This window comes from Streptomyces sp. BK340, from assembly GCF_007827595.1.
Lineage (GTDB): Bacteria > Actinomycetota > Actinomycetes > Streptomycetales > Streptomycetaceae > Streptomyces.
Map to the genome: position 1 here is coordinate 1 of NZ_VISR01000012.1, position 57,671 is coordinate 57,671.

The following is a 57,671-nucleotide window of genomic DNA, read 5'->3' on the forward strand; positions in this document are numbered from 1 at the left end:
GTCGGACCACCCGGGTACGCCCAGTACGCGGGTGCTCCTCCGCCTTGCGATGCACCGCACCGGACGCCGCGGCCTGATCCGACCTGATCCAGACGAAACCCCCTAGGTGTGCTGTCCGGGGAGCCTGACGACAGGACCTGGCGCACCCGTGTGCCCTGACCGACGGCGGTCACCCTGGTGTCACCGTCATCCGCACCGCCAGCGCCAGGATCACCCCGCTGGAGACCAGCGCCGTCAGCAACCGTCCCCGGCGGCCGGTGAGGAGGCGGCCGAGCAGGGCGCCGCCCCCCGCCAGCAGCAGCTGCCAGCTCGCGGAGGCGGCGAAGGCCGCCACGACGAAGACGGCCCTTTCCAGTGGCCGTACGGCGTCCGCGGTACTGGTGCCGAGCACCAGAGCCACGAAGTAGATCACCGTGACGGGGTTGAGGAGCGTGATCCCGAGAAGGCCGAGATACGCGCGGCCGGCGCCGGGAACCGGCCGCTCGGGGCGGGTGGTCCGGCGATGGGCGCGGTACTGGCGCAGGGCCAGGGCCGCGCCCCAGGCCGCGAGGGTGACGAGCACCAGGGCCGAGGCCCAGCGCAACGGGGTCAGCGCCGGCCGCAGCGATGCCGCCAGGGCCGATCCGCCCGCCGCGGCCACCAGTGCGTACAGGCCGTCGGCCGTGGCGACGCCGAGGGCGGCACAGGCGCCGGTGCGCAGCGAGGTGCGGGCGGTGAGGGAGACCAGGTAGGTCCCGACCGCGCCGACGGGAATCGCGATGCCGTAGCCGGCCAGCAGGCCGGCGAGGAGCGCGGCGGTCACGGGCGTGCGGGCTCGGGCCTCCGACGACGGCCGGGCTGCTGCTGGCCCCGCACCGGAAGGACGGTGGCGGCGGTCGGCGGCAGAATGGTGTCCATAAGCAACATGGGCAGATCCTCGGGCCGCCGGCTTCCCGGCGGCAAGCGAATTTCGGCGCGTTCCCGACCCCGGTGACCACACCCTTCGGCCAGATCGCACCGATCACCGATCTGGCCGAACTTGTCGTCGTCCCATAGGTGCCTGGGGCATCTAATGAAGATCGGCACGACGCACTTCTTTCGTCTGCGAGGTCTTTCCATGACGGAACTGACGGACATCACCGGCCCGGCGACCCCGGCCGAACCCGTCGCCTTCCCCCAGGACCGCACCTGCCCCTACCACCCGCCCACCGGATACCAGCCGCTGCGCGACGGGCGAGCCCTGTCCCGCGCCACCCTCTTCGACGGCCGCGAGATCTGGCTGGTCACCAGCCATGCCACCGCCCGCGCGCTGCTCGCCGACGGCCGCCTGTCCACCGATCGCAGCCGCCCCGACTTCCCGATCCCCACGGCCCGCTTCGCGGCCGTCCGCGACCGCCGGGTCGCGCTGCTCGGCGTCGACGACCCCGTGCACCAGCGGCAGCGGCGGATGATGATCCCGTCGTTCACCCTCAAACGCGCGACCGGGCTGCGGCCCACCATCCAGCGGATCGTCGACGGGCTCCTGGACGAGATGGTCGAGAAGGGCCCGCCGGCCGAACTGGTCTCCGCCTTCGCCCTGCCCGTGCCGTCCATGGTGATCTGCGGTCTGCTCGGGGTGCCGTACGCCGACCACGAGTTCTTCGAGGAGCAGTCCCGCCGGCTGCTGCGCGGCCCGACTGCCGCCGACACCCAGACGGCGCGCGAGCGGCTGGACGCGTATCTCGGCGACCTGATCGACCGCAAGGCACAGCAGACCGAACCCGGTGACGGTGTCCTGGACGACCTCGTCCACCAGCAGCTGAGCGAGGGCACGCTGGACCGGACCGAACTGCTCTCGCTGGCCGTCATCCTGCTGGTCGCCGGCCACGAGACGACCGCCAACATGATCTCGCTCGGCACCTACACGCTGCTCCAGCACCCCGACCGGCTGGCCGAGTTGCGTGCCGACCCGGCGCTGCTGCCCGCCGCCGTCGAGGAACTGATGCGGATGCTGTCCATCGCGGAGGGCATGCTGCGGGTGGCCCTGGAGGACATCGAGGTCGCCGGCACCACGATCCGGGCCGGCGAGGGCGTGCTCTTCGCGACCTCGATCATCAACCGCGACGCGTCCCTGTACGACGACCCCGACGCCCTGGACTTCCACCGCCCCGCCCGTCACCACGTGGCCTTCGGGTTCGGGATCCACCAGTGTCTGGGCCAGAACCTGGCCCGTGCGGAGCTGGAGATCGCCCTCGGTGCCCTGCTCCGGCGGCTGCCCGGCCTGCGGCTGGCCGCGCCCGCCGAGGAGATCCCCTTCAAACCCGGCGACACGATCCAGGGGATGCTGGAACTCCCCGTGACCTGGTAAGAGGCTCAGTCCATGCACATCGAGATCGACAAGGACGTCTGTATCGGCGCGGGCCAGTGCGCGCTGACCGCGCCGCGCGTGTTCACCCAGGACGACGACGGCTACAGCACGCTGATCCCCGACCGCGAGGACGGCGCGGGCGACCCGATGGTCCGCGAGGCGGCCCGCGCCTGCCCGGTGGGAGCGATCAAGGTGACGGAGCCGGCCGGCTGAGCCCGCACCGGCCTGTCCACCGGATCGTGCCGGAACCGCGGGGCCCGCCACGCCCTCCCGCATCGCCTGAGGAGTGCGGGGGTGCAGCCGCGTTGCCGCCGGTTGCGGATTCCCGACGCTCGCCCGCACTGCGTCAAAGGTGTGGCGAGCCCGTGGCCGCGTGGCCGCCGTTTGCCGGCTCCCCGCGCTCGGCTGCACTCGTGCGGACCCCCGCCCACTTCTGCCTCTGCCGATGAGGCGCCGTCGCCCGGGGCCGGCCTGATCCGCCCGGACAGGCCCGGCCCCAGGGCCTGTCCGGCAACTCCCGCCTGCCTTGCGGCGGCCGGCCGCCCGTTCGCCGCGTTGCCGAACCGCCCTCGTGGCGGAGTCACGTGGGCGCTCCGGCGCCTTGCGGTCGCACGCGCCCTGCGTGAAGTCGGACACGCCCTAACCGGCGGCAGCCATCAGCACCCGGGCCGCCTCGCGGGCCTCGGCCGCCGGCCGGGTGCTGCCGGTGACGCCCGCCGTGACCATGGCGCCCTCGGCCAGCAGGAACAGCGGGCCGGTCAGTGCGGCGGGCAAGTCCGCCCCGCTCACGAGCGAGGCGAGGTAGTCCCGGAACGCCTCCTTGTGCGCGCGCACCTGCTCCGCCACACGGGCCGACGTGGCGCCCAGTTCGCCGTACGCGTTGATCCAGGCACAGCCGCGGAAGCCGTCCTCGCCGAACCACCCTTCCAGCCAGTCGAACACGGCCGGGATCCGCTCCCGCGGGTCCGGCTGCCGTGTCACGTGCTCGGCGAGCCGCCCGCGCCAGCGCTCGTCCCGCCGGGCCAGATAGGCCTCGACGAGCTGTTCCTTGGTGGGGAACAGCTGGTAGAGGCGCTTGAGCGACACGCCCGAGGCGCCGCGCAGCTCGTCCATGCCCACGGACTGGATGCCCCGGGCGTAGAACAGGGCTTCCGCGGCGTCGAGCGCCTGGTCCCGGGCGACCGCGCTGTCCATGTGCGACCCCACTCCTTGACGAGAGAACGTGCGTTCTCCTACGGTAGCAGCCCATACGGAGAACGCTCGTTCTCCGGTGTCGTGCAACCCGTACAGGCCGAGGAGCCGCCATGACCGACCGCCCGCCCATGCCCCCCTTCACCCACGAGACCGCCGTGCGGAAGGTCCAGGCCGCCGAGGACGCCTGGAACACCCGCGACCCGCACAAGGTGGCGCTCGCCTACTCGGAGGACTCCGTCTGGCGCAACCGCGACACCTTCGTCACCGGCCGCGCCGAGATCGTCGAGTTCCTCACCGCCAAGTGGCACCGCGAGCGTGACTACGCGCTGCGCAAGGACCTGTGGTCCTTCGAGGGCAACCGCATCGCCGTCCGCTTCCAGTACGAGTGCAGGGACGCCGACGGGCAGTGGTGGCGCTCCTACGGCAACGAACTCTGGGAGTTCGACGAGCACGGTCTGATGACCCGGCGGGAGGCGAGCATCAACGACCTCCGCATCGAGGAGGACCAGCGGCGCATCCACGGACCGCGGCCCGAGGCCGAGCGGGGGCTGACCTTCCCGCTTCAGTAGGGTGCCCGGATGACCGAACAGGACCGGAAGCCCTTCCTCTATGTCGTCGTCTGCGCGGCCGGGATCGCCGTCGGCGTCAGCAAGCTGATCACCGCCGCCCAGGAGCGGGGCTGGGAGGTCGGGGTCATCGCCACACCGGTCGCCATGGGCGGCTTCTTCGACACCACCGCCGTCGAGGCGCAGACGGGCCGGCCCATACGGTCCGCCTGGCGGTCACCGGCCGACCCGCGCCCGTTCCCGCCGCCGGACGCCGTGGTGGTGGCCCCCGCCACCTTCAACACCGTCAACAAGTGGGCGGCCGGACTGGCCGACACCCTCGCCGTGGGCACCCTGTGCGAGGCCGCCGGGCTGGGTGTGCCGATCGCCGTCCTGCCCTGTGTGGCGGATGCGTTGGCCGCCCACCCGGCCTACCGGGACAGCCTGATCCGGCTGCGCGGGATGGGTGTCCGCTTCGGTGAGCCGTACTCCGGCATGCCCGAGGAAGGCGGCGGGCGGCCCGAGTTCCCCTGGGAGAGCGCGCTGGACCTGCTGGAGCGGCCCTGAGGGACGGCGGGCCGCTGCGGCGCGTCACCGCACCTTTCGGACGTATTCCGGCTTGCCCGGTGTGGAGACGTCCACGTCCCGGCGGACGATGCTCAGCCGCTCGCCCCAGCGGGCGACGGCCTTGCGCAGGCCGCTGTCGGTGTACTCGATGTCCACGACGCGGTCGTCGAACGCCTTGGCGTACACCTCGCACTCGTCGTACTGCCCGCACTCCTCCGCGACCGCGAAGTCCAGCCCGGCCTGCTGCCGCCGCCCGGCCAGTTCGGCGGTGTTCTTCTGCCCGACGGCCAGGTTCAGGCCGTGTGCGTGCCGGGAGATCAGGCGCATGAACGCGGTCGCGTCGGCGGCCGTGAGCAGATGGTGGGACCGGGTGTAGCTGTCGTAGTTGTCGGGCTCGACGGCGTCGTAGCCCTTCTTCGCACAGCCGTCGATCCACTGATTGACCCGATCCGCCACGCGCTTGCGCCGGGCCGGGGTGCGCAGGTCGAGCAGCGGCTCGTGCCAGTCCTCGTCGATGACGACCTTGCCGTGGCCGTCCCGCAGCAGCAGGTCGGCGGGCCAGGAGGAGCGCTCCTCCGGCTGGGCCTGGAAGGCGTTGACGTAGCAGATGTTGTACAGGCCCGGCGCCGGGGAGTCGGAGCGGTCGCGGCTGACGATCCGGACGCCGGCGGGCGGGGGGTAGCCGCCGCCGATCTGGTAGTCGAAGCCGGCGTGGCGCGGCGGCAGGCGTACGGCGGGCTTCCCGGGCCGCTCGTCGGGCGCGCTGCCCGAGTCACAACCCGTCAGGGCCGACATCGCGACGGCGACGGCGAGCAGTGCGGTGCCGGCGGTCCTCCCGGGACCTGGGACACGGGAGACGCCTCTGGTGGGCACGTCCGCTCGTTCGATCACGTGTCAGGATCCAATCGTCCGCGCGACGTCGCAGTCAAGTCGGCGCCGGAGCACGCCGTACGCTCCTGAGTGACCATCGCCCCGGAAGGCAGGAGCAGTGACGATGCAGTACGTGAAGCTCGGTTCGACGGGCCTGGACGTCTCGCGGATCTGTCTGGGCTGCATGACCTACGGGCTGCCCGACCGCGGTGTCCACGAGTGGACCCTCGACGAGGAGGCGTCCCGGCCGCTGATCCGGCAGGCGCTGGAGGCGGGCGTCAACTTCTTCGACACCGCCAACGTCTACTCCGACGGCACCAGCGAGGAGATCGTCGGCAAGGTCCTGCGTGAGTACGCCGACCGCGACGAGATCGTGCTGGCCACCAAGGTCCACGGCCGGATGCGGCCGGGTCCCAACGGGGGCGGGCTGTCCCGCAAGGCCATCATGTCCGAGCTCGACCACAGCCTGCGCCGCCTCGGCACCGACTACGTCGACCTCTACCAGATCCACCGCTACGACCACGCCACGCCCGTCGAGGAGACGATGGAGGCGCTGCACGACGTGGTCAAGGCGGGCAAGGTGCGCTACATCGGGGCGAGTTCGATGTACGCCTGGGAGTTCTCCAAGGCCCAGTACACGGCCGAGCGGCACGGCTGGACCAAGTTCGTGTCCATGCAGAACCACTACAACCTGCTCTACCGCGAGGAGGAGCGGGAGATGCTGCCGCTCTGTGCGGACCAGGGTGTGGGGGTGCTGCCCTGGAGCCCGCTGGCCCGCGGCCGGCTCACCCGCGACTGGGGCACCGTCACCGAGCGCAGCGCCCAGGACAACTTCGGCAGCCGGCTCTACCTGGAGAGCGACCGCTCGATCGTCGAGGCCGTCACCCGTATCGCCGCCGACCGGGGTGTCCCGCGCGCGCAGGTCGCCCTCGCCTGGCTGCTGCACCAGGACACGGTGGCCGCACCGATCGTCGGCGCGGCCAGGCCGCAGCACATCGAGGACGCGGTGGCCGCCGTCGAACTGGAGCTGAGCGACAAGGAGATCGAGGAACTGGAGGAGCCCTACACCCCGCGCGCGATCAGCGGCCACTGATCCTCGACGGGCCCCCTGCTCCTCAATGCGGTCCGTGCGGTGCGAACTCCGTGCCGCACGGACCCGCACCCTCGCTGCCCGGAAGCGGGACCCGCGCACCGGACATGGCCAGCGTCCGGTAGTAGACCCCGATGCGCTCGGCCGAACGGCCCACGTAGTGCCCGATGAAGGAGCGCCGGAAGCGGTCGGCGCTGCGGTTGGGCCCCGAACCGTGCACCAGGCTGCCGTTGAAGAACAGTACGTCGCCCGGTGCCATGTCCACGGGCACCGGAGCCAGCCCGGGCGGCGGCGGGACGTACTCCCGGGCGAACGACAGCTCCTCGTCGGCCAGTTCGGGGCAGAACAGATCCATCCGGTGCGTGCCCGGCACGACTTCGAGGCCGCCGTTGTCCCGGTCGATGACGTCACAGGCCACCCACGCGGCCACACAGGTGCCCGGCTCGACGCGAAGATAGAAGTTGTCCTGGTGCAGCGCCTGGCCCCGGGCGCCCGGCGGCTTGAAGTAGAACATGCTCTGCGCGGCGAGTACCTCCTCGCCGAACAGCACCTCCAGCACCGCCCGCAGCCGGGCGTCCAGCAGGAACTCCCGCGCCGGCGCGCTGAACTCGTGCGGCTGCATCACCCGGGGATGCCTGCGCAGCGGGTCGGGGTCCGCGGGCCGCGGCTCGAAGTGCCCGGGGACCGGCCCGGCCGCCTGCAGCGCCGCGAAGCCGTCGCGCAGCCGCTCGATCTCGTCGTGTCCGAACAGCCCGCGTACGACGGTGAATCCCGCCTCCTCGAACTGCCGGCGCAGTGTGTCGAGCCGGATGCCGCCGTTGTCCGTGGCTGTCATGTGTCCGCTCCTCGTCCGCCGGTCACCTGCCTGCCACGCTAGGGCGACGCGCCTTCACGGAGGATGCCCATGCACGCTGACGGACTGCCCGGGACTGCTGCCGGCGACCCGTCGCCGCCACCGGGCCTGGTGGTGACCGGGCGCTACGACCAGGGACCGGGGTACGGCGTGGACCGGCCGCGGGGGTCGGACAGTTGGCTGTTCACCTTCACCACGGGCGGGCGCGGCACGTTCCGCCAGGGCGACGCGCGTGCCGAGGCGGCCGCCGGGCATCTGGTGGTGCTCGCCCCGGGGGTGGCCCACCGCTACGCCGTGGCCTCCGGTGCTCCGCACTGGCGGTTCTGGTGGGCGCACTGCCAGGCCCGGACGTCCTGGGCGCCCTGGCTCGGCCCGTACGCCGTCGCCGACGGTCTGTACGTCGTCGCCCCCGTCCCCGCGGGCCTGCACGGGCGCATCGAGGCCGCGTTCGGCCGGATGCTCGCCGACGCCCGCCGGCCCGCGCCGGGCACACCGCCCGAGGCGGCGGACCCGGTGGCCGTGGCCCACGGCAGCCTGGCGCGGGAGCTGGCCCTGGGCGCGCTGGAGGAGGTCGTGCTGCTCGCTGCCTCGGGCGCCCGCGAGCCGGCACCCGAGCCGGGCGACGACACCCGCGTGCGACACGCCGAGGAGCTGATCGCCGCCGACCCGGGCGCGCCGCACACCGTCGCCTCGCTCGCCGGGGGCGTGTCGCTCTCCCCGTCCCGGTTCGCCCACCTGTTCACCCTGCGGACCGGCAGACCGCCCATGCGCGCCCTGCGTGAGGCCCGGCTGCGGCACGCGGCACGGCTGCTGGAGGCCACCGACCTGACGGTGGAGCGGGTGGCGGCCGCGTCCGGGTTCCCGAGCCCCTTCCATTTCAGCCGTGTCTTCCGCGAGCGCTACGGAGTGCCGCCCGGCGCCTATCGCGCGGGGGAGCGGTCGTAATGCACGGCAAAGGCGCTCATTGACGAATGATCAAATAGCCGCTTGTCGACGCAATGTTTAAAAGTGAGAGATCTCTTGTTCAATGACGTCGGCCTGTGCGAAAGTGTGCGCTGTCGGCGTGTAGGCAATTACATTTCCTGCTGCATGCGCCAGGCCGCTCCCGTTCGCCCCCCACGCTTCAAATGAGCAGCCCAGGCGGACGTTCGGGATGCCGAATCCCAATTCCGTACCCTTGGTACGGACTAATTCCCGTGTCGCGCCCGGAGGAACGCAGCCGTGAATGACGCAGGCCGGTCGGATTCCGCCCCAACCGCCCGTCGGTTCGACGTCTCGGACGAGCAACTGAGTGCCGAACTGAAGAAGTGGACGGGAACGACACCCGCGCTCCACCCGGTCGGTGAACTCCTGGACCGGCACTGGGAAGCGGCCTTCGCCTACGCCCGGTTGTGCACCGAGGGACCGCGCGCCGCAGGCATGCTCACCACGGCCGCCTTCACCCGGCTCTTCGGCGAGTCGCTCCGTCAGGCGGGCCCGTCCGCCGCCTGGCGCCCGCATCTGCTGGTCACCGTCCGCCGGATCGCGGCCGAGTGGGACGGCGACGGCCGTCAGGAACTCCTCCACCCCGCGCTGCGGGCGGACACCGGCAACGGGGAGCGCGTGGCCGCCCGTCTGCTGCCGCCGTCCGGCCGGCGACTGCTGTCCCGCGCGTTCCAGCGGCTGCCCCAGTCCGCCCGCGCGGTGCTGTGGCACATAGAGGTCGAAGCCGAACCCCTCGCCGTCCCCGCCGCGTTGCTCGGCCTGGACGACGAGGAGACCCGGGTCGAACTGCGGCGCGCCCGCGAACGGCTGCGCGAGGAATGCCTCCAGGCCCACCGTGAACTCGCCCCCGAGGCCGAGTGCCAGCGCTACCTGCGCATGCTCGACGTGACCTTCCGCCGCGGCGGGATCGACGTCGACCCCGACCTGCAGCAGCATCTGTCCGGCTGCCGGCACTGCAGCCAGACCGCCGACCAGCTGGCCCAGTTCAACACGGGACTCGGCCTCGCACTCGCCGAGGCGGTCCTCGGCTGGGGTGCCCACGCCTACATGGAATCCCGGGCGGCCCGCACCGAGGAGACCACCGACCCGGCCCCGGACCCCGTACCGGCCCCCTCGGTTCCCCTGGGCGGTGAGGCCTTCGCCCCCGTGGCATCCGCGCCCGCCACCCCCGCCCCTGCCGACGCGCCCGGCCGCTCCCGCCGTTCCGCGCACCGGGCGGCCCGCCGTGTCCGGCGCCGCAATCTCGCCCTGGCCGTCGTCACCGTCAGCGGCCTGGTCGTCCTCCCGCTGGTCCTGTGGTCGGTGCTCGGCTCGGGCGACGACCGGACCCCGGCCCCCGGCGGCACGCCGTCCCGGGTGCCGGGCAAGGGCTCCGCCAGGCCGGGTCCGTCCTGGGCCGGTACGAGCGGCACCACCAAGGGCGTGCTGCGCGGCCGGCTGCACAACCTCGCCTCGGGGCTGTGCGTGGGCGTCGTCGGCAAGAAGGCGGTCGAGGGCGCGGAGACCGAGCTCACCGACTGCTCCTCGGAGGCGAGCCAGCAGTGGTCGTACGAGACCGACGGACTGCTGCGCAACGCCTCCGCCCCGGATCTGTGTCTGGACTCCCACCTCGGCTACTCCGTGCGGCTCGCCCCCTGCTCGGTCACCGGTGCGGCCGCCAAGGACATCCGCTACGACTTCACGCTCCAGGGCGCCCTGGTGCCCCGCTCGGACCAGGACCTGGCGCTGACCCCGGCCGCGACCGACGGCTCCGGCGCCCTCGTCCTCAAGAACCGCGCCGCGAACCCGGCCCAGCGCTGGACCGTCGACACCGCCAAGCCGGACCTGCAGATGGAAGTCGTCAACTGGGACACCGACAACACCACCGCGCCACCTCCGTCGGCCAGGTCCACTCCCAAGGCCTCGGCGACCCCGTCCCCGGCGTCCACCCCGACCGCGTCCAAGTCCAGCCCGGCGCCGTCGAGTTCCCCCACGCGCGACTACTGCTCGGTCTACCCGGACTACTGCGACTGGGGCGGTGGCGGCGGCTACAACGGCGGCACGGGCGGTCACCACCGCTGAGCGCCGCCCGGCCGCAGCCCGCCCGCGGTGCGGCTCAGTGGTGGTGCGACGGCGGGGGAGGGATCGTCCCGAGGCCCGGGGCCGGTTCGGGCCACACCAACAGCACCGGGCAGGGCGCGTGGTCGACGGCGAACCGGACGGCCGGGCCCAGGCTGTGCGGGCCGAGCCGGGAACGGTCACCGTCCCGGGCCAGCACCAGCAGATCGGCCCCGTCGGCCGCGGCCACCACCTCCCGCTCGACACGCCCCGCCCGCTCCTCGCAGGTGCACGGGCGCCCCAGCCGCTCGGCCGCCGCGGCCAGGAGTTCGGCCGCCGAGCTGTCACCGAGCGCCTCCAGGCGGCTGCCCGGGTCGCGTTCGGGATGGCCCCGGCCGAGGAGCCCCGCGTACGCGCCGTGCGCGACCCCGGGCACGTCCGGACCGGTCACATGCAGCAGCACCACCTCGGAGGCGTGCGGGGCGTGGTCGCGTACGGCGTCCACACAGGCGGGCCAGGTGCCCTCGACGAGCCAGGCGATCACACGCATCCGGTCGGCCTCCCTCGGCTCTCGGAACCCTTCGGAGAAGGGGAACCCTCAGAAAATCTGCAGGGACCCCCACAGTGCCACCACCGACACGGCCAGCGCGGAGGGCACGGCGATCAGGCCGAGCCGGGTGAACTCCCCGAGGTCCACGCCGTGCTCGTGCTGGTGCACGATCCGCCGCCACAGCAGGGTGGCGAGCGACCCGGCGTAGGTCAGGTTCGGGCCGATGTTCACCCCGAGCAGGACGGCGAGCACCGCGCCGGAACCGGCGGGAGCGGCGAGCGGCAGCAGCACCAGCACCGCGGGCAGATTGTTGATGAGGTTCGCGAGGACGGCGGCCAGAGCGGCCGTCCCGAGCAGTGCGGGCAGTCCCGTGCCGCCGGGCAGGACGTGTCCGAGCGCGTCCGCGAGCCCGTTGTCGACGACCGCGCGCACCACGATGCCCAGCGCCAGTACGAACGCCAGGAAGGCCGGCGCCGCCGCCCGTACGACGGTGACAGGAGTCGCCTTCCGCCGTACCAGCGCCCGCCCGGCCAGCACCAGCGCCCCCGCGGCGGCCACCCACGCGGGGTCCACCCCGAACGCCGACGCCACCACGAACCCCGCCAGCGTGCAGCCGACGGTCACCAGCGCGAACAGGGGCAGCCGCGGCGCCTCGCCGGTGTCCCGGGCCGCCGGGGCCGCCGCGGTGAGGTCACGGGCGAAGAACCGGCGGAACACCAGGTACTCGGCGCCGATCGCCACCAGCCACGGCAGCGCCATCAGCGCCGCGAACCGGGTGAAGGTCAGCCCGCTCGCCGCGAAGGCCAGCAGGTTCGTCAGGTTGGATACGGGCAGCAGCAGCGACGCCGTGTTCGACAGATGCGTGCAGGCGTACACGTGCGGCTTCGGCCGTACGCCCGTTCGCGCGGCCGTCGCGAAGACGACCGGGGTGAGCAGCACGATCGTGGCGTCCAGACTGAGCACCGCCGTGATCGCCGACGCCAGCGCGAACACCGCCGCCAGCAGCCGCACCGGGCGGCCCGCCGCCCATCGGGCCATCCACGCCCCGCACGCCTGGAACAGCCCCTCCAGATCGCAGAAGTGGGCGAGCACCAGCACGGCCGCCAGGAACCCCACCACCGGCCCCAGCTGTTCGACCTCGGTCCGGGCGTGGTCCGGCGAGATCGCCCCGGTGGCGACGGCGATCCCGGCGGCCGGGACGGCCAGTACCGCCTCCGGCCACCCGAAGGGCCGTACCACCGCCCAGGCGAGCACGGCGGCGAGCAGCACGGCGGACAGGGCTTCGAGGAGCGGGGTGTTCAGGGCGGGTCCTCCGGATCGATCAGATGGTGCCCGCCCATGAAAACATCGGATGGTGGCCGCCCATGAAAACAAACGCCGGAGCGCGGACTAGGAGGACCGGGTGCCCGCCGCGCCCAGGAACTCGTCCCAGCCGCCCACCGGGGCCTGCCCGGGCGACAGCGTGCGCAGTTTGCGCAGCACCGCCGGGTCCTGGGCCTCCAGCCAGGCCACGAGCTGCTTGAAGGACACGAACCGGACCTCGTCGTGCTCGGCCATCCGGCCGATCGCCTCCTCGACGGCGTCCATGTAGATGCCGCCGTTCCAGCGCTCGAAGTGGTTGCCGATGAAGAAGGGAGCGCGGTTGGTCTCGTACGCGCGCCGGAACCCGGCCAGGTAGGTGTCTCTGGCCTGAGCGCGCCAGGCGTCGAACCGGGTGCGATCGCCCAGGGGGTTCCCGCCGGACTGGTTGAACATCATGTTGTAGTCCATCGACAGCACTTGGAAGGAGTGGCCGGCGAAGGGTATGGACTGCAGCGGGAAGTCCCAGATCCGGCCGCCCTGCACCTTGCCCGGCCAGATCTGCAGGCCGCCGGGGGAGCTGGCGTCGTACTTCCAGCCGAGCGCGGCCGCGGTCGGCAGCAGGTTGGTCTGCCCCTCCAGACAGGGGGTGCGGCCGCCGGTCAGCTCCTTGCGGTAGTCGAAGGGCAGCGGTTCGAGGTCGGAGAAGCCGGTGTTCGTCTTCCACTTCGTGACGAAGTCGATCGCCTGCTCGATCTCGCTGCGCCACTCGGCGGGCGACCAGTTGCGCACCCCGGTCGCGCCGCAGAAGTGCCCGTTGAAGTGGGTGCCGATCTCGTGGCCCTCCAGCCAGGCGGCCCGCACCTGCTGGATGGTGGCGTGGATGTGCCGGTCGGCGAGGTAGCCGATGTCGGACGCGCCGACCGCGTGCCGCGGCGGCCGGTACAGCTCCTTCTTGGCCTCCGGCAGCGTGTAGATGCCGCTGAGGAAGAAGGTCATCTTGGCGCCGTGGTCGGACGCGACCTTGCGGAACCGGGTGAACAGCTTGTTGCTCAGCTCACCGGCGCCGTCCCAGGAGAACACCACGAACTGCGGCGGCTTCTGGCCCGGCTTCAGCCGGACCGGCTTCGGCTGGTGCGGCTGCGGGCCGGTGTCGGCGGTGGATCCGTCGCCGATGGGCTTGGCCGGCCGGGCCTGCTCGGTGCCCTTGCCGTACGCCGGGTCCTTCTCGCCGACGGACAGCCCGCCGGCGGTGGAGCAGGCGGACAGGGCCCCGAGGGCGCCCGCGGCCGCCCCCGCCGTCAGCACCCGCCTGCGTGAAATGCCGCTCATGTTCTTCCCCGGTTTCCTCGTCGCGGCTCCCTGCGGAGCCTTCTCGCTGTGCGGTCGACGGGTTCGATGAGGGGTCCTCGCGGAAAGATCGCGGCGGCCGGGACGTGTTGCCGTCCTGTGACACTTGTGGCGCGCTCATGACGAACCCCGCTGTCCGGGACCGGACAGCGGGGTTCTCGGAGGGGCTTCGGTCAGGCGCCGGTACCGGAGTTGAAGACGGTCAGGAAGACGGAGGATGAGTTCCCGGACACCGGGACCGCTCCGGCCGTCCACGCCACCTTCAGCGGGTCCCGCTCGTCCGGCGGGGTGACCACCAGGGTGGCCGGCGTGGCCGTCTTGGCGCCGCTGATCTCCGGGTTGGAGAAGGTCAGGCCCGCCCAGGCGCTCTGTCCGGGCCGCAGGGTCACCGTGACCGGCGAGCCCCCGGACCGCTTGGGGTCCGGGCCGAGCTGGGTCCCGGAGGCGTTCACGAAGGCCGCGCCCGGATAGCCGCGCACGGTGCAGGTCCGGGCGGACTTGTTGGTGAGCACGATGGGGAAGTTCTCCTGGCCGGCGCCCGGGTTGTTGCTGCCGACGGCGGCACGCAGCTCGGAGGTGTGGCACCGGGCGCTGCCGCTCTGGGTCGTGGTGCCGGTGCCGGAGGAGGCGGCCTTGCCCGGGGTCGCGGACGCCGTGCCGCCGTCCGGTGTCGAGGCTGCGGCGGACGTGCCGGACGAGGGTGCACCGCCCGTGGTCTCGGTCGCCGGAGCCGCGGTGCCCGGCACCGTCTGGGGTGTCGAGTGGGTGTCGTTGCTGCCGCAGGCGGTCAGGAGGCCCAGTACGGCCGCCGTGCCCGCGAGCAGGGCCCCGCGCTGCAATGACCGGGATGAGTACGCCATGTCGCTCAACACTCCTGGATGTTCGTGGCACGCGGCTGCCGCGTGCCTTCGGCGCCGGGTGCGCCGTCATCACACTGCGATGCCCGGGCCACCGGAAAAGTTCGGGACTCGCAGGCTTCTTTTCCCCGATTTGACCCCGCCCGACCTCGTGCGTCGTGTCAGGTGACCCGCAGGGAGCGGATTATGGCCTCGGTCGCGTCGCTGTCACCCTGCCGGCGTACCTGCACGTACACCTGTGGCCCGGTGGAGCCGTCCGCCGGGCGGAGCGCGGACTCGGTGACGGAGCCGCCGTCCGGACAGGTGTCCCAGGTCCGGATCAGGCCGCGCCAGCGGGCGCCGGTGAAGGTGCGGCTGCCGGTTTCGCGGCAGCCGGAGTGGGCGAGGGTCTTCACCCGGGCGGTGACGTCGCCGTGCTCACTGACCCCGAGGAAGACGCCGTCGACCGCGGCCTTGAGGTCGGACCAGTGCGCCACGTCGTCGGCGACCACCAGGCCGGGCTCGTGCCCCGCCGGCAGCCCGAGCGCGTGCGGATCCCAGCCGGAGCCGCGCACCTGCCGGGCCCAGGCGGCCGGCACCTGCACGGCGACCCGGCCGGTGGAGTCCTTCACCGTGGACTGTTCGGCGGTGTCCGGCCGGTGGAGCAGCACGGTGACGGTGACGGCGGCGGCCCCGGCGGCGAGTACCGCGGCCAGCACGAGCGACCCGGTGCCGAGCCGGCCCCGGACGCCGTCGAGCCGCCTGCCGTGCCGGACGCCGGAGGCCGCCGCCAGCCGCTCCAGTTCGTCCGCGAACGCGTGTGCTCCCGGCCAGCGCCGCTCCCGGTCCGGCTCCAGGGCGCGCAGGAGCACCCGCTCCACGTCCTCGCCGAGGTCCGGCCGCAGCCGCCGCGGCGGTACCACCCTGCCCGGCGGCCCGGGCACGGTCCCGGTGACCAGCTCGTAGCCCACCGCGCCCAGGCTGTAGACGTCGGCGCGGGCGTCGATACCCTCCCCGGGTTCGGCCTGTTCCGGCGGTTGATAGCCCGCCGAGCCCGCCGCGAGCGTGAGCACCGAGGCCTGTGCGAGGCTCTTGGCCAGCCCCAGGTCGGCCAGCAGCAGTCGCCTCTCGCCGTCCGGGGCGGTGTGCAGCAGCACGTTGCTCGGCTTGATGTCGCGGTGGACGATGCCCGCCTCGTGCAGCGCGGCGGCGCTCCACGCGGCCTGCGCGGTCAGCACGAGCGCCTGGGACACCGGCAGCGGGCCGGCCGCCAGCAGATCGGCCAGGGTGCCGCCGTCGGCGTACTGCATCACGAAGTACGGTCTGCCGTCCGGCAGTTCACCGATGTCGTAGACCTGGACGACCCGGCTGGAGCCGGCCCGGCGCAGCAGCCGGGCCTCGGACAGGAAGCGCTCCCGGACGTCGAGCCGGTGGGCCCAGTTCTCGGCGAGCACCTTCACCGCGACCAGGGCGTCCAGCTCGTCGTCGTGAGCGAGCCACACCGTGGCGAAGGCGCCGGTGCCCAGGGTTCGTTCGAGGCGGTAGCGGCCGATCCGCTCCAGGGAGTGCATACGACTATCATGCCTGCCCTGAGATCGACTTCGAGGGGGACCCTGACGTGCAGGATGGGGTGACGGCCGAAGACCTCGCCCGGCGTGCCGCGGCGGGCGACCGAGCGGCCCTGGACCGGCTGCTGACCGAGCTGCGGCCCGAGGTGGTGCGCCGCTGCGGGCGCTTCCTGCCCTGCCGGGAGGACGCCGAGGAGGCCGCCCAGGACGTACTGCTCCAGGTGGCCCGGCACATCTCCGCCTTCGAGGGCCGCAGCCGCTTCAGCACCTGGCTCTACACGGTCGTCGCCAACTGCTGCCGGCAGAAGTACCGCGAGCTGAAACGCCGGTCGGCCGAGCAGCCCGTGGTCATCGAGCCCGCCGAGCACATCGACCCGCGCACCACCAGCGTCATCGCGGGCTCCCGGATCGATCTGCTGGAGGCCCTGGACCGGCTGGAGCGCGAGCACCCGCACCTGGTCGCGCCCCTGGTCTACCGGGACATCTGCCAGCTGGAGTACGCCGAGATCGCCGAGCGTGTCGGCATCCCCCTCGGCACTCTCAAGTCCCGGCTGCACGAGGCCCGCAAACTGGTACGGCCCTGGCTGCGGGGCTACTGAACCACTGCTTCCGCCTCCTGGTCACCGGCCCCCTGCCACTGCGCCTGCAGACCTCCGGCAGCGGTCACCGGTCCTCGTCGAGCAGCGACAGCTCCGCCCAGATCGTCTTGCCCTCGGCGGTGTGCCTGCTGCCCCAGCGCTGGGTGAGCTGGGCGACCAGCAGCAGCCCGCGGCCGCCCTCGTCGAAGGTCTTGGCACGCCGCAGGTGCGGGGCGGTGTGGCTGGTGTCGGACACCTCGACGATCAGCGTGACGGGGTCGTGGATCAGCCGCAGCCGTATCGGGTGGGCTCCGTACCGGATGGCGTTGGTGACCAGCTCGCTCACCACCAGCTCCGCCGTGAACCCGACCTCGCTCAGCGACCAGCGCTCCAGCTGCTCCAGGACCTGCTTGCGGATCGGTGCGACCAGTGCCGGATCGGCGGGGATGTCCCAGGTCGCCACCTGGGAGGAGGCCAGCCCCCGGGTGCGGGCCAGCAGCAGCGCCACGTCGTCGGCGGTGCCGCCCGGCGGCAGCAGCGCCTGCAGGATCTGGTCGCAGGTCTCGTCCAGCGAGTCCGCGTAGGCCCCCAGTGCCTGGAACAGCTCCTGCCGGCCGGTGTCCCCGGCCCGGGACACCACCAGACCGTCCGTGTACAGGGCGAGGACGGTGCCCTCGGGGAGCCCCACCTCGGCCGACTCGAACGGCAGCCCGCCCAGGCCCAGCGGGGGACCGGCGGGCAGGTCCAGCTGGCGCGGCTCGCTGCCCGGCATCAGCACCACCGGCGGCGGATGCCCTGCCCGGGCCAGCGTGCAGCGCCGCGACACCGGATCGTAGACGGCGTACAGGCAGGTGGCGCCGACCTCGCCGGGGCTGCCCTCGCCGCCGGACTCCTCCGACAGCCGGACCACCAGGTCGTCGAGGTGGGTGAGCAGCTCGTCCGGGGCCAGGTCGATGTCGGCGAGGGTGCGTACGGCGGTGCGCAGCCGGCCCATGGTGGCCGAGGCCTGGATGCCGTGCCCGACGACGTCCCCGACGACCATCGCGACCCGCATCCCGGACAGCGGGATCACGTCGAACCAGTCGCCGCCCACCCCGGCCCGGGCCGCCGGCAGATAGCGGGAGGAGGCCTCCAGAGCGGCCGTGCGCGGGAGCGTGCGGGGCAGCAGGCTGCGCTGCAGCGCGAGGGCGGTCTCGCGCTCACGGGAGTAGCGGCGCGCGTTGTCGATGCAGACGGCGGCCCGGGCGGTGATCTCCTCGGCCAGCAGCATGTCGTCGTCGGTGAACGGCCCCGGGCTCCGGTGCCGGGTGAGGACCGCCACCCCGAGGGTCAGCCCGCGGGCCCGGATCGGCACGGACATCGAGGAGTGGATGCCGAAGTCCCGCACCCGGTCGCCGCGCACGCTGCTCCAGGTGAGCCACTGGTCCATGTCGCCCGCGGCCACCGTGGCCCGGATGGTGCGGCCGGCGGTCAGCGAGTCCGCCTGCGGGGAGAAGTCCGGGTACACCTCGGTCTGCCCGGGCTTGGCGACCGCCTCCGGAATGCCGCGCAGGATCGACTGGTGCGCGACCCGGCGCAGGTTCACCGGGGCCGTGACGCGCGCCGGGGGCTCGCCGCCGTACTCCTGCGGGTCCAGCAGGTCGATGGTGACGAAGTCGGCGAGCGCGGGCACGCACACGTCCGCCAGCTCCTGCGCCGTACGGGTGACGTCGAGGGTCGAGCCGATGCGCACGCTGGCCTCGTTCAGCAGCTGCAGCCGCTGCCGGGCCCGGTAGTTGTCGGTGACGTCGTGTGCCGCCAGGCACACGCCCCGCACCCGGCCCTCGTCGTCGGTGACCGGCGCCATCCGGGCCAGCCAGGCGTGCGCCCGGTCCTCGCCGCCGGTGCGCATGAGGGTCTCGATGTCCAGCGGGCGGCCGGTGGTCAGTACCTGGAGCATGTTCTGCTCCAGCTCCTCGCTCTGCTGCTTGCCGCCGATCTCGGCGACCCTGAGGCCCCGCACGCGCTCCTCGGGCAGTCCGATCACCTCGGCCATGGCCTCGTTCATCCGGCGCAGCCGAAGCGCGTCGTCGTACACGGCGACGGCACACGGCGACTGGACCAGTCCGGCCCGGGTGAGCGGATCGTCGTCGGTGCCGGGGTCGCGGCCGGTCAGCGGGGTGACCACGAGCCAGTCGCCGCGGTGCCCGTCACCGGGCGGGCGGCGGTGGGCGAGCAGCCACACGGAGACCGTGCGGCCGTCCCGGTGGCGCAAACCGACCGTCCCCTCCCAGCGTCGGCCGGAGGGCGTGACCAGGGAGTCCTGCCCGGCCAGCAGCAGGGTCGCGGGGCGGCCCACGACCTCGTCGGCCGGGTGGCCGAGCAGGCGTCGCGCGCCCTCGTTCCACTCCACCAGCGTTCCGTCGTCGTCGATGACAGCCCGGGCCGTGGCCGCATCGTCGAACGGATAGACCCGGCTCATCGTCGCCGCTCCCAAGCGCACACTCACAGTGAACAGGTGGCACCACTTGCGTTCCAGCGTAGTGCGTCGCGCACCCCCGTGGACCCCGACCCCCGCAGACCGGGCCGACCCCTCGAACACGGTCAAGGGGGAATTCAGGCCGAAGTGCCGGCCAGGGCAGGTACCGGGTGCGGCGCCCTTGACGATCGCCGGTGGCGGACCGTCAGAATCTGTTTGTTCACGATCAGTTGTGAGTACTTCTGGGCCCTGATGAGGGAGAGCCGTCATGACGGTCACTCGCAGATCGGTTCTGGTCGCAGCCACGGCAGCGCCCGCGGCCGGAGCACTCCTGAGCGGCTCGGACGCCGTGGCCGCACCGGCCGCCGGGGCGTCCGGTGCCGCGCCGGGACGCCACACCGTCCCGCTGCGCGAAGGCTGGCGCTTCGCGCTGGTCAACCCGGGCGGCATCACCGACCCGACCGGCGCCTACGCACAGGCCGCCGAGCCCGGGTACGACGACTCGGCCTGGCGCGAGGTGACCGCACCCCACGACTGGAGCATCGAGCAGACCCCCACGACGGACCACGGCACCACCAGCGGCACCGGATTCCTCCCGGGCGGCCTCGGCTGGTACCGGCTTGCCTTCACCCTGCCGCCCGCCCATGCCGGCAAACGCGTCTCGGTGGAGTTCGACGGCGTCTACATGGACTCGTACGTCTACTGCAACGGCACCGAGGCCGGCCGCCACCCCTACGGCTACACCGGCTTCGCGCTCGACCTCACCGACCTGGTGCACACCGACGGCAGCACCCCGAACGTCCTCGCGGTCAAGGTCGGCAACCAGCTGCCGAGCAGCCGCTGGTACTCGGGCAGCGGCATCTACCGCGAGGCACGCCTGGTGATCACCGAGCCCGTGCACGTGGCCCGCTGGGGCACGTACGTCACCACACCCGAGGTCGGTCCGGACCGGGCCGTGGTGCGGGTCGCCACCACCGTGCTCAACGAGTCCGGCGCCGGTACCGACGTCGAGATCCTGTCCCGGATCACCGGCCCCGACGGCCGCACGGTCGCCCGCACGTCCACCACCGCCGCCGTCTCCGAGCAGGCCACCGAGACCCACGAACTGACCGTCCCCGAACCCCTCCTGTGGCACTTCACGAGCCCGGACCACCGCTACACCCTGCACACCGAACTCCGCGCCGGCGGCCGCACCACCGACACGTACCGCACCCCCTTCGGCATCCGCACCTACCGCTTCGACCCGGACGAGGGCTTCTCCCTCAACGGCACCTACGCCAAGATCAAGGGCGTCGACCTGCACCACGACCAGGGTGCCCTCGGCGCGGCGATCAGCGTCGACGCGGTGCGCCGGCAGATGACGATCATGAAGTCGATGGGCGTCAACGCCTTCCGCACCTCGCACAACCCGCCCTCGCCGCAGATGATCCAGGTCTGCGAGGAGCTGGGCATCGTGATGATGGTGGAGGCGTTCGACTGCTGGAGGACCGGCAAGACCAGGTACGACTACGGCCGGTTCTTCGACGAGTGGTGCGAGAGGGACGCCACGGAGATGGTGCGGGCGGCCCGCAACTCGCCCGCCGTCGTCCTGTGGTCCATCGGCAACGAGATCCCCGACTCCACCTCGACCGCCGGGCTCGCCATGGCCGACCGGATCATCGGCGCCGTCAAGGCCGCCGACGGCACCCGCCCGGTCGTCATCGGCTCGAACAAGTACCACGGCCTGCCCGCCACGGGTTCCGCGGCCGACCGCATGCTCGCCAAGCTCGACGGCCTGGGCCTGAACTACAACACGGCCAGGTCGGTCGACGCCCTGCACGCCAGGTACCCCCACCTGTTCCTCTTCGAGTCCGAGTCCTCCTCGGAGACCTCGACCCGGGGCTCGTACCAGGAACCGGAGCACCTCAACACCGGCGAGAACCACACGCCGGGCAGGCGGGAGACCTCCTCCTACGACAACAACCTCGCGTCCTGGACGATGAGCGGTGAGTACGGGCACAAGAAGGACCGGGACCGGAAGTGGTTCGCGGGGCAGTTCCTGTGGTCGGGCATCGACTACATCGGCGAGCCGACCCCGTACGACGTCTTCCCGGTGAAGGCGTCCTTCTTCGGCGCCGTCGACACGGCCGGCTTCCCGAAGGACATGTACCACCTGTTCCGCAGCCAGTGGACGACCGAGCCGATGGTCCACCTGCTGCCGACGACCTGGAACCACGAGGAAGGCGCCACGGTCGAGGTGTGGGCGTACGCCAACGTCCCGTCGGTCGAGCTGTTCCTCGACGGACAGTCCCTCGGGGTGCGGGAGTTCGACGCCAAGAAGACCACCGACGGCCGCGGTTATCTGGAGACCACCGAGGCCACCGGCGACGACAAGACTTTCACCGACGGCCCCTACCCGGGCAGTTACACCAGCCCCAACGGCAGTGCGGGCAAGCTGCACCTGACCTGGAAGGTGCCGTACCGGCCCGGTGAGCTGAAGGCGGTGGCCCGGCGGGACGGCAAGGTGGTCGCCACCGACGTGCTGCGCACCGCGGGCGCCCCGCACGCCGTGCGCCTGACCGCCGACCGGGGGTCCCTGGCCGCCGACGGCCGTTCACTGGTCTTCGTGACCGCCGACATCGTGGACGCGCACGGAGTGGTCGTGCCCGACGCCGAGCACCTCATCGCCTTCGACGTGACCGGCGGCTCCCTGGCCGGCCTCGACAACGGGCGCGAGGAGAGCGCCGAGCGCTACCAGGCCAGTACCCGCACCGCGTTCCACGGCAAGGCCCTCGCCATCGTCCGTTCCGGCGGCGAGCCGGGCACCCTGAAGATCACGGCGCGGGTGGACGGCCTGCGCAAGGGCACGACGAGCGTGCGCACCACACCGGCCCGCGGCGCCGCCACCGCCGATGCGCCCGCCTTCGAGCCCGGCTGTCCGGCCGCCCCCGACCATCCCCGTCCGGACGCGAGTTACTCCGGCCGCCCGGACACCCTGCCCGCGGCGATGCTGGACGGCGACCCGGCCACCGGCTGGTCCAACGCCTTCGCCAAGTCGGCCACAGCCCTGCTGCCCGCCTTCGACGGGGCCCGCGCCGAGGACTGGGTGTCGGTCGACTTCGGGCGGGCCCGGACCGTCGACCGGGTGGCGGTCTCCTTCACGGTCGACGGCACCCACGCCCTGCCCGCCGCGGTCGAGGTGGCGGTGTGGGACGGGAGCGCCCATGCGCCGGTGACGGGCGCCGCGGTGGACTGGGCCACCGCCTCGGACAGCCCGACGGTGATCACCTTCGACGCGGTACGCGGCTCACGCGTGCGCCTCACGCTCACCAGCGCGCACCCGGGCGAGGCCGGGGGAGCGGTGCGCATCAGCAGGCTCGACGTCTAGTCCGTTCGAGGGTCCTGACGGGGACGGCGTGCGCAGTCGTCCCCGTCCGCACCGTTGACGGGGCTCATGTCTGGAACAGGCATGGTGCGCATCCGCACCGGGGAGCGCTCCTGTCACGGGGGCGTCACCCGCACCGGACCCGTACGCACAGAGCGGACCGCGGGGCTGCACGGGCCGGTTCTGCGACGTGGACGACATCCAGTCCTGGTCCACCGGCGAAACGGCCGTCAACCGGAACGCGGCGCCGGCCTGGACGGCCTCGTTCGTGGCGGACCAGGGGCAGGAGTGTCCCCTCCGGATCACCCGGTCACTTGCGGTACCCGAGGATGGTCATCATGCCGCTCTCCGAGTGGTACTGGTTGTGGCAGTGGAGCATCCAGAGGCCGGGGTTGTCGGCGTCGAAATCGACGACCAGCTTGCGGTGCGGGAGCACGATCGCGGTGTCCTTGCGCGCGCCGGCGGCGTCCAGCCCGGTCAGGGCGAACGTGTGACCGTGCAGGTGCAGCGGGTGCCACATGTCGGTGGCGTTGATGAGGGTGAGCCGCACCCGCTCACCGGCGCGGACCGGGTGGCGCTGACGCTCGTCGTACTGCTCGTGGTCGAAGCCCCAGTCGTACTTCTCCATCGTGCCGGTGACCCGGATGCGCATCTCGCGGTCGGGTTCTCGGTCGTCGAGGACCACGGAGTCGGCCGGTACGAGGCGGCGGGCCGGGACGACCTCCCCGTCGAGCTCGTCCGGGCGGACGCCGGCCGGGGGAACGGTCCTCCCCTTGTCGGTGCGCAGGACGGCGAGGGCCTGGCCCTTCTTGCCCTCGGCCAGCGCGACGAGGGGGAAGACACCGTCCTTGGCGGTGACGAGAACGTCGTAACGTTCCGCCATGCCGATGAGGAGGGCGTCGGTCGTCCTGTGCTGCACCGGATAGCCGTCGGTGTGCGTGACGGTCAGTCGGTGGCCCGCCAGCGCGACGCGGAAGGCGGTTTCGGAGCCGGCGTTGATGATCCGCAGCCGGATGCGCTCACCGGGGCGGCAGCGGAACGTCGAGGGCTGGGTCGGAATGCGGCCGTTGGCGAGGTAGAGCGGATAGTTCACGCTGCCGGCCTCGCCGCGCAGCAACTGGCTGTGCGAGCCGTGCAACACGCGCGAGGGGCCGGAGGACTTGTGCGAGGGTGAGGCGTGCGGGCTCGCCGGCTTGCCGGAACTGTGATCGTCCTGTCCGGGGCCCATGGCCATGCTGCCCATCTTCATGCCCGCCGGCATGAGCTGGGCGAGCACCCCGTCGGGGGTGGAGCCGTCCACGCCGTCGAGCCAGTCGTCCAGCATGAGGATCCATTCCTTGTCGTACTTGAGGGGCTCCTTGGGGTCGTCGACGATGAGCGGGGCGTACAGACCGCGGTCGGGCTGGAGCCCGACGTGGGAGTGGAGGAAGTAGGTGCCCGGATGGGCGACGGTGAACCGGTAGGTGAAGTCGTCTCCCGCGTCGATGGCCCGCTGGGTCAGGCTCGGAACGCCGTCCATGTCGCAGCGCATGCGCACGCCGTGGGAGTGGAGCGTGGTGGTCGTCGGCAACCGGTTGGCGAGGTTGAGGCTGAGCACGTCGCCGGCGGTGACGCGCACCAGCGGCCCGGGCAGCTGGTCGTGGTAGGCCCAGGTCCGCACGTGCCGCCCGCCCAGGTCCAGTGTCGTCTCGGCGGCGGTCAACTTCAGCATGCGCACCGGGCCGGAGCCGCGCTTGCGCTCGGCGGCTCGGACCTCCGGACCCGCCGGCTCGACATATCCCTTGGGACCCGGGGGGACGAAGTCCCCGGCGCCGGCCGCCGCGCCCCGTCGTGGGCTGGGGTGGGGGTGGGAGCCGGAGTCGGTGCAGGCAGCCAGGAGTCCCGCGCCGGCGGCAGCGAACGGGGCTCGGAGCAGGGTACGCCGCGAAGGTGTGTGCATGAATGAAATAAGACACGTTTTGCGCTGATATGTGAGGGAACCTCGGCGGCGCGTCTGGTGATGTCGGGTCGCCGAGGCGGTGGAATCCGGCCGTCTCAGGCGGCGTCGTGGAACACCAGCCCCAAGGTGCGCCGGCGGCCGGACCGCACGGTGCTCACCCCGTGCCGCACCGCTCCGGCCGGCCATCCGCGGCGGCTGGGCACGGGCCGGTCGCGGGTCGTGAACACCAGGCCGTGTCCCTGTCGCAGGACGGTCGCGGTGCCCCGGGACTGGGCGCGCGCCCGCTGCTCGACCAGCAGGAACTCGCCGCCGGTGCAGTCGGTGCCGTACGCGTCCAGGGCGATGACGAGCTGGAGCGGGAAGACCAGCTCGCCGAACACGTCCCGGTGCAGGGCGTTCCAGTCGCCCGGACCGTGGCTCAGCAGGATCTGCGCCGACCGGTCCCGGCCGACGGCACGGCAGCGCTCCAGCCACTCGGGCAGGGAGTCCGGCCAGGGCGCCGGACGGTCCAGCCGGGCCGCCCGGTCCCGGGCGACGGGGAGCAGACGCGGATGGAGGGCGGCCCGCAGCGCGGCCACGGGGGCGGGCAGGTCGTGGGTGAAGTAGCGGTACTCGCCGGACCCGAACCGGTGCCGGGCCGGACGGTGGTGCGGAACAGCTCGGGCCTGTCGTACAGGGCCGCCAGGCCGGCGCACTCCTCGGGTGTGAGCAGCGGGCCCGTGGGCGCGCACCGGTGCTCGTCCGACTGGGCCGCGAGCGCGGCCCAGTCGGTGCCGGCCACGCGACGGCGGGCCTCGGCCGGGGTGAACTCCATGGGTCCGGTCTGCTGCGCCCGGCGTCGTGCCACCGGCGGCATCCGGACGCCGCGCTGAGGGCCGGTAGGTACCGCATTGCATACTGCCTGACCTGGGTGTATTTACGGGTGAGTACCCGCGCGGTACCGTGAGGGGCATGCCAGCTCTCAACGTGGAGTTCAGCGAACGCGAACTAGAGGACCTGCGGCAGATCGCCAAGGAGCGGGGTACGTCGATGAAGGCCCTCGTGCGCGAGGCCGCCGCCGCCGACATCGCCCGGCACCGGGCGCTGCAGGAGGGCGCGGAGGCCTTCCGGAGCTTCTTCACCGCCCATGCCGAGGAGTTCGCGGCCGCGTTCCCCGACGACGAGGCCCCCGCCAAGGGCGAGGCCGCCTGAGCGATGCCCTCCGTCATTCATATCGACGTCCCGTGGCTGCTCCAGCGCCACGAGGAGGTCCTGCCCGATCAGCCCACCGTCGACGACTTCTCCGCGCTGGTCGCCGCCGTCGCCCGGCACCGTGTCGACCCGCCCCGGCTCGGGGTGGACTCCGATCCGGCCTGGCGGGCCGCCGCCCTGCTGCACACCCTCACCATGCTCAAGCCACTACCCGCGGCCAACGCCCGCTTCGCCTGCGCGACCGCGGTGGCCTACATGTTCGTCAGCGGCGTCGGCATCGACCCGCCCTACGGCGCCCTGGTCGACCTCGCCCGCGACCTGATGTCCGGCAAGGCCGATGTGTACGGGGCGGCCGACCGGCTCCGTTCCTGGCAGATCTGATCCGGGCGGATCCGACACCGCCCACGGCCGCCGGGGGAAGCCGCCGGGGCCGCCGGCCGCGGGCGGGAGGAACGGGGCCGGCGGCCGGTTCCGCGCAGAAGAGCCGCCGTTCTGCGCGAGGCCTTCGAAGAGGGCCGGAACCCAGTCCACTCCCGGACCGCAGGCCCCGGGAGCGTGCGCGGCCGACCGGTGTGTGCGCACCCTTCACACGGGGCGCACGGAAAACCGAAAGCCGCAGCGGCGGACCTGCGACCCCTGCCGAATTCTGACTTTCTTTCAAACCGGCCGATGTCGTACGTGCGCCTTGTTGCATGTGTGGAAGTTGTGCAAGGGTTGAAACGACCGTGCGGGGGGTAATCGCCGGAGTCCTTTCGGCAGTTGGGGAACCGGGCCGGTAGTGCCGCACCGGAGAATTCCCGCTCCCCGCGCGCACATCCCCGAGATGGGCGCCAACTCGCCATACGCACAAAGGAATCCACTCAGTGCCCACCCCCCACCCCCCTCGTCCTCCCTATCCGCCCCCAGGGGGCGATACCGGGGAGTCGGACGAGTCCCTCGCCGCGCCGCTGCGCGCCGGCTCCGACGCGGAGGCCTCCCGGTCCGCCGCCCTCCTGATGGCCCGGCACTGGCAGCCGGTCCACGACTACGCGGTCATCTGCCTGGCCGCACCCGGGCCCCTCGCCCACATGGTCTGCGCCGCGGCCTTCCACCAGGTTCTCGACCGGCTCGCGCTCGGTGAACCCGCCGACGCGATACGGCCGCGCCTGCTCGTGGCGGTCCGGGACACCGTCGTGAACTGGGCCGCCACGGACCCGATAGCCGACGTCCTGCCGGGTCTTCTGAAACCCGCCGGTGGTCGCGGTATGCGTACCGCGAAGTCCCTGATACCGGAAAACCGTGCACTGTCCGAACATTCTTTCCAGAGCCTTCCCCGGCTCGAACAGGCGTTGCTCTGGCACACCGAGGTCGAGGCCGAACCGATAAGCGTCCCCGCGGGACTGCTCGGCATGGACTTCGACAGCGCGGCGGCCGCACTCGATCAGGCCCGCGACACATTCCGGGAAGGATGTGTCCGCGCCCATCGGGAACTGGCGCCGAGCACCGACTGCCGCCACTACAACCGCCTTCTCGACGTACCGATCCGCCGGGGCGGCGCACTGCTGCCGGACGTCCAGCAGCATCTCTCCGCCTGCCCCTACTGCCGGCACGCCGCCGAACAACTGGGCCAGATCGAGGCCGGACTCGGCGTGCTGCTCGCTGAGGCGGTCCTCGGCTGGGGCGCCCGCCGGTACCTGGAGTCGCGCCCCGGCCGCCGGCGGCCCGGCCCCGCGCGCACCCGGGGCACCTCCCGGCGCTCCGGTGGGCGCAGACGCGGCGGCGGCAAGCCCGGACTGCTCGGCAGGGTCGCGGTGCCCGGTGGCCGCCGGCGGGGCACGGCAGAACCCGGGACCTTCACCCGCACCCGCGGGCGCCGGGCGGCCGACGACGGCTGGTCGTCCAGGACGCTGCTCACCGGAGTCGGGGTCGCCTCGGCCGGGCTGCTCGCGACCGTCCTCGCGATCAGCGTGTGGCCGGACGGCGGCGACACCACCGACCCGGTCGCCTCGACGGGCGCCGCCCCCGGCACCGACGCCCGGTCCCCGACCGGCTCGGCCACCGCACCCGGCAAGGCGGGTCTTCCCACGGCCGGCCGGGCGACCCGGCTGCACAACGCCGCCGCCGACCTGTGCCTGGACATCAAGGGCGAGCCCGCGGCCGGCGCGAGTGCCACGCTCGCCGTCTGCTCCTCCGCGCCCACGCAGCGGTGGACGTACGAGACCGACGGGCTGCTGCGCAGCGTGGCCGGCTCCGGCCTTTGTCTGGACTCGCACGCCGACGCGGGCGTCGTCATCCTCGGCACCTGCGCCGACGTGGGCGCGCGGCGCGGTGACGACGTGCGCTACGGCCTGACCGCGCAGGGCGAGTTGCTGCCCCGCTGGGACGAGACCCTCGCCCTCGCCACGGCCGGCGAGACCGCGGGCGCCGACATCGTCGTCAAGGTCAGGGACCGCTCCGCCGGGCAGCGCTGGCTGACCGACGGGCCGTCGGCCGGACCCGGCTCGCTGTCGATAGCCGGCACCCAAGGGCCGTCCGCACAGCCCGCGGAGCTGCCCGGAACGGGTACGTAGCGGCGATCGGTGTGTCCCGCCGCTGGCCTGCGGCGGGACACACGCCTGTCAGCCGGCGGCCTCGACGAGGTCGTCCGCCGTGACGGTGGCCGGGGTGGCGTGTCCGGACAGGGCGAGCGTGAGGTCCAACTCCGCGAGCAGACAGCGGACGACGTGCTCCACGCCCGCCTGCCCCTCCAGGCCGAGCCCGTACACGTACGGCCGCCCCAGCAGCACCGCCCGGGCGCCGAGGGCGAGGGCCTTGAACACGTCGTCGCCGGTGCGCACCCCGCTGTCGAACAGCACCGTCAGCCGGTCGCCGACCGCGTCCGCGATCCGGGGCAGCGCGTCGGCCGCGGCGACGGAGCCGGCCACCTGCCGGCCCCCGTGGTTGGAGACCACCACCCCGTCCATCCCGGCGTCCGCGGCGAGCCGGGCGTCGTCCGGGTGCAGGACACCCTTGAGAACGATCGGCCCGTCCCAGTGCTCGCGCAGGAACCCCAGGTCGGGCCAGGTGTGGCCCGCGTCTCCGAACAGCCCGAGGAAGTGCAGCACCGCCGCGTTCGGGTCCACGTGCACCGGCTTGTCGAGACCCGACCGGAAGGCCGGGTCGGTGAAGTAGTTGGCGGTGCCCACCCCGTGCAGGAACGGCAGATATGCCTGGTCCAGATCGCGCGGCCGCCACGCCAGCAGCGGGGTGTCCAGGGTGACGACCAGCACCGAGTACCCGGCCGTCCTCGCCCGGGCGAGGAAGCTCCGGGTCACCTCACGATCCTTGCCCCAGTACAGCTGGAACCAGCGCTCGGCGTCCCCCATCGCCTCCGCCACCTGCTCCATCGGCGTACTCGACGCCGACGACAGGATGTAGGGCACCCCCTGCGCGGCGGCGGCCCGGGCGGCCGCGGACTCGGCGTCCGGATGCATGATCGACAGCACGCCCACCGGGGCCAGGGCCAGCGGCGCGGGCAGGGAGCGGCCCAGCACCCGTACCGACAGGTCGCGCTCCTGCACGTCCCTGAGCATGCGCGGCACGATCCGGCGCCGGGCCAGGGCCGCCCGGTTGGCGAGTGCCGTGCTGCCGTCGCCCGCGCTGCCCGCCACATAGCCCACCGGGCCGGGCCCGAGCCGGTGCGCGGCCAGCTCCTCCAGCCGGGTCAGGTCCGTAGGCAGCCGGGGCACGGCCCCTGACATCCCGTTGAGATAGATCTCGTACTGGAAGTCCGCCCAGTGCTTCGCCATCCGGCCGTCCGCCTCTCGTTGCTGAGTACGCGCTGCGGCCCGACCATACTGGCGAGTAGACGCACGTCGGCAGGGGGCCTCGGGCGCGGCCGGCCGCTTGCCGGGGATTGCGGCCCGGCGGCCGGCGACGGCCCGTACGGCGCTCAGCCGACCCGGGCGACCGCCCGGACCGGAGCGCCGTCCGCCCCGGGCAGCCGCAGCGGGAAGAGGAACACCTCCACCGCCGCCGCGCCCACCAGCCGCTCCAGCCCGGTGAGGTTCTCGGCGATCACCCCGCCGGCGCCGCACAGCATCCGATGGGCGGGCAGTCCGAAGTCGGCCTGTGGATCACCCGGTTGGGGCGTGGGGTCGACGCTGAGCGCGTCGACGGCCACCGTGCGTGCGCCCGCCGCCACCACGGCCCGGGCCGACTCCGGGGTCAGCCAGGGGTGGGCGAGGTACGCGTCCGTGCCCCAGTGCGCCGACCAGCCGGTGACGAGCAGCAGCAGCGCGCCCGGCGTCTCGGCGAGCGCGTCGAGCGCGGGGGCCAGCAGGGCCGGGGTGATCGGCGCCCGGACGGGCAGCCCGCGGACGTCGGCCACGACCGCGGGCCCCGCGAACCGGTCCAGCGGCAGCTCGTCCAGCCGGGGCCAGGCGTCGTCTACGTGGTACGGCGCGTCGACGTGGGTGCCGGACTGCGAACCCAGGTGCAGGGACAGGACGTTGACGCCGTCGGCCGGAGCCCGCAGGGCGGGCGAGACCGTGACCTCCGGGTCACCGGGACAGACGGGCATCCCGGTGGCCACGGGCACCGACAGGTCGAACCACCCGGTCATCGGCCGCCCTCGGCCGCGAGCACGGTCGGCACCTCGTCCGCCGGAGCACCCGGACCGGTGATCGGCGGCACCGGGGCCTCGACGGTACGGGCCAGGCGCGCACCCTCGGGCCCGTACACCGCCCGGGGTTCGGGGAACAGCCGCAGCAGCGCCAGGAACAGCACGGCGGCGACCGCGAGCGACAGCGGCAGGCTGATGTCGACGCCGTTCGCCAGGTCGCCCAGCGGTCCGACGAACTGGCCCGGGATGTCGGTGAACAGCACGCCGATCACGGCGGCCACCCACCAGGCCGTCATGCCGCGCCAGTTCCAGCCGTGCGCGAACCAGTAGCGGCCGCCGCGCTGACGGCGGTTGAAGACCTGCAGGGCGTCCGGGTCGTACCAGCCGCGGCGGGTGTAGAAACCGAGCATCATCACGACCATCCACGGTGTGGTGCACGTGATGATCATCGTGGCGAACGTCGAGATCGACTGCACCAGGTCAAGGCCGAACCGGCCGATGAAGATGAACGCGATGGACAGCACCCCGACCAGCAGCGTCGCCCGGACGCGGGACAGCTTCGGGAACACCGACGAGAAGTCCAGGCCGGTGCCGTACAGCGAGGTGGTGCCCGTCGACATGCCGCCGATCAGCGCGAGCAGGCACACCGGCAGGAAGAACCAGCTCGGCGAGATCGCCAGCAGTCCGCCCACGAAGTCGGGGGCGGCCGGGTCGACGTACTTCGGGGCCTTCGTCGCGATGATGCTCGCGGTCGCCAGACCGAAGACGAACGGCAGCAGCGTCGCGATCTGCGAGAGGAACGCGGCACCGACCACCTTGCGGCGCGGGGTGTCCGCCGGGATGTAGCGCGACCAGTCGCCCAGGAACGCCCCGAACGACACCGGGTTGGACAGCACGATCAGGGCCGCACCTATGAACGACGGCCAGAACAGCGACTTGGTCGCCGCGTCCGCCGAGGCCGTGAAGACACCGGCGTACGAGGCGTCGAAGTCACCGGCGAAGGCGATCGCGCCGAGCAGGAACAGCACGGTCGCCGAAGTCACGGCGATCTTGTTCACGAAGAGCATGAACCGGAAGCCGTAGACGCACACGGCGAGGACCAGCCCGGCGAACAGCGCGTAGGCGACGACGTAGGACAGCGTGCTGCGCTCCAGACCGAACAGCCGGTGCGCGCCGCCGACCAGGGCGTCGCCGGAGCTCCACACCGAGATGGAGAAGAACGCGACGGCCGTCAGCAGCGACAGGAACGAGCCCACCACACGGCCGTGCACACCCAGGTGCGCGGAGGACGACACGGCGTTGTTGGTGCCGTTGACCGGGCCGAACACGGCCATCGGACACAGGATCAGCGCGCCTGCGACGACCCCCAGGAGGGTCGCCGCGAGTCCTTGCCAGAAGGAGAGCCCGAATAGGATCGGGAACGCGCCGAGGACGCAGGTGGAGAACGTGTTGGCACCACCGAAGGCGACCCGGAACAGGTCGAGCGGGGTCGCGGTGCGGTCCGCGTCCGGGATGCGCTCGACGCCGTAGGGCTCGACCTCGGTCAGGGACGGCGGCGCGGCGGGGGAGTCGGGGGACTGAGCGGTCAAGGCGGGCTCCAGCGAGTATGCGGCGGTGGAGCGCTTCGTGGCGCGGCGGTGACGGACGACCGTCGCAGCCGCAGGGGTGTGCGACGCGGGAGGGAGGACGTCCCGGAGGGGTCTGCTGACGGTAAGGCGCCGGAGAAGACCCCTGCCAGAAGACGTTTCATCCATCTTCGCCGTCGTCACTGGAGGAATCGGCCACCTCCTCGCTGTCCGGTCCCTGCGCCCTGACCCGCTGGACGTGCTCCAGGGACTCGCGCAACTCGGCCAGCCAGTCGTCGGTGTGACGCTGCACCAGACGCACGCACCAGGCGAGGGCGTCGCTGCGGCTGCGCGCCACGCCCCCGGCGATGAGGGTGTCCAGGACCTGCCGCTCGGGCTGCCGCAGCCGGGTCATCACCGGCGCGGCCACATGCGTGAACAGGGCGCGCTCCGCACCGCACACCACGCCCCAGGACACCTTCCGGTGGAACAGGTGCTCGGCCTCACGGGCCACCTCGATCCGGGCGTCGCGGGTCCGCTCCCGGAACTCCTGGATCCGCGCCCGTACGGCGGCCTCCCGCTCGGCGTCCGAGGCGCCCTCGGCGAGCCGCGGCTCGGGGACGCGCCCGATCACGGTGATCTCCTCACGGTCGGGGGTCACCTCGACCAGTTCCTCGAAGAGATCGTCGGGCAGGCGGCCGGCGAACCAGCCGCGCAGTTTCTCTCTCTGCTCTGTCGTAATCATGTAATCACAATTACTCCGACGGTTTCATGAACACAAGGCGTCACGAAGGGGTTCGCCGAGGGCTGAGCCGGAATGTTTCAGGCCTATTAACTAAGCGGTGGTTTTCAGCCATTCGACCGCCACCTGCGATCAAGAACCGCTCAGTCATGGGGTCGACGCGGTCGATTTCCGTAACTTCACGCCACTGTTTCAACACGCAAGGTTACTGAAAGATGTGGGTTCGATGTGTGTTTCGTCGACGGACTCGGCAGAGTGTCGCTCGCCGCTCCGGCGCCGACCGGGCTGGAGCGCGACCCGTCTGTTTCGAGCGGAAGGATGCACACAATGCGGAACACCGCGCGCTGGGCAGCGACTCTCGGCCTCACGGCCGCCGCCGTCTGCGGACCCCTGACCGGGGCCGCCGGCGCTGCACCGGCTGCCGGCCCGTCGTCGCTCTACGCCCCTTCGGCGCTGGTCCTCACCACCGGCCACGGCGACAACGCGGCGACGGCCACTCCGGAGCGCGCCGTCACCCTGAACTGCGCGCCGACGGCCTCCGGCACTCACCCTGCCGCGGCCTCTGCCTGCGCCGAACTGCGCGGCATCGGCGGCGACTTCTCGGCCCTGCAGGCCCGGGACGACGTCTGGTGCACCAAGCTGTACGACCCCGTGGTCGTCACCGTCCAGGGCGTCTGGCAGGGCAAGCGCGTCTCCTACGAGCGCAGCTTCGGCAACACCTGCATGAAGGATGCGCTCAACAGCAGCGTCTTCTCCTTCTAGGGACCGGGATCGCGCGGTCCCCGCATCGCCGGATCAGGCTCGCAACTGGGGAGTGCGGCCCCTGGAGCGGGGAACCCGCGATCTCGCACCGGGACCGACGGGCGGAGTGGGGCCGCCCGCCGGCTTCCGGGCACCAAGCCGCTCCCTGGGCACGGCCTGTGGGGGGTCGTCCCGGGGAGCGGCGAAAAACAACTGGTTTCAACAGGTGTCCACACCACGAATTGGTGACTCGTGTCGTACACGAGGTGACGACGCCAACACCCGCCCGTGCACGGACAGTTGCCGTGCCGGGCGCGACGCGTTCTCAGGTGTCCGGCCACGGCGTGCGCCGTGGCCACCAGGCCGGCACCGCCCGCCGGCAGCGCTCGTACTCCGCGCCGAACCGGCGCACCAGCCCCGGCTCCTCGTCCCGGCGGACGAACGCCCAGGTGAGTGTCCAGGCCCAGGCCGGCCGCGTATACGAAGAGCGCCGGCCGGGCGAGCAGCAGACCCTGGCCGCACAGCACGGCGACGACCGCGAGGTAGATCGGATTGCGGACGTACCGGTACGGTCCGCTCACCACGAGCCGCGCGGGCGGCGCGACGGGCGCCGGGGTGCCGAGCCCTTCCAGGGTGAACCGCGTGAAGGCTTCCAGGATCACCGCGGTACCGGCCGCCAGGGGAACGAGGCCGAGCAGCCGCAGCGGCAGCCACCGGTCACCGGCCTGCCAGCCGTCGGTCAGCCACCACGGGACCAGCACGGCCGCGCTGCCGGAGACCACGACGAGGAACAGGCGCTGCCCAGCGCCGCCGACGCCTTGCGCATACCTCCACACGGCAGCGCGGAGGGGCCGCCGTCTCCCTGCTGACGGCGGCCCCTCCGGCCATGGAACACGGCCCTACATGTGGACGACGGGTGCGGCCCCGGCGTCCTGCTTCGGCACCCCGCGCCGGTAGAGCAGGAACGTGATGGCCGTGCCCGCGGCGAAGAGGCCCGCCGACCACCAGAAGGCGGTGGTGTAGCTCTCGATCGTCGCCTGCGCCTGCACCACCTTGCTCGCGGGGTTGTGGCCCGAGAGGTAGTCGGTGGCGGCGCTCGAGGCGAGGGTGCTCAGCAGGGCCGTACCGATCGAACCGCCCACCTGCTGCATGGCGTTGACGGTCGCCGAGGCGACACCCGCGTCCTCGGCAGCCACCCCGCCGGTGGCCAGCTGCATGGCCGGCGGCATCACCATGCCGAGGCCCACGCCGATCACGATCAGCTGCGGCAGCACCGCGCTGACGTAGTGGGAGCCGAGCCCGATGCCGGTGAGCCAGGCCATGCCGGCCGTGGCGATCGCGAAGCCCAGCGGGATGACCGCCTTCGGGCCGATGCGGGGCATCAGGACCGTGGTGCCGACCTGTGCGGTCACCATCAGCGCGCCGACCATCGGCAGGAAGGCCACGCCCGTCCTGGTGGGGCTGAAGCCGAGGTTGAGCTGGAGGTAGTAGGTCAGGAAGAGGAAGACGCCGAACATGCCCGCGCCGGTGATCAGCACCGCGAGGAACGAGGCGCCCCGGTCACGGTCCAGCAGGATGCGCAGCGGCAGCAGCGGGTGGGCGGCCCGGGCCTGCCACCAGGCGAAGGCCGCCAGCAGGAGTCCGCCCGCGATCAGGAAGCCCCAGGTCAGCGGCGAACCCCAGTCGTGGGTCTCGGCGTTGGAGAAGCCGTACACCAGGGAGAACAGGCCGGCGGCGACCAGGACCGTGCCCGGCACGTCGAGCCTGGCGCCGGCGGCGTCCCGGTGGTTGCCGAGCAGTACCCAGCCGCCGACGAAGGCGACCACCGCGATGGCCACGTTCACGTACAGGGTCCAGCGCCAGTCGAGCGCGTCGGTCAGCACACCGCCGAGCAGCAGGCCGACCGCGCCGCCGGCGCCCGCGATGGCGCCGTACACGCTGAACGCACGGGCCCGTTCCCGGGCGTCGGTGAAGGTGGTGTTGAGCAGGGACAGCGCGGCCGGAGCGAGCAGCGCACCGAAGGCGCCCTGCAGGGCGCGGGCGACGACCAGCATGGTGAAGCCGTTCGCGGCACCGCCGAGCGCGGAGGCCGCGGCGAAGCCGACGACGCCGATGAGGAAGGCGGGCTTGCGGCCGAAGAGGTCGGCTATCCGCCCGCCGAGCAGCAGCAGTGAGGCGAAGGCCAGCGCGTAGGCGGTCACGATCCACTGCCGGCTGTCGTTGGAGAAGCCGAGGTCGGCCTGGGCGGACGGCAGGGCGATGTTCACGATCGTCGCGTCGAGGACCACCATCAGCTGGGCGACGGCGATGATCGCGAGGATCCACCACCGCCTGGCCGAGGCCTCGGCGTGAGCCTTCGCGAGGGCCCCCGTGCGGGGGCCGTCGGTCAGGGTGTTCTGGGGCATGGGGAACCACTCCAGGGAAGTCGTTCGAGGAGTTCGAGGGGGAGGCGCGACAGCGGCCTAAACGAAACCGTTTCGTACACATGGAGAGTAGGGGAGTTTCAGCGAAACGGCAACGTTTCGTTTTCCGGAGTGGTTCGACCTGGTCCCCTGGTGCGTCGGTGTCCGCTACGGTGGCGCCGTCGGCATGGGGGCTCTGAGTCGAGAATCGGTTACAGGTGGTAAACATTTCTTCTGGTCCCGTCGCGGTGATCCTGACCGCGCTGCAGGTCGAGTACGACGCGGTGCGGGGGCGACTCGGGGACCTCACCAGGGACGACGTCGACGGTGGCACGATCTTCGAGCGGGGCCGGCTGCCCGGCACCCCGTGGACCGTCGTCCTGGCGCAGACCGGTCCCGGCAACGACAACGCGGCCGTGGTCACCAAGCACGCCCACGATCTGTACCGGCCCAAGGTCCTGTTCTTCGTCGGCGTCGCCGGCGGCCTGAAGGACGGCGTGGGGATCGGCGACGTCGTCATCGGCGAGCGCATCTACGACTACCGCGAGAAGCAAGGCCCGGACGGCGGCCACTACCGGCCCCGTGAGTGGGAGGCGCCGTGGTGGCTCCTCCAGCACGTCAGGCACATGGCCTTCGGGCGTGAGATCGCCGGCCGGGTCAAGGTCGCGCCGATCGCCTCCGGGAATGTCGTGCTCGACCGGGAGAACTCCGAACTGGGCGACCTGTTGCGCGGCAACTACGACGACGCCGTCGCGATCGAGATGGAGAGCGCCGGCGTGCGCCGGGCCGCCCAGATCGTCGGCGGAATCGACACGCTGACGATCCGCGGGATCAGTGACAAGGCCGACGGGGGCAAGCGCCGGGCGGACGCCGGCGGTTCCCAGGAGATCGCGGCATGGAGTGCGGCCGCGGTGGCCGTGCGGATCCTCGCCTCGCTGGCGCCCGAGGAGGGGAAGCCGTCGTCCGCCCAGCGCCCGCCCCGCGGTCTGCGGGCGCTGCTGTCACGCATCGGCTCGGGCGGCAGGGTCCGGCCCTCCAGGCGTACCCGTGCCGCCCTCATAGCCTGTGGCCTGGTGGCCGTGGTCGGAGTGCCCGTCGCCGTCCTGCACGACGGCACGAACGATTCCGGCACTTCGTCCACCGGCTCGGCGCTGGAGTCCTGCGCGGTGTCCCAGGCCCGCGTCAAGCTTCACGTCGCCGCGTCCATCGACCTCTCGAAGTCCCTCGACGACGCCGCCAGTGCCTACAAGCCGCGGCGAAGCCCCGACGGCACCTGCGTGAAGATCGAGGTGTCGTCCGTCAACTCCGGCACGGCCATGCGCGCCCTGCGCCGAGGCTGGCCCGAGGGCGACGGGCCGCGCCCCGACGTGTGGTCGCCCGCCGGCAGCGAGTGGGTCGACCTGGCCCGGACGACGAATGAAGGGCGGCGGCTCCTGCCGGAGAGCGAGCCGCAGTCCATCGTGACCAGCCCGCTCACCATCGCGATGCCCGAGCCGATGGCGCGGACCATGGGCTGGCCGGAGGCCACCATCGGCTGGAGCGACCTGGCCAAGTGGGCCGAGGACCCCACGCACTTCTGGAGGGAGCACGGGAACAAGCAGTGGGGCGCCCTCAAGCTGGGGAAGACGAACCCCGACTACTCCACGTCCGGACTGAACGCCACCGTCGGCGCCTTCTACGCGAAGACGGGCACCACCGGCGAGCTGTCCGTCCGCGACGTCGACTCGTCCGCCAACCAGGCCTTCGTCCGGAACATCGAGAAGTCCGTGGTCCACTACGGCGACACCACCCTGACCTTCCTGGCCAATCTGCGTGCCGCGGACGACAGGGGCGGCCGCGAGGAGGTGCTCAAGTACATCTCGGCCGTGACGGTCGAGGAGAGCGCGGTCGTCGCTTACAACAACGGGTATCCCTGTGGGGCCTACAGCTATGCGCGCGGCTGCAAGAAGAGGGGCGAGCCGAAGACGCGCCTCGTCTCCTTCTACCCGAAGGACGGCGACCCGGCCAGCGACCACCCCTACGTCCGGCTGGGGGGCATGAGCAAGGCGAAGCAGAAGGTGTCGGACGACTTCCTGAACTATCTGCACAGCGCTGACGCGTACCGGAAGTACTTCGCGCCGTACGGCTACCGGACCCACGAGAACAAAGTCCTCCCGCACACGGGGATCGACCAGGATCACGGCGCCCTCGACGCCCCGCAGGCCAAGGGCTACGACGCGCCCGACGGCCAGGTGCTCGACCGGCTGCAGCAGGTGTGGGCGACCCTGCGCCGCAGGGCCAACGTGCTCGTGGTCATCGACACCTCCAAGTCGATGGACGACAAGGTGCCGGGCACCGGCCGGACCAAGATGCAGCTGCTGCAGAAAGCCGAACACGCCCTGTTCGACTACTTCGCCGACACCGACCGCGTAGGACTGTGGGAGTTCTCGAACGCTGCCAATCTGGGCGGCAAGCACCACTACCTCCCCCTGGTGGACATCGGTCCGATGGGGGAGAAGCTGACGGACCACCACGGCCTGACCCGCAGCGACGCACTCAAGGCCGAGGTGAGCGGCCTTGTCCCCGACGGCGCGACCGGCCTGTACGGCACGGTCGACGCGGCGGTGGACTCCATGCGCAAGGACTACGATCCGGCGGCCATCAACGCCATCGTGCTGCTCACCGACGGCCGCAACGAGGGTGTTCCGCCCACTCCGACCCTCAAGGACGTGCTCGCCAGGATCGGCACCCCGGACCAGCGGGTCCGCGTGTTCACGGTGGCCTACGGGTCGAAGGCCGACCAGCAGGACGTGAACGGCAGGACCGTGCTGGAGGAGATCGCCGCCGCCACCGGCGCGCACGCCTACGACGCCAAGGACCCGAAGATCCTCAATGAGGTGCTGACCAGTGTGATCTCCAACTTCTGAGGGCCCGGCCCGCTGGGCCCACGACCATACATTCCTTGATGGGAATATAACCGCAGAGGCATATTGGTCCCATGTCCGACGCCGCGCTCTGGACCGCTCTCGCCGACCCCCACCGGCGGGCCATCGTCGCTCTGCTCCTGGAGCGGCCCCGGCCCGTCGGGGAGATCGTGGAGGCATGCGGACTGAGCCAGCCGAGCACCTCCAAGCATCTGAAGGTGCTCCGCGAGGCGGGTCTGGTGCGGGTCAGGCAGGACGCGCAGCGCCGCGTCTACGCTCTCGACCCGGCCCCGATCGCCGCCCTCGACGCCTGGCTCGCCCCGTACCGCAGGCTGTGGAACAGCAGCCCCGACCGGCTTGGCCGCCGCCTCGACGAGACGTCGGACGACACCTGACACCCCGCGTCGCGAAGGACGAAACACCATGTCCGTCGAGCTCACCGGCACCTACCTGACCCTCGACGACGGCCGCCCCGCCGTCCGCTTCAGCCGCACCTACGACCACCCCGTCGACCGCGTCTGGCAGTTCGTGACCGACCCGGACGAACTCGCCCAGTGGTTCCCCTCCCGCGCCGAGATGGACCTGCGCCCGGTTGGAGCCATCCGGTTCAGCGGCGACCCCAACCTGCCGGAGTCCACCGGCAAGGTGCTCGCCGTCGACCCGCCCCGCCACCTCTCCTTCGAGTGGGGCGGCGACGAACTCCACATCGACCTGGAGGCGGCAGGCGAGGGACGCACCCGGTTCACCCTCACCGACGTCCTCGTCGCCGAGAACACCGCCGCCCGCAACGGCGCCGGCTGGGAGGTCTGCCTCGCTGCCCTGGACGCCAAGGCCAGCGGCACGCGCCTCGAAGGGCCCCACGCAGGGGCGAGCGCGCCCTGGAAGGAGTTCTACGACGGCTACGTCGGAGCCGGTGTGCCCTCGGGCGCGCCGGTGCCGGGCCTGGACTGACCCTCAGGCCCGGACCGGCCCGGGGGCGAACACCCGGGTGAGCGCCGCGCGGAGCGGCCCGGGGCCGGCCGGGGGAACCCGCGCGCCGAGACACCCGTCCGGGCGTACGAGGAACGCCTCGCTCCCGGATGCCCCGTACCGCTCGCGGAACTCACCTCGGCCGTCGCGCAGCACCGGCAGGGGCAGCGGGCCGGCGTCCACCCCTTCCGGCGGCACGCAGTAGCAGGTCAGCCGGTCATGCGCGAGGCCGCGCGCCGTCTCGGCCCGCTCCGCAAGCCTGTCGACAAGTCGGCAGGCGACACCTCGCCGGCTCAGTTCGAGGGCGGCGGTCAGGCCGACCGGTCCCGTACCGGCGATCAGTACCGCGGTGTCCGTCATGAGCGTCTCCCGTGCTGCCCCGGGCACCATGGTCGCCCGGGGGGCCGACGCGGCGACCCGGCCGGACGCCCTATGCCAGCTGCCTGCGCACCAGCTCGTGCAGCCGCCCCCCGGTGTCCGCGAGCAGCCGGCCGGGCGGGCCCTGCTGGATGACCTTGCCGTCCTCCATGACGACGACCCGGTCCGCGTCCAGCACCGTGGACAGGCGGTGGGCGATCACGATGCGCGTGGCGTTGAGCTTGCGGGTGCTCTCGATGACGATGCGCTGGGTGTCGTTGTCGAGGGCGCTGGTCGCCTCGTCGAAGAAGAGGATGCGCGGGCGCCGGATCAGCGCCTGGGCGATCATCAGACGCTGCCGCTGCCCGCCGGAGATCGCGCCGTTGCCCGCGACGATCGTGTGCAGGCCCATGGGCATGCGCTTGATGTCCTCCGCGAGGCCCGCCATCTCGGCCGCCGCCATCGCCTCCTCCGGCGTGTACGGCTCGGTGCCGCAGATGACGTCCAGGATGGAGCCGGTGAACGGCTGCGCGTGCTGGAGCACGACCCCGCACTGCCGGCGCACGGCCGACTGGTCCAGGGCCGCCAGGTCCTGCCCGTCGTACAGGACGCTGCCCGAGACCGGCTTGTCGAAGCCGATGAGCAGCCGCAGCAGCGTGGACTTGCCGCAGCCGCTGGGGCCGACGACCGCCACGAACTCGCCCGGCCGGACGGCGAAGGACACATCGTCCAGGACGAGCGGGCCGTCGTCGGCGTACCGGAAGGACAGCCGGCGGGCCTCCACCGCGCCGGACAGCGGGCCCGGCCGGGTGCTCGCCGTGCGCACCTCGGGCGTGGCGTCCAGGACCGGCTTGATCTCCTCGAACAGCGGCAGCGCGGCAACCGCGGAGACGAAGGAACCCGTGAGCTGGGTGACCGAGGTCAGCACCATCGTCACCGACGTGTTGAAGGTGAGGAAGGCCGCCGCCGACATCGCGCCCCTGGCCGGACCGGCCAGCAGCATGAACATCAGCAGGGTGCACACCGGCAGGTAGACCGCGCCGAGCACGGTGGTGAGGTTCTTGATCCGGCCGACCTTCTGCTGGAGTTCCCGGCTGCGCGCGAACTCCCCCGCCCAGGCGGCGTAGGCGTAGTTCTCCGCCGCGGCGACCCGCAGCTTGGGCAGGCCGCGCAGCGTCTGGAACGCCTGGTTGTTCAGCTTGTTGCCGAGCGTCACGAGCCGGCGCTGCCAGCGCACCTGCCACAGCCCGAGCCCCAGGAACACGGCCGCGATGACGACGAGCATGCCGATCGCGGCGAGCGCCATGGGCACGCTGTACCAGAGCAGCAGACCGAGGTTCATCGCCCCGACCGTCACCGACTGCGCGACCACCGGGCCGACGCCCGCCAGCAGCCGCCGGATCGCACTGATGCCCATGGCGGCACTGGCGAGTTCACCGGTGGAGCGCTGGGTGAAGAACCGGGTCGGGAGCCTGAGCAGCCGGTCCCAGACGGCGGGTTGGAGCGCCGACTCGATACGGCCCTCCAGACGCAGGATGGTCAGGTTCTCCAGCAGCGTGAACGCGGCCGACACGACCCCGCTGATCATCACCGCCAGACAGACCTGGACGATCAGGCCCGTCTGGGCCCTGGGCACGTACTCGCCGAGCACTTTGCCCGTGGCGATCGGCACCAGTGCGCCGATCGCCACCGTCACCAGCCCGGCGAGCATCAGGTTCAGCAGGTCGCCGCGGGTGCCGCGCAGACTGAACCGGAGCAGCCCGAGCGGGCTGAGCCCCCGCTCGGGCAACGGCCGGTAGAACATCACCGCGCGCGGCTCGAACTCCTCCGCGTTCGCCTTCTCGATCGGCGTCTCGCGTCCGGTGCCCGGGTGCACGGCGACATACCCGCCGCGCCGCCAGAGCAGGGCGACCGGCGCCCCGGACAGCGCCCGGTGTCCGACCAGCGGGCCCACGTTCTCGCGCCACCAGCGTCCGTCCAGGCGGACGGCCCGGGTGCGCACCCGGGAGGCCAGGGCCACCCGCTCGACCGGGTCGAGACGTTCGCTCTCGGTGCCGCTCTGCGCGGGTTCGGCCAGGGTGATCCCGGCCGCCTCGGCGACGAGCTTGCAGGCCGCGTGACTGGCGTCGGCGTCCGCGGCCGTCGTACGCCGGGCCGGGCGTTTGCCGATGGAGGCGAGCAGGGTCTGGTCGGCCTGGGCGCGGACCGCCTCACCGGCCTTGATACCCGCGGCCGTACGCGTCTCGTGCGTGCGCTCCAGCTGCTCGATCCACCGGTCCAGTGCGGTCAGCAGCCGGTACTGCTGGTCGACCATGCTCTGCCACAGCGCCGGGTCCATCAACAGGTCGGCGGCGGCCTCCGCGCCGTACAGGGAGCCGTACTGCACGCTGCCCGGCGGCACCTGCATCCAGAACACGTCGTCGTCCGCCGGGGCGGCGGACGGCTCCTCGGCCATCGGAGCCTGGAAGAGGACGGACAGACCACGGCCGACGCCCAGCGCGACCGCGTACTCCAGCGGGCTCGACGCCGGGGGCACGTACTGCGGGTTGCCGTACTCGTCGTACGACCACGTCTGGGTGTGGGCCGGCTGGTACAGCTCGCGCAGGTTGATCCGGTGCACCACACAGTCCCGCGCCGGGCGCGCGACCAGGGTGTGCTGCGGTCCGGCGACCGGGCCGAGCAGCAGCGCGCCCGCCTCCAGCCGGCCGAGGTGGTGCCAGTGGCCCTGCTGTGCGGCGTCCACCGCGAACAGGTCCAGCGCACCGGCCATGACCAGCCACAGTACTTGCGGACCTTCCAGGTCCAGCCGGTTGGATCCCGCGCAGTCGACGCGCGTGCCCATGGACCCCAGCGCACCGAGTACGAGATCGCCTTCGTACCCCTCCTGAACAGTCGTCATCTCACCGCTCCCTGACCAGTGCGGCATACGCGCCGCCGTGCGCCACCAGCTCCGCGTGCCGCCCGCGCTCGACGACCGTGCCGTGCTGGAGCACCACGATCTCGTCGCTGTCGCGGACGGTGCTCAGCCGGTGGGCGATCACCACACAGGCGCAACCGCGCCGGCGCAGGTTGTCCATCACGACCAGCTCGGTCTCCGCGTCCAGCGCGCTGGTCACCTCGTCCAGCACGAGGATGCTGGGCCGCCGCACCAACGCCCGGGCGATCTCCAGGCGCTGGCGCTGCCCGCCGGAGAAGTTCCGGCCGTCCTGCTCGACCTTGCTGTGCACGCCGCCGGGGCGGCGCATCACCACGTCGTACAGGGCCGCGTCCCGCAGCGCGTCCAGGACGGCCTCGTCCGGGATCGACGGGTCCCACAGGGCCACGTTGTCGCGGACCGAGCCCTCGAAGAGGAACACGTCCTGGTCCACGAAGGAGACCGAGGAGGCGAGCGTGCCGCGCGGGATGTCCTCCAGCCGGCGGCCGTCGATGCGGATCACACCGTCCCAGGGCGTGTAGAGACCCGAGATCAGCCGGGACACCGTCGACTTGCCGCTGCCCGAGCCGCCCACCAGCGCCACCTGCTGCCCGGGGCCCACGCTCAGGTCGAACCCGGTCAGCAGCGGCTTGTCCAGCGGGCTGTAGCCGAAGGTGACGTTCTCCAGCTCGACGTGCCCGTGCAGCCGCCGCGTGGAATCGGCACCGCCGGGGCGGGCGTAGAGCGGGTCGGCCTGGAAGTTCTCCACGTCCTTCAGCCGGGCCACGTCGGCCGCGAAGTCCTGGATGCGGCCCGCCACGCCGTTGAGCCGGGTGAGCGGTGCCGTGAAGCGGGTGACCAGCGCCTGGAAGGCGACCAGCAGACCGACCGAGATGTGCCCCTCGACCGCCCGCATTCCGCCGATCCAGAGGATGAGCGCACTGTTGAGCGTGGCGAGCGTCGGCGCGACCACCCCGAGCCAGGCGCTCGGCACGCCGAGCCGCTGCTGCTCCTCCAGCGTGGTGGCGTGCTGTCCGGCCCACTTGCGGAAGTAGCCGTCCTCGCCGCCGGTCGCCTTCATCGTCTCGATCAGCTGGAGACCGGTGTACGACGTGTTGGTGAGCCGTGCGGTGTCCGCGCGCAGCTTCGCCGTGCGGGTCGCGCGCAGCCGTACGACCAGCCGCATCGCCACCACGTTCAGCAGGGCCACGCCGATGCCGAGGAACGTCAGCTGCGGGTCGTAGGTGTACAGCAGCACGGCGTACAGCACGACCACGATCGCGTCCACGCCGGCCGCCGCGAGGTCGCGCGCCAGGGTTTCGGCGACCTGGTCGTTGGACTGCAGCCGCTGCACCAGGTCGGCCGGGCTGCGCTGGGAGAAGAACGTGACCGGCAGCCGCAGCAGATGGCGCAGGAACCGGGCGCTGGAGAGGGTGGAGGAGATGATCCGGCCGTGCAGCAGGTTGGCCTGCTGGAGCCAGGTCAGCACCAGGGTGAGCAGGACACAGGTGGCCATCGACGCGAACAGCACGCCCAGCAGCGAGGTCTGGCCGCCGATGAGGAACATGTCGATGTAGGTACGGCTGAGCGCGGGCACCGCCGCGCCCACCGCCACCAGCAGCAGACTGGCCAGCACGGCGGCGGGCAGGGTGCCCGCGGTGCCGCGCAGCCGGGCCGGCATCGCGCCGAGCACGCCGGCCCTGCGGCCGCCCCTGGTGAAGCCGTCGCCGGGCTCCATCACGAGCACGACACCGGTGAAGCTGCCGTCGAACTCCTCCATGGGCACGAACCGGCGGCCCTTCGCGGGGTCGTTGATGTACACCCCGCGCCGGCCGAAGCGGCGGCCCATGCCGTCGTAGACGACGTAGTGGTTGAACTCCCAGAAGAGGATGGCCGGTGCCGTCACCTCGGCGAGCGCGGCCAGGTCCATCTGCATGCCCTTGGCGGTCAGGCCGTAACTGCGGGCCGCCTTCAGCAGGTTGCTGGCGCGCGAGCCGTCGCGGGAGACACCGCAGGCGATGCGCAGCTCCTCCAGCGGGACGTGCCGGCCGAAGTGGCCGAGCACCATCGCGAGGGAGGCGGCGCCGCACTCGACGGCCTCCATCTGCAGCACGGTCGGCGTACGGACCGCGCCGCCGCGGGCCTTGGGGACCGGGCGCCGGGCCGGGGCGGCTCTTCTGCGGCCGCGGGTTTCCTGAGTCGTGCTCACGGCAGCAGCCAATCGACGGGACGCTGGTCGGCCAGCCGGATCGAACCGGAGGCGAGGGTCATGGAGTCGAGCTGGTACGGCGGCCCGTCGGCGGAGGACCAGCGGAAGCCGCTCTTCGTGCCGGACGACCGGTCGAGCGCGACCAGGACCGCCACCGGGCGGCCCTTCTTCGTGAACTGCTCGCCCAGCTGGCTGTCCCCGAGGAACGCGGCGATCGACTGGGCGGACTGGGCGGCCCGGTCCACCGACTTCACATGCCCGCGCAGCACGCCGTACCGCTGGGTCGGCACCGAGGACACGGTGAGGTCCACGGCGGCGTGCTCCGGGACGGCCGCGGCGTTCTCGGCGGGGACGTAGACGGTGGCGTACAGCGGATCGGAGGCGTGGGCGACCTTCTCCACCGCCGCGATGTCCGCACCGGTCTGGATGATCTGGCCGATGGTGGCGGCGAGCGCGGTGACGCGGCCCGCGGCGACCGTGCGGACCACCGAATCGCCCTGACTCGTGCGTACTTTGACGACGGGAGCGTTCGCGGGCAGCCGTTCGCCCTGTTTGGCGAGTACGGCCGTGACCTGGCCGGCCACGGGGCTCTGCAGCAGATAGCTGCCCTGCCCGTGGGTGAGGATGGCCTGCGCGCTCACCGTGGAGGCGACCGAGCCGGTCACCGCCCACACGGAGGCCGCCGCCATGACGACGACGGTGACGCCGAGCGCGAGCCAGCCCTGGGGGCGGGCCAGCCGCACCGGAAGGTCCAGCTCCTCCGGCGACTGGAGCTTGGCGAGGGCCTGTTGGCGGAACTGCACGGAACTTCCCTCACCCGAGGAGAGACATCGTTACGACCTGCATCGGGCACCCACGGGCACCCGAGAGTCCCGGAGCCGTGGGACGGCTCCGGGACTTCGGTGACACCGAGGCGCGATCAGAGACCGGCGACCAGGCCGGTGGCCGGGGCCACGTTCAGGCCGGTGACACCCTCGACGGTGCCGACGACCGTGTCGAGCGCGCCGGAAACCGGGGCGATGCCGTTGACGGCGCCGGTCACGGTGTTCAGGGCGTTCACGGAAAGGCCGCCGGAGACGTTGTCCAGCTCGGCGTCCGAGATCTCGACGGTCTCAACCTGGGGGGTGGAGTTCATGGTGGAACTTCCCTTCGTATGGATATTTCACAAGGGGGAAAGCGGCCCCCTCTGGGGACAGACGACGGCCGCGACCGCGGGTGCCGAACCCCCGTCTCCGGGAGCCCGGGGGACCCCCGCGGTGCGATGGATCAAAGCACGCACGCGGGCCGCGCTTCCAATCAAGCAGGCCTCTCACCAGCGCACTTGCCTCACCCGGAGACCCAACCGTGCAGGCGCGCGCACGGCTTGTCGGCGACTCCTTCACATGCGGCACGGCATCGCCCCACCCCGGCCCTTGTCCGCCGGGCGGTGAATCCGGCACTAGGCGCCAAAGGCGCGCCGGGGGGCGCGCGGATGTGCAGAACCGGGGGCGCCAGTGACTTGGTTGAGTATTCAATGTGCAGATTCCCTGAAGCGGGGATTCCGCTAAGTGATCGGAACGGAACGCTACTGATCGGTAGCCGAGCGTGTCTATGTGTCGGTGCAGAGATGTGCCGGTGCGTCAGTGCAGAACTGCGCCGGTGCGTCAGTGCGCGGGCGTGTCAGCCCATCAGTGCATAGACGGTGCTCGCGCGGGCCGCGAGCGCGCCTGACGCGGCGTCGGTCAGCGTGATGTCCGCGAACGCCATCCGTCGGCCCAGCTTGGTCAGGACCGCCTCGATCAGGACATCCGAACCGGTCACCGCCCGCTGGAAGGACGTCGACTGCTGGACCGTCGTCATCGGCACGAAGCCGCCCCGCGCGGCCGAGACCGCGATCACCGTCGCCGTGTCGGCGGCCGCCATGAGTGCCTGCCCCGACAGCCCGCCGCCCTCCCGGGCCAGTCGCTCCGACCAGGGCAGACGCAGAACCACGCGGTCCTCGCCCAAGGCCTGGACGGACAGTCCGAGGTCGAGCACCCAGGGGGCGAAGTTGGCGGAGAGGATCTTGTCGGCTTCGGCGGTGGTCATCGTCATATGGGGGATTCTTCCCGGCTGCCCGGCGCGACACGCGGAGTGTGGCTGATTCACCTCCAGGGGGCGGAAGTTGGCGAACGGAATTGAACGCACCGCATGACCCGGCCGTACCTACAGCCATCCAGGCGCCCCCGATCAACTGCCCTACAGCGGCAGACCCCCGTCCCCAGGAGGTCGAGAATTTTGAGTCACAAGCGAATGCCCAAGCGCAAGGCCGCGATAGCGGTGGGCGGTGTCGCGGCGCTCGGAGCGGCGGCCCTCCTGCTGCCCAACGCCAACGCGTCGCAGGACCAGAACAACACGGCGGGCGCCGCCGGCACCGCGAAGACCCTGAAGGCCTCGGACGCCTCGGACCTCTCCGCACGGTTGCAGAAGCTGCTCGGTGACGCCCTCGCCGGGTCCTACTACGACAGCGGCAAGAAGCAGCTGGTCGTCAACGTGGTCAACGGCGACAACAACATCGTCCAGCAGGCGGAGAAGGCCGGTGCGGTCGTCCGCCAGGTCGAGAACAGCGCCTCCGAACTCAAGGCCGCCGCAGGGACGCTGAAGACCAAGGCGACCATCCCGGGCACCGCCTGGGCCGTGGACCCGCGCACCGACAAGGTCGTGGTCACCGCCGACTCCAGCGTCACCGGCGCCAAGTGGAACCGGCTCCAGTCGACCGTGCAGAGCCTCGGCTCCGGCATGGCGACCCTCAAGAAGTCCGCCGGCACCTTCAAGACCTTCGTCTCCGGCGGCGACGCCATCTTCTCCCAGGTGCAGGGCGGCAACGTGCGCTGCTCCCTGGGCTTCAACGTCAAGGCCTCGGACGGCAGCCCCGCCTTCCTGACGGCCGGTCACTGCGGGGTCGCCGCCAAGGACTGGTCCGACTCCCAGAACGGCCAGCCCATCGCCACCGTGGACCAGGCCAAGTTCCCGGGCAACGACTTCTCCCTCGTGAAGTACAACGACGCCACCACCCAGGCGCCCAGCGAGGTCAACACCGGCAACGGACAGACCGTCCAGATCACCCAGGCCCAGGACGCCACCGTCGGCGAGACCGTGTTCCGGATGGGTTCCACCACCGGTCTGCACAACGGCCAGGTGACCGGCCTCGACGCCACCGTCAACTTCCAGAGCGAGACCGACCCCAACGGCGTCGACACCGTCAACGGCCTCATCCAGACCAACGTCTGCGCCGAGCCCGGCGACAGCGGCGGCTCCCTGTTCACCCAGGACGGCGGTGCGGTCGGCCTCACCTCCGGCGGCAGCGGCGACTGCACCAGCGGCGGTGAGACCTTCTTCCAGCCGGTCACTGCCGCCCTGCAGGCCACCGGCGCCACCCTCGGCGACGGCGGCAACGGCGCGGGCGACCAGGCGGGTGCGGGCGACCAGGCGGGCACCGCAGACCCCTCGGCCTCGGCCGGTGACCAGGCAGGAGCCGGTGACCAGGCGGGAGCCGGTGACCAGGCGGGCGGCGACCAGGTCGGCGGCTCCGCCGACCCGTCCGCCTCGGCCGGCGACCAGAGCGGCACCGGCGAGGGCGCGGGCGACCAGTCCGGCGCAGGCACGGGCGACCAGTCCGGCGCGGGTACGGGCGACCAGTCCGGCGCCGGTACGGGCGACCAGTCCGGCGCCGGTACGGGCGACGGCTCCTCGTCCCAGACCGACAGCCACTGACCCTCCTCCAGCGGGGACACCGAGCCGTCCCACGGCGGGATCCGGCGGTCCGGCCTTCCGGCCGGACCGCCGAGCCGTCGCTGACCGACTCCGGTGGTCCGGCCCTTCGGCGGGAGGGCCGGGCCACGGGTGTCGGGGGCGGAGGCTCAGTGGTCCTCGTGGGCCCGCAGCAGCAGGACCGCCACGTCGTCCACCCGCTCCCGGGCCGCCGCGCTGTGCCGTACGAGTTCGTCGGCCAGGTTCTCCAGCGGCTGGTCGCCCGCCTCGGCGAGCAGCGCGCCGAGGTCGACGAGGGAGTCCTCGATGTCCACGTCGGGAGACTCCACGAGACCGTCCGTGTAGAGGACGAGGACCGAGCCAGGGGCCAGGGCCACCTCGGTCGTCGGGTACGTGGCCGACGCGTCGATCCCGAGCAGCGGGCCGCCGGCGAGGTCCAGCACCCGCACCTGTCCGTCCGGGCGCCGGAGCAGCGGTGGCGGATGCCCTGCGCGTGCCATCACGGCCTGGCCCCGTGCCGGGTCCAGCCGCAGGTACAGGCAACTGGCGAACAGGTCGGCGCCCAGGTCGATGAGCAGCCGGTTGGTGCTGCTCATCACGTCCTGCGGCGCCTGGCCCACCGTGGTGTACGCCCGTACCCCGGTGCGGATCTGTCCCATCAGCGCGGCCGCCGTCACGTTGTGCCCCTGGACGTCCCCGATCACCGCCGCGGCCAGCGGCCGGGTCGGCACCAGGTCGTAGAAGTCGCCGCCGATCTCCATGCCCTGAGTGGCCGGCAGATAGCGGGCGGCCGCCTCGATTCCGGGCAGCGCCGCCAGCGTGCGCGGCAGCAGCGACTCCTGCAGCCCCTGCGCCAGCCGGTGCTTCGCGTCGTACAGCTGGGCGCGCTCCAGCGCCTGCGCGATCAGACCGCCGAGGCTGGTGAGGACCGCCCGCTCGTCGGTGGGGAAGGCGTGCGGGCCGGTGTACGCCAGCACACACGTGCCCACCGGCCGGCCGGACGCGATCAGCGGCAGATACGCCCAGGACCCGAACCCGTCCGGGGGTCGGTTCGGGTACAGCCGCACCAGCTGCTCCCACGAGTCGAAGAATGCCGGCACCCCGCTGTTCAGGGCCTGGGTGCCCGGGGTGCGTTCGCTCAGCGGCAGCCCGTCGAAGCGCTCCACCACGTACGGGTCCGCGTACCCGCGGTGCCCGAGCACGTGCAGCCGCCCCGCCTGCGAAGCGAGGATCACCAGTGCCTGGCAGCCGACCGACGGGGCGACCTCGTCCCACACCAACTGCACGACGTCCTGCACTCCCACCGCCTCGGTCAGCGCCGCGGCCAGGCTCAGCACCTGAGTGATGGTCACCAGCCGCGAGGGCCCCGGCCCCGTCCGCGGCGCCTCCCGTGCCATCTCCGCCACCGCCCGCGCCCGGCTGATCCGCACGCTCAGCCCCGTCGTGCTCGGATACATCCGGAACGACAGCCACTCGCCCGGCGGGCGCAGCGCCACGAACGACGTCACCTGCTGGCTGATCAGCGCGGCCCGGTACAGGTCTTCGTACATCGGGTCGTTCAGCCACGGCACGGACACCCACGGCAGGGTGCCGAGCAGCTCCCCGGCCGGTTGTCCGAGCAGTTCGGCGGTGGCCGGGTTGACGAAGACGATCCGGCCGTGCAGGTCCAGCGACATCAGCCCGTACGGCAGCCGGGACACCATGCGTGCCGCCTCCAGCGAGCCCAGCGTGTCCGACACGCCCGACAGCGGCGTGGCCAGCAGGTCGACCTCGGGGCCTATCCGCCGGTTCTCCGCGGCGGCCCGTTCCAGCCGCAGCGCCAGCCGCTCGCAGGCCGCCGTCAGAATGTCGCGCTCCCGGCCGGACAGCTCCGGCGGATGCACACCGGGCCAGGTCACGAACACGGCGCCGTACACGGTCCCGGCCGTCGCCACCGGCAGCGCGGCCAGCGCGAACGGGTACGGCAGCACCACCGAGATCCGCGGATAGCGGCGCGCCATCTGCTCCTCGCCGCCCACCCACACCAGCCGCCGGTCGCGCACCGCGTCCGCCACCGGGATCGGCGCGTTCAGCCCGACCCGCTCCCACGGTGCCGCGAACGCCCGGGGCATGCCCGCCATCACCGCCATCTCGAGGACCGGCTCGTCGGGCCTGAGCAGGTACACCGCGCCGGAGTGCGCGTGCACGTCCTCGATCATCGAGGCCAGCGCGATGGACAGCAGCGGACGGCCGCCCCGAGTGCGGTCGGCCGCCGGTGGCCGTGGCGGCCCTGCCCCGTCGGACACGCCGACCACCTCCTCGCCGGGCCGCGCGTCACGCCTCGGGGTCAAGGCTGCCTCTCGGGGGCGTCCGGCGCACGGCGAGCGCTCGTCGCGCGCCGTCGGCCGCGTTTGTGACCTGCGCAGGTGCCCCGGTACCCCGGGGGCCCGGGCGTACCCCGTCGGGACCGGACCATGCCCCCGCTGTCGATGCGCGCGGCAGCGTACGGGCGCCGTGTGTGCGCCCCCGCGCACCTTGATGGCCGATTCTCCGCGCCCGCGAACGGTGAAACGCGCCCAAGAATGGGGCACGCGCGGAACACCTGAAAATGCGATCCCGGCGAGACGGGGCGAAGTACGGCCGACTGGAGGGGCGGGCATTGATCCGGGTACTGCTGGTGCACGACGCGTGTCTGGTGCGATCGGTCCTGGCCGAGTGGTTACGGGAGGAGCCTGGCCTGTACGTGGAGGACACACCCTGGCGTGGCGCGGCCGCGCGGGTACGGTCCGGGTGCCCGGACGTGTGCGCGGCGGACCTGGACTGCGCCGACGGCCATGGCGCGCCGCCGCTCGGCGATCTGTGCCCGCCCGGCACGGGCGGCCGGCCGCCGGCGCTGGTGGTGCTTGCGAGTACGAATCGCCCGGGGCTGCTGAAGCGGGCGGCCGAGGCGGGTGCGCTCGGCTTCGTCGACAAGGCGGGCTCGCCGGAGCGGCTGGTGCGCGCGATCCGCTGCGTCGCGGAGAGGGAACGTTTCGTCGATGCGTCGCTGGGCTTCGGCTTCCTCAAGGCGGCGCAGATGCCGCTCACCAGACGCGAGCTGAGCGTGCTGTCCCTGGCGGCCGGCGGGGCGTCCATCGCGGAGATCGCCGGCAGCCTGCACCTGTCCCACGGCACGGTGCGCAACTACATGGCGGCGATCACCCGTAAGACCGGGGCACGCAACCGTATCGACGCGATCCGGATATCCCGCGGTGAGGGATGGGTGTGATCACCGGACGGGTGCGGTGGGCCGCGCCGTCCAGCCGCCGACCAGGTCCCGGTACAGGGCCGAGGTGCGCAGCAGTTCGTCATGGGTGCCGCAGGCGGTGAGCGAGCCGTCCAGCACCAGGACGCGGTCCGCGCGGCGGGCCGAGCTGATGCGGTGGGCGACGACCACCAGGCTGCCGCCCGGCCGCGCCCCGAACGCCCGCTCGGCCTGCGCCTCCGCCGCCGGGTCCAGATGACAGGTCGCCTCGTCCAGCAGGGCGAGCGGCGCGGGTGACAGATAGGCCCGGGTCAACGCGATCAGCTGCCGCTCGCCCGCCGACAGCGCGACCGGATCGACCCGGCCGCCGGGGCCGCCCAGCGCCCGCAGCAGCGGCGTCAGCCCGACCGCCTCGGCTGCGGCCAGCAGCTCCGCCTCGGGCACCGGGTCCCGGCGGAACAGTCCCAGGTTCTCGGCGAGGGTCCCGCCGTGCACGTACGCCTCCTGCGGGATCAGCACGCGGGAGGCGGCCGCTTCCGCTCCCGGCACGGCGTGCCCGTACACCCGGATCGCCCCCTCCCGCGCCTCCAGGAGTCCGGCGACGAGCCCCGTGAGCGTCGACTTGCCGACCCCGCTCGGCCCCACGACGGCGAGGTGCGACCCCGCCGGGACCGTGAGGTCGAGTCCGTCGAGTACGGGCTCGCTCGCGGGGCCGTAGGCGAAGGTGACGGAGGTCAGGGCCAGGGCGGGGGCGGCGGGCGGCGGGGTTCCCGTGGTCCGGGGGGTCTCGCTACGGACCACGGGCCGCCGTTCCCCGAAGACCGCCGGCGGCGCCAGACGCCGCAGCACGACCGTGAGCCGGGACCCGCTGGTGCCCAGGCCGTGGACGAGGTTCTGGAGGGCGGGGAGCAGGGACTGGGCGACGTAGGCGAGGGCACCCACCAGCGCACCCGGCGTCACGCCGTGGCGCAGCAGCCAGGGCGCGGTGGCGAGCAGCAGGACCACCGGCAGCTCGCCGCCCACCGCGAGCGCGGCCACCCGGGCCACGCTCCAGCGGGCCAGGGCGCGGGCGGCCCGCTGTTCCGCGTCGACCGACTCCGCGACGGTGGCCGCCACCCGCGCCTCGGCACCCGCGGCCGTGACGTCCCGCAGCCCCTGGCACACCGTGCCCAGCTCCTCGGCCAGCGCCTCGTCGGCGGCCAGGAAGGCCTCCTGGCGCCGGGCCAGCGGCCGAAGCGTCGCCGCGAACAGGCACAGCCCGGCCAGCAGCGGGGGCACGACGACCGTCAGGAGCAGCGGGGCCAGCGAGAACAGGCCGACCAGCGCGCCGGCGACGGTGAACAGGAAGGAGCGGGAGACCAGCACGAGTCCGGCCAGTGTGTCCCGGGCGATCTCCACCTGCTGGGTGAGTCCGGACAGTACCCCGGTGTCCGCCTCCCGCACCCCGCGCCCGACCACGCCCGCCACCAGCCGGTCCCGGACCGGCTCGACCAGTGCGGCGACCACGCCGTACACCCGCCCGGTCCCGTACGCCCCGGCGGCCACCGCGAGCCCGGCCGCGCCGAGCCACAGCAGACCGGCCCGGGTGTCCCCGGCGAGGAACCCGTCGTCCAGGGCCCGGGCCAGCGCATAGCCGGCCAGGAAGGTCTGCCCGGCCTCCAGGACCGACCAGAGACCCAGCCGGACCAGCACCCGCCGGTGCGTCCGCACCGCCTCCAGGGCCCGTGCCCGCGCCTTCATGCCCCGAACACCGCCCGGTACTCGGCGTCCCGCCACAGCTCGGCATGCGGGCCCACCGCTCGTATCCGGCCCCCGTCCAGCCAGGCGACGGCGTCGGCGCGGGCCGCCGTGGCCGTGCGGTGGGCGATCAGCAGGCGGGTCGGGCCCGCTCCCGGGGCCAGCAGGGACTGGGCGATCCGGTGTTCGGTGACCGTGTCGAGGCTGGAGAGTGCGTCGTCCAGGATCAGCAGGCGGCCACCGTGGGCGAAGGCGCGGGCGAGGCCCAGGCGCTGGGACTCGCCGCCGGAGCGGGGTGCGTCGGCGCAGCGGGTGGCGTAGCCGTGGGGCAGCCGGCGCACGAAGTCGTCGGCGTGGGCCGCGCGCGCGGCCGACCGGATCCGGTCGGGGGAGGGCGTGGTGAGCCCGAACCCGATGGCGTCCTCGACGGTCGTGCCCAGCAGGGCGGGCCGTTCGAAGGCGTAGGAGACCGCGGCGCGCAGGTCGGCGTGGCCGAGGTCGCGCAGCGGCATCCCGTCGAGCAGGACCTCGCCCGCGTCGGGGTCGGCGAGCCGGCCGGCGAGTTCGGCCAGCAGGGACTTGCCCGCGCCGGAGCGGCCGACCACGGCGAGGGTCGTGCCGCCGGGGACGAGCAGATCCACGCCGTCCAGGACGGTGCGGTCGCCCCGGCCCGCCGTCACACCGCGCAGCTCCAGCTGCCCGCAGCCGGCCGGCAGTCCTCGCGTGCCGTGCCCGGGCGCCGGCTCGGCCAGCACCTCGGCGAGCCGTCCGGTCGCCGCCCGGGCCCGGGAGAGCGCGGCCAGTTGTCCGACCAGCACGCCGACTCCCGTGGCGAGGACGGCGTACCGCGAGGCGGCCAGCATCTCGCCCACCGACACCCGATGGCGGGCGAGGAGCAGCCCGGCCACCGCGACCACGCCCAGGTTCAGCAGCGGTGCCACGGTGACCGCCTGTGCGGCGGCCCGCCCCTGCACCCGCCACATGCGGTGCCCGGCGCGGGACAGTTCGGGCAGCGGTGCGAGGATCCGGGCCGTCTCGCGGTCCTCCGCGCCCGCGGCCCGGATGGTGCGGAAGCCGCCGACCGCCTCCGTGAGGGCGGCCGCCATCCGCCCTTGCACCCGCTGGTAGTCGGCCACGCAGGCCGAGGTGTCCCGGGCGAAGGCCCGCAGCAGCAGCGCCAGTACCGGTGCGCCGGCGAGGAGCACGGCCGCCAGCCACGGGTCGATGAGGCCGAGCGCCACCACGCCCCCGACCGGCCCGGCGAGCGCGGCGACCAGCGCGGCCACCGCGGCCGGCGCCGTCCCCGCCTGCGCCGCGTTGCCGACCAGCCGCGCCACCAGGTCCCCGGCACCGAACCGGGCGCCCGCGCGCGGGCCCAGGGCCAGCACCTGCCCGGTGACCCGGCGGCGCAGCCACGAGGCGGACCGGGCGTCGACCGTGCCGGTGAGTACGCCCGCGCATCCGTCGAGCACGGCGATCAGCAGCACCAGTCCGGCGCAGCAGGCCACCCAGCGGGCAGCCGGAGCGTGGGCGAGCAGCAGGTCGAGGGTCCGGCCGAGCGCGGCGGGCAGCAGCAGTGCGGCGGCCGAGGCGGCCGTGCTCACGGCGCACAGGGCCGCGCAGCGGGCGCCTGCGTGCCGGAGCACGGCACGCGGCAGACGAGCGGGAGCTTCGGGGGAGGGCGTCATCGGCTGCGGCCTCGTGTCGGGGCGGACGGGAAGGCTCCGGACAGCCTCCTCCCGGACGGGGAGGAGGGCTGCCCGGAGCCGTGGACTCACCGGTCCGGTCAGAGACAGAGCAGGATGCTCGCCGCCGAGACGCACGAGAGCAGGCTCACCGTGCTCGCGCCGGTGTGGGACAGCTCGTCGGACTCCAGGGTCTGCAGGTCGAGAAGTGCCATGATCGTGTCCTTTCCCTTCATTGGGGACGGGGTTGTGTCACGACTCCGTCAGATCGCGGAGCCGCGGGTGGGGGCCGCCGGTGGCGGCGGAAGGAACGGCAGGTGCGCGGTGCGCCCGGCGTCGTGGGCAGCCGCGAGCGCGAGCAGGCAGCCTGCCGTTCCGGTGGCGAGGTCCATGGAGAGCCGCATCATCTGGTGCCCGGGGAAGGCGAGTTGGCCCTGATAGGCCATCGCCAGCCAGCCGAGCCCGTCGATCTGCTGCGCGAGCCGCTCCGGGCCGGCGCCCGGCGCGGTGCTCCGGGCGAGGTGCAGCACCATGCCGGCGCGGCCCTGGAACAGGCCGGGCTGTGCGTAGAAGCGGGAGGTGGCGGCGGTCAGGATGCCTGTCCTGGCCCGCTCGAACTCCCTTGTGGTGTCGGCTGATCCGGCGAGTGCGCCGCCCGCCTGCGCCAGGTAGTCGTCGAGGACCAGCCCGATCCCCACGCTCCCGTCGCCGAGGTACGGCAGCGTCCGCCAGCCCTCGTCCACCTCCAGGGCGCCGCTCGCCGTCTGGACGACGCAGCAGGCCAGGTCGCGCCGGAGCGCCTCGGCCGCAGCCGCCAGCAGCCGGGGTTCACCGGTCTCCTCGTACCGCCGCAGCAGGAACAGTGCGGGCCCGCTCGCGCCCCGCAGCAGCCCGGCCCGCCGCCGGGGCGCGTCCGGGACCGGTTCGGCGAGGCGTCGCACGAGGATCTCGGCGGCCTCGGCGGCACGATCGCGCAGCGCCGGGTCGCCGGTCGCGGCGGCCAGCCGGCCGAGGACCAGGCCGAGTCCGGCGAGGCCGCCGTGCAGGTCGGAGGAGAGGTTGCGCCAGTTCTCCCGCAGCACGCCGCCGATCAGCTCCAGCGCCCGCTCCCGGTGGCCGAGCCGGTCCAGGACCAGGGCCACGCCCGCGAGACCGTCGTACAGGCCGAGCGGGGTGCCGGGCGGCGGCGGGGCGGTGTGGTCCAGCAGCCAGCGCTCGCCCTCGTCGTACCGGCCGGCACCGGCCGCCTCCAGCGCGTACAGCACCCCGGCCGCGCCGTGCGCCAGTCCGAGGCCGCCGCCGTCGGAGAACTGGGCGATGTCGCCCGGGAAGAGCCGGTCGTCGCGCTCCGGGGTGGCGGCGGCGAGGATCGCCTTGACCATGGAGTCCCGGCTGTAGGGCCAGTCGCCCGGCACCACCGGCGGAGCGGACGTGCGACGGGCGTGCCCGCCCGCGGTGTCCCGGGTGATCTCGGCGACCGCCTCGTCCAGGAAGGCGCGCGGCACGTCCGGGAACTGCTCCGCGATGACGTCCGCCAGGTGGGCCGCCTTGCCGCGGTCCACCACGAACAGCGTGGTCACCGGCAGGAACAGGGCCAGGCGCAGACAGGCCAGCGCGTACCGGTCGACGTCGATGCCCCGGCGGTCCGGCGGGGCGAAGAAGCCCGGGTGGGCCACCGTCTGCCGGCCGTTCTCCGCGGCCGGGGCGGCCGCCTCGAAGTCGATGAGGTGCACCGTCTCCTCGTCCGGGGCGACCATGACGTTGAAGACGTGCAGGTCGTGGAAGACCAGCCCGCGTGCGTGCACCGCCGCCACGGCCCGCTCCACCGCCCGGTGGATGCGCAGCGCCCACGCCGTGTACGAGGCGACCTTCGCCGGATCCGGGTCGGACGTGAGCAGCGGATGCCGTTCGGCGAAGAACGAGTTGAGGGGGCGGCCCTCGAGGAAGTCCATCACCAGGAACCGGTGGTCGCCGAGCGTGAACCAGTCCCGTACCTCCGGCACCACGCCCGTCCCGGCCGCCCGCTCCAGCGCGGCCTTCTCCCGGGCCAGCCGTTCCACCGCGTCCGCCCCGTCGGCGGCGAGCCCCGCGTGCGGACGCCCCTCCTTCAGCACCACCCGGCGCCCGTCCCGGGTGTCCGTGCCGACGTACACACCGCCGCCGTTGGAGAAGTGCAGCGCCTTCTCGATGCGGTACGGCAGCTCACCCACCGTCGTGGTGTTGCGGGCCTCCAGGTGCGGGCGCAGGAACTCCGGCAGCGTCACCCACTCGGGCACCTGGAAGGACGGGGCCCGCCGGTCCGGGACCAGCCGGC

General features: G+C 72.7%; 46 protein-coding genes and 1 pseudogene (1 of these 47 running past the window's edge). 18 read left to right on the top strand and 29 right to left on the bottom strand.

Annotated features, from left to right (window positions below; translation table 11 throughout):
• Window positions 1-169: 169 nt before the first annotated feature.
• Window positions 170-802, bottom strand: a complete 633-nt coding sequence (locus FB157_RS21480) for a LysE family transporter (RefSeq protein ID WP_145882106.1) — start codon at window positions 800-802, stop codon at window positions 170-172.
• 294 nt (window positions 803-1,096) lie between these two features.
• On the opposite strand from FB157_RS21480, the gene FB157_RS21485 reads away from it, so the two are divergent.
• Window positions 1,097-2,326 carry a cytochrome P450 gene (locus FB157_RS21485; RefSeq protein WP_145882109.1) on the top strand — a complete coding sequence of 410 codons (1,230 nt, stop codon included), beginning with the start codon at window positions 1,097-1,099 and terminating at the stop codon, window positions 2,324-2,326.
• A 12-nt stretch (window positions 2,327-2,338) separates the two neighbouring features.
• A complete protein-coding gene (locus FB157_RS21490) occupies window positions 2,339-2,539 on the top strand; it encodes a ferredoxin (protein WP_145882111.1) in 201 nt (66 codons plus the stop codon).
• A gap of 426 nt (window positions 2,540-2,965) precedes the next feature.
• On the opposite strand, the gene FB157_RS21495 is transcribed toward FB157_RS21490, so the two are convergent.
• Window positions 2,966-3,520: a TetR/AcrR family transcriptional regulator gene (locus tag FB157_RS21495; protein WP_145882112.1), complete on the bottom strand. Its 555-nt coding sequence runs from the start codon at window positions 3,518-3,520 to the stop codon at window positions 2,966-2,968.
• A gap of 110 nt (window positions 3,521-3,630) precedes the next feature.
• On the opposite strand from FB157_RS21495, the gene FB157_RS21500 reads away from it, so the two are divergent.
• Window positions 3,631-4,089, top strand: coding sequence for a nuclear transport factor 2 family protein (locus tag FB157_RS21500; RefSeq protein ID WP_145882114.1), 459 nt, complete (start codon window positions 3,631-3,633; stop codon window positions 4,087-4,089).
• A gap of 9 nt (window positions 4,090-4,098) precedes the next feature.
• Window positions 4,099-4,632, top strand: a complete 534-nt coding sequence (locus FB157_RS21505) for a flavoprotein (RefSeq protein WP_145882116.1) — start codon at window positions 4,099-4,101, stop codon at window positions 4,630-4,632.
• 24 nt (window positions 4,633-4,656) lie between these two features.
• Here FB157_RS21505 and FB157_RS21510 read toward each other — a convergent pair whose 3' ends face one another.
• Entirely contained in the window at window positions 4,657-5,427 is a 771-nt protein-coding gene (locus tag FB157_RS21510; protein ID WP_145882414.1) for an endo alpha-1,4 polygalactosaminidase, read from the bottom strand.
• A 199-nt stretch (window positions 5,428-5,626) separates the two neighbouring features.
• On the opposite strand from FB157_RS21510, the gene FB157_RS21515 reads away from it, so the two are divergent.
• Window positions 5,627-6,595: an aldo/keto reductase gene (locus tag FB157_RS21515; RefSeq protein WP_145882118.1), complete on the top strand. Its 969-nt coding sequence runs from the start codon at window positions 5,627-5,629 to the stop codon at window positions 6,593-6,595.
• A gap of 22 nt (window positions 6,596-6,617) precedes the next feature.
• On the opposite strand, the gene FB157_RS21520 is transcribed toward FB157_RS21515, so the two are convergent.
• Window positions 6,618-7,427 carry a phytanoyl-CoA dioxygenase family protein gene (locus tag FB157_RS21520; RefSeq protein ID WP_145882119.1) on the bottom strand — a complete coding sequence of 270 codons (810 nt, stop codon included), beginning with the start codon at window positions 7,425-7,427 and terminating at the stop codon, window positions 6,618-6,620.
• Window positions 7,428-7,496: 69 nt separating this feature from the next.
• Here FB157_RS21520 and FB157_RS21525 point away from each other — a divergent pair, with 69 nt between their 5' ends.
• Window positions 7,497-8,390 carry a helix-turn-helix domain-containing protein gene (locus tag FB157_RS21525; RefSeq protein WP_145882121.1) on the top strand — a complete coding sequence of 298 codons (894 nt, stop codon included), beginning with the start codon at window positions 7,497-7,499 and terminating at the stop codon, window positions 8,388-8,390.
• A gap of 276 nt (window positions 8,391-8,666) precedes the next feature.
• Window positions 8,667-10,490 (top strand): RICIN domain-containing protein, encoded by a 1,824-nt coding sequence (locus tag FB157_RS21530; protein ID WP_145882123.1) that lies wholly within the window; start codon window positions 8,667-8,669, stop codon window positions 10,488-10,490.
• A gap of 34 nt (window positions 10,491-10,524) precedes the next feature.
• Here FB157_RS21530 and FB157_RS21535 read toward each other — a convergent pair whose 3' ends face one another.
• The 5 genes from FB157_RS21535 to FB157_RS21555 form a co-directional block, all read right to left on the bottom strand.
• Window positions 10,525-11,016, bottom strand: coding sequence for a universal stress protein (locus FB157_RS21535; protein ID WP_145882125.1), 492 nt, complete (start codon window positions 11,014-11,016; stop codon window positions 10,525-10,527).
• Window positions 11,017-11,064: 48 nt separating this feature from the next.
• Window positions 11,065-12,318 carry an arsenic transporter gene (locus FB157_RS21540; RefSeq protein WP_186581636.1) on the bottom strand — a complete coding sequence of 418 codons (1,254 nt, stop codon included), beginning with the start codon at window positions 12,316-12,318 and terminating at the stop codon, window positions 11,065-11,067.
• Window positions 12,319-12,405: 87 nt separating this feature from the next.
• Window positions 12,406-13,647, bottom strand: a complete 1,242-nt coding sequence (locus FB157_RS21545; RefSeq protein WP_186581624.1) for a hypothetical protein — start codon at window positions 13,645-13,647, stop codon at window positions 12,406-12,408.
• 191 nt (window positions 13,648-13,838) lie between these two features.
• A complete protein-coding gene (locus FB157_RS21550) occupies window positions 13,839-14,525 on the bottom strand; it encodes a DUF4232 domain-containing protein (protein WP_145882127.1) in 687 nt (228 codons plus the stop codon).
• A 158-nt stretch (window positions 14,526-14,683) separates the two neighbouring features.
• Entirely contained in the window at window positions 14,684-16,072 is a 1,389-nt protein-coding gene (locus FB157_RS21555; RefSeq protein WP_145882128.1) for a serine/threonine-protein kinase, read from the bottom strand.
• A 47-nt stretch (window positions 16,073-16,119) separates the two neighbouring features.
• Here FB157_RS21555 and FB157_RS21560 point away from each other — a divergent pair, with 47 nt between their 5' ends.
• The gene (locus FB157_RS21560) at window positions 16,120-16,668 is read left to right on the top strand and encodes an RNA polymerase sigma factor (RefSeq protein WP_145882130.1); all 549 of its coding nucleotides are present in this window, start codon (window positions 16,120-16,122) and stop codon (window positions 16,666-16,668) included.
• A gap of 64 nt (window positions 16,669-16,732) precedes the next feature.
• Here FB157_RS21560 and FB157_RS21565 read toward each other — a convergent pair whose 3' ends face one another.
• Entirely contained in the window at window positions 16,733-19,108 is a 2,376-nt protein-coding gene (locus FB157_RS21565) for a SpoIIE family protein phosphatase (RefSeq protein WP_145882132.1), read from the bottom strand.
• Between the two features lie 265 nt (window positions 19,109-19,373).
• Between FB157_RS21565 and FB157_RS21570 the strand changes: the two genes are divergently transcribed.
• Complete coding sequence (locus tag FB157_RS21570; protein WP_145882134.1) at window positions 19,374-22,472, top strand: glycoside hydrolase family 2 TIM barrel-domain containing protein; 3,099 nt, start codon at window positions 19,374-19,376, stop codon at window positions 22,470-22,472.
• Between the two features lie 307 nt (window positions 22,473-22,779).
• Here the strand turns inward: FB157_RS21570 and FB157_RS21575 are convergent, their stop codons facing one another.
• Entirely contained in the window at window positions 22,780-24,408 is a 1,629-nt protein-coding gene (locus FB157_RS21575; protein ID WP_145882136.1) for a multicopper oxidase family protein, read from the bottom strand.
• A 95-nt stretch (window positions 24,409-24,503) separates the two neighbouring features.
• A pseudogene (locus FB157_RS21580) lies at window positions 24,504-25,222 on the bottom strand (2OG-Fe(II) oxygenase).
• A 137-nt stretch (window positions 25,223-25,359) separates the two neighbouring features.
• On the opposite strand from FB157_RS21580, the gene FB157_RS21585 reads away from it, so the two are divergent.
• The 3 genes from FB157_RS21585 to FB157_RS21595 all read left to right on the top strand — a co-directional run bounded on the left by FB157_RS21585 (window position 25,360) and on the right by FB157_RS21595 (window position 28,148).
• A complete protein-coding gene (locus tag FB157_RS21585; protein WP_094221974.1) occupies window positions 25,360-25,599 on the top strand; it encodes a hypothetical protein in 240 nt (79 codons plus the stop codon).
• Window positions 25,600-25,602: 3 nt separating this feature from the next.
• Window positions 25,603-25,980 carry a toxin Doc gene (locus tag FB157_RS21590; protein ID WP_145882138.1) on the top strand — a complete coding sequence of 126 codons (378 nt, stop codon included), beginning with the start codon at window positions 25,603-25,605 and terminating at the stop codon, window positions 25,978-25,980.
• A gap of 482 nt (window positions 25,981-26,462) precedes the next feature.
• Window positions 26,463-28,148, top strand: a complete 1,686-nt coding sequence (locus tag FB157_RS21595; protein WP_145882140.1) for an RICIN domain-containing protein — start codon at window positions 26,463-26,465, stop codon at window positions 28,146-28,148.
• Window positions 28,149-28,196: 48 nt separating this feature from the next.
• Here the strand turns inward: FB157_RS21595 and FB157_RS21600 are convergent, their stop codons facing one another.
• From FB157_RS21600 to FB157_RS21615, 4 genes are all read right to left on the bottom strand, one after another.
• The gene (locus tag FB157_RS21600) at window positions 28,197-29,366 is read right to left on the bottom strand and encodes a lactate 2-monooxygenase (protein ID WP_145882142.1); all 1,170 of its coding nucleotides are present in this window, start codon (window positions 29,364-29,366) and stop codon (window positions 28,197-28,199) included.
• 143 nt (window positions 29,367-29,509) lie between these two features.
• Window positions 29,510-30,181, bottom strand: a complete 672-nt coding sequence (locus FB157_RS21605) for a cyclase family protein (protein WP_145882143.1) — start codon at window positions 30,179-30,181, stop codon at window positions 29,510-29,512.
• Window positions 30,178-31,770: a cytosine permease gene (locus FB157_RS21610; protein WP_145882145.1), complete on the bottom strand. Its 1,593-nt coding sequence runs from the start codon at window positions 31,768-31,770 to the stop codon at window positions 30,178-30,180. The genes FB157_RS21605 and FB157_RS21610 overlap by 4 nt, the downstream gene beginning before the upstream one ends.
• A gap of 157 nt (window positions 31,771-31,927) precedes the next feature.
• Window positions 31,928-32,491, bottom strand: a complete 564-nt coding sequence (locus FB157_RS21615) for a hypothetical protein (RefSeq protein ID WP_145882147.1) — start codon at window positions 32,489-32,491, stop codon at window positions 31,928-31,930.
• A gap of 324 nt (window positions 32,492-32,815) precedes the next feature.
• Between FB157_RS21615 and FB157_RS21620 the strand changes: the two genes are divergently transcribed.
• A complete protein-coding gene (locus FB157_RS21620; RefSeq protein ID WP_145882149.1) occupies window positions 32,816-33,250 on the top strand; it encodes a protease inhibitor in 435 nt (144 codons plus the stop codon).
• Here FB157_RS21620 and FB157_RS48580 read toward each other — a convergent pair.
• Complete coding sequence (locus tag FB157_RS48580) at window positions 33,247-34,065, bottom strand: methyltransferase (protein WP_315903829.1); 819 nt, start codon at window positions 34,063-34,065, stop codon at window positions 33,247-33,249. The two genes, FB157_RS21620 and FB157_RS48580, sit on opposite strands and share 4 nt — an antisense overlap.
• A 63-nt stretch (window positions 34,066-34,128) precedes the next feature.
• Window positions 34,129-35,634 carry an MFS transporter gene (locus FB157_RS21630; RefSeq protein ID WP_145882151.1) on the bottom strand — a complete coding sequence of 502 codons (1,506 nt, stop codon included), beginning with the start codon at window positions 35,632-35,634 and terminating at the stop codon, window positions 34,129-34,131.
• Between the two features lie 245 nt (window positions 35,635-35,879).
• Between FB157_RS21630 and FB157_RS21635 the strand changes: the two genes are divergently transcribed.
• From FB157_RS21635 to FB157_RS21645, 3 genes are all read left to right on the top strand, one after another.
• Window positions 35,880-38,537, top strand: coding sequence for a substrate-binding domain-containing protein (locus FB157_RS21635; RefSeq protein ID WP_186581625.1), 2,658 nt, complete (start codon window positions 35,880-35,882; stop codon window positions 38,535-38,537).
• A 71-nt stretch (window positions 38,538-38,608) separates the two neighbouring features.
• A complete protein-coding gene (locus FB157_RS21640; protein WP_145882155.1) occupies window positions 38,609-38,929 on the top strand; it encodes a helix-turn-helix transcriptional regulator in 321 nt (106 codons plus the stop codon).
• Window positions 38,930-38,957: 28 nt separating this feature from the next.
• Window positions 38,958-39,485 (top strand): SRPBCC family protein, encoded by a 528-nt coding sequence (locus FB157_RS21645; RefSeq protein WP_145882156.1) that lies wholly within the window; start codon window positions 38,958-38,960, stop codon window positions 39,483-39,485.
• A gap of 3 nt (window positions 39,486-39,488) precedes the next feature.
• Here the strand turns inward: FB157_RS21645 and FB157_RS48585 are convergent, their stop codons facing one another.
• The 6 genes from FB157_RS48585 to FB157_RS21675 all read right to left on the bottom strand — a co-directional run bounded on the left by FB157_RS48585 (window position 39,489) and on the right by FB157_RS21675 (window position 47,056).
• Window positions 39,489-39,863, bottom strand: coding sequence for an FAD-dependent monooxygenase (locus tag FB157_RS48585; RefSeq protein WP_261386421.1), 375 nt, complete (start codon window positions 39,861-39,863; stop codon window positions 39,489-39,491).
• A 70-nt stretch (window positions 39,864-39,933) separates the two neighbouring features.
• A complete protein-coding gene (locus FB157_RS21655) occupies window positions 39,934-42,759 on the bottom strand; it encodes an NHLP bacteriocin export ABC transporter permease/ATPase subunit (protein WP_145882158.1) in 2,826 nt (941 codons plus the stop codon).
• A gap of 1 nt (window position 42,760) precedes the next feature.
• Entirely contained in the window at window positions 42,761-44,983 is a 2,223-nt protein-coding gene (locus tag FB157_RS21660) for an NHLP family bacteriocin export ABC transporter peptidase/permease/ATPase subunit (RefSeq protein WP_145882159.1), read from the bottom strand.
• Window positions 44,980-45,786: an HlyD family efflux transporter periplasmic adaptor subunit gene (locus FB157_RS21665; RefSeq protein WP_145882161.1), complete on the bottom strand. Its 807-nt coding sequence runs from the start codon at window positions 45,784-45,786 to the stop codon at window positions 44,980-44,982. The genes FB157_RS21660 and FB157_RS21665 overlap by 4 nt, the downstream gene beginning before the upstream one ends.
• Before the next feature lie 116 nt (window positions 45,787-45,902).
• Window positions 45,903-46,118 (bottom strand): type A2 lantipeptide, encoded by a 216-nt coding sequence (locus FB157_RS21670; RefSeq protein WP_145882163.1) that lies wholly within the window; start codon window positions 46,116-46,118, stop codon window positions 45,903-45,905.
• A gap of 524 nt (window positions 46,119-46,642) precedes the next feature.
• Window positions 46,643-47,056, bottom strand: coding sequence for a PaaI family thioesterase (locus FB157_RS21675; RefSeq protein ID WP_145882165.1), 414 nt, complete (start codon window positions 47,054-47,056; stop codon window positions 46,643-46,645).
• 198 nt (window positions 47,057-47,254) lie between these two features.
• Here FB157_RS21675 and FB157_RS21680 point away from each other — a divergent pair, with 198 nt between their 5' ends.
• A complete protein-coding gene (locus tag FB157_RS21680) occupies window positions 47,255-48,715 on the top strand; it encodes a S1 family peptidase (RefSeq protein WP_145882417.1) in 1,461 nt (486 codons plus the stop codon).
• 146 nt (window positions 48,716-48,861) lie between these two features.
• Here the strand turns inward: FB157_RS21680 and FB157_RS21685 are convergent, their stop codons facing one another.
• Window positions 48,862-51,006 carry a SpoIIE family protein phosphatase gene (locus FB157_RS21685; RefSeq protein ID WP_398947088.1) on the bottom strand — a complete coding sequence of 715 codons (2,145 nt, stop codon included), beginning with the start codon at window positions 51,004-51,006 and terminating at the stop codon, window positions 48,862-48,864.
• Window positions 51,007-51,299: 293 nt separating this feature from the next.
• Here FB157_RS21685 and FB157_RS47415 point away from each other — a divergent pair, with 293 nt between their 5' ends.
• On the top strand, window positions 51,300-51,959 hold the full coding sequence (locus tag FB157_RS47415; protein WP_186581626.1) for a response regulator transcription factor: 660 nt from the start codon (window positions 51,300-51,302) through the stop codon (window positions 51,957-51,959).
• Here the strand turns inward: FB157_RS47415 and FB157_RS21690 are convergent, their stop codons facing one another.
• From FB157_RS21690 to lanKC, 4 genes are all read right to left on the bottom strand, one after another.
• Complete coding sequence (locus FB157_RS21690) at window positions 51,960-53,675, bottom strand: ABC transporter ATP-binding protein (protein ID WP_186581627.1); 1,716 nt, start codon at window positions 53,673-53,675, stop codon at window positions 51,960-51,962.
• Window positions 53,672-55,360: an ABC transporter ATP-binding protein gene (locus FB157_RS21695; protein WP_145882169.1), complete on the bottom strand. Its 1,689-nt coding sequence runs from the start codon at window positions 55,358-55,360 to the stop codon at window positions 53,672-53,674. The genes FB157_RS21690 and FB157_RS21695 overlap by 4 nt, the downstream gene beginning before the upstream one ends.
• A 98-nt stretch (window positions 55,361-55,458) precedes the next feature.
• Window positions 55,459-55,572 (bottom strand): SapB/AmfS family lanthipeptide, encoded by a 114-nt coding sequence (locus FB157_RS21700; protein WP_094222020.1) that lies wholly within the window; start codon window positions 55,570-55,572, stop codon window positions 55,459-55,461.
• Between the two features lie 48 nt (window positions 55,573-55,620).
• A protein-coding gene (gene lanKC, locus FB157_RS21705) for a class III lanthionine synthetase LanKC (protein WP_145882170.1) crosses the window boundary here: on the bottom strand, window positions 55,621-57,671 show its 3' portion. Its footprint extends 583 nt past the window's final position; only the last 2,051 of its 2,634 coding nucleotides appear in the window; the start codon falls outside the window, past its right edge; its stop codon occupies window positions 55,621-55,623.

Excerpts from the sequence above, each read along its gene's own strand:
- FB157_RS21485 (WP_145882109.1), top strand. The coding sequence starts at position 1,097 with ATGACGGAACTGACGGACATCACCGGCCCGGCGACCCCGGCCGAACCC.
- FB157_RS21490 (WP_145882111.1), top strand. The coding sequence starts at position 2,339 with ATGCACATCGAGATCGACAAGGACGTCTGTATCGGCGCGGGCCAGTGC.
- FB157_RS21495 (WP_145882112.1), bottom strand. The coding sequence starts at position 3,520 with ATGGACAGCGCGGTCGCCCGGGACCAGGCGCTCGACGCCGCGGAAGCC.
- FB157_RS21500 (WP_145882114.1), top strand. The coding sequence starts at position 3,631 with ATGACCGACCGCCCGCCCATGCCCCCCTTCACCCACGAGACCGCCGTG.
- FB157_RS21505 (WP_145882116.1), top strand. The coding sequence starts at position 4,099 with ATGACCGAACAGGACCGGAAGCCCTTCCTCTATGTCGTCGTCTGCGCG.
- FB157_RS21510 (WP_145882414.1), bottom strand. The coding sequence starts at position 5,427 with ATGTCGGCCCTGACGGGTTGTGACTCGGGCAGCGCGCCCGACGAGCGG.
- FB157_RS21515 (WP_145882118.1), top strand. The coding sequence starts at position 5,627 with ATGCAGTACGTGAAGCTCGGTTCGACGGGCCTGGACGTCTCGCGGATC.
- FB157_RS21520 (WP_145882119.1), bottom strand. The coding sequence starts at position 7,427 with ATGACAGCCACGGACAACGGCGGCATCCGGCTCGACACACTGCGCCGG.
- FB157_RS21525 (WP_145882121.1), top strand. The coding sequence starts at position 7,497 with ATGCACGCTGACGGACTGCCCGGGACTGCTGCCGGCGACCCGTCGCCG.
- FB157_RS21535 (WP_145882125.1), bottom strand. The coding sequence starts at position 11,016 with ATGCGTGTGATCGCCTGGCTCGTCGAGGGCACCTGGCCCGCCTGTGTG.
- FB157_RS21545 (WP_186581624.1), bottom strand. The coding sequence starts at position 13,647 with ATGAGCGGCATTTCACGCAGGCGGGTGCTGACGGCGGGGGCGGCCGCG.
- FB157_RS21550 (WP_145882127.1), bottom strand. The coding sequence starts at position 14,525 with ATGGCGTACTCATCCCGGTCATTGCAGCGCGGGGCCCTGCTCGCGGGC.
- FB157_RS21555 (WP_145882128.1), bottom strand. The coding sequence starts at position 16,072 with ATGCACTCCCTGGAGCGGATCGGCCGCTACCGCCTCGAACGAACCCTG.
- FB157_RS21565 (WP_145882132.1), bottom strand. The coding sequence starts at position 19,108 with ATGAGCCGGGTCTATCCGTTCGACGATGCGGCCACGGCCCGGGCTGTC.
- FB157_RS21570 (WP_145882134.1), top strand. The coding sequence starts at position 19,374 with ATGACGGTCACTCGCAGATCGGTTCTGGTCGCAGCCACGGCAGCGCCC.
- FB157_RS21575 (WP_145882136.1), bottom strand. The coding sequence starts at position 24,408 with ATGCACACACCTTCGCGGCGTACCCTGCTCCGAGCCCCGTTCGCTGCC.
- FB157_RS21585 (WP_094221974.1), top strand. The coding sequence starts at position 25,360 with ATGCCAGCTCTCAACGTGGAGTTCAGCGAACGCGAACTAGAGGACCTG.
- FB157_RS21590 (WP_145882138.1), top strand. The coding sequence starts at position 25,603 with ATGCCCTCCGTCATTCATATCGACGTCCCGTGGCTGCTCCAGCGCCAC.
- FB157_RS21600 (WP_145882142.1), bottom strand. The coding sequence starts at position 29,366 with ATGGCGAAGCACTGGGCGGACTTCCAGTACGAGATCTATCTCAACGGG.
- FB157_RS21605 (WP_145882143.1), bottom strand. The coding sequence starts at position 30,181 with ATGACCGGGTGGTTCGACCTGTCGGTGCCCGTGGCCACCGGGATGCCC.
- FB157_RS21615 (WP_145882147.1), bottom strand. The coding sequence starts at position 32,491 with ATGATTACGACAGAGCAGAGAGAGAAACTGCGCGGCTGGTTCGCCGGC.
- FB157_RS21620 (WP_145882149.1), top strand. The coding sequence starts at position 32,816 with ATGCGGAACACCGCGCGCTGGGCAGCGACTCTCGGCCTCACGGCCGCC.
- FB157_RS21630 (WP_145882151.1), bottom strand. The coding sequence starts at position 35,634 with ATGCCCCAGAACACCCTGACCGACGGCCCCCGCACGGGGGCCCTCGCG.
- FB157_RS21640 (WP_145882155.1), top strand. The coding sequence starts at position 38,609 with ATGTCCGACGCCGCGCTCTGGACCGCTCTCGCCGACCCCCACCGGCGG.
- FB157_RS21645 (WP_145882156.1), top strand. The coding sequence starts at position 38,958 with ATGTCCGTCGAGCTCACCGGCACCTACCTGACCCTCGACGACGGCCGC.
- FB157_RS48585 (WP_261386421.1), bottom strand. The coding sequence starts at position 39,863 with ATGACGGACACCGCGGTACTGATCGCCGGTACGGGACCGGTCGGCCTG.
- FB157_RS21655 (WP_145882158.1), bottom strand. The coding sequence starts at position 42,759 with ATGACGACTGTTCAGGAGGGGTACGAAGGCGATCTCGTACTCGGTGCG.
- FB157_RS21670 (WP_145882163.1), bottom strand. The coding sequence starts at position 46,118 with ATGAACTCCACCCCCCAGGTTGAGACCGTCGAGATCTCGGACGCCGAG.
- FB157_RS21675 (WP_145882165.1), bottom strand. The coding sequence starts at position 47,056 with ATGACGATGACCACCGCCGAAGCCGACAAGATCCTCTCCGCCAACTTC.
- FB157_RS21680 (WP_145882417.1), top strand. The coding sequence starts at position 47,255 with ATGCCCAAGCGCAAGGCCGCGATAGCGGTGGGCGGTGTCGCGGCGCTC.
- FB157_RS47415 (WP_186581626.1), top strand. The coding sequence starts at position 51,300 with ATGCGATCCCGGCGAGACGGGGCGAAGTACGGCCGACTGGAGGGGCGG.
- FB157_RS21690 (WP_186581627.1), bottom strand. The coding sequence starts at position 53,675 with ATGAAGGCGCGGGCACGGGCCCTGGAGGCGGTGCGGACGCACCGGCGG.
- FB157_RS21695 (WP_145882169.1), bottom strand. The coding sequence starts at position 55,360 with ATGACGCCCTCCCCCGAAGCTCCCGCTCGTCTGCCGCGTGCCGTGCTC.
- FB157_RS21700 (WP_094222020.1), bottom strand. The coding sequence starts at position 55,572 with ATGGCACTTCTCGACCTGCAGACCCTGGAGTCCGACGAGCTGTCCCAC.